This window comes from Ruegeria sp. BHSA118 (assembly GCF_059613405.1).
In genome coordinates this window covers 1-47,090 of sequence record NZ_JBXWSM010000030.1, presented here as the reverse complement: position 1 = coordinate 47,090, position 47,090 = coordinate 1, and the positions used below count along the sequence as shown (strand labels likewise).

Here is a 47,090-nt window from a genome sequence, read left to right as displayed (position 1 = left end):
CGATGGTGGCGGGCGGCGTGTGCCGTTCGCCATCCGAAACCGGCCTGCCCAAATTTTCGTGCATCCGACCGGATAGAGCCCATGGCAGTCATTGCCTTTTTTCGCTGCGAGCGCTCGCAGCAGGAAAATCGCTGCAGTAGCGCGATCACGGACGCCGCTTTGCGGCGGGAAAACCGGCCATTGATGTTCGGCGCAGCGAAGACGGACAAGCCAATTCACAGGTCGCGGGACAAAGTCTGAATTCGCTGCGGTTGCTCGAACGACGGCTGCTGACGGATCGCGACGGCGCCCCCCCCGCAGGTCGGGCGGGAAAGGGACTTTCAATGCAATTGCAAACTTCTTTACTACTCGTCGCCAAAGGGGACCAACGTACATCTATCACCGATGGGTAATAATTCCGGCTTTCAAAATGTGGATCTGGGTGCAGCATTCCTTGACCAAAAAAATCATTTTAGTCGCTCAAAAAAACTCTCAAACTCCGCGTCCGAGATTGTTGCGCACTCGTATGGGCCTGGAAATTGCTCCTCTTCAACAGATGCCCTGAACGCTGAAAGTGCAACTCGGCGTTGGTGTTTTATCTGTTCATATAGCGAATTGAGATCACCAAAGGCGCGTGCGTGGCGCGGGCTTTCGGGTTGCTCTCCGCATATGTCATTTTGAAAAAGGTAGATGATGTCTGCGACGGGACCCGAACCGAGCGATGACGTTATCAGAGATGTGCGGGCGGAAATCTCAGCCATTACTCTGCCACAAATAACTTCAGCCTCTACCGAAAAGGCTCCGGCATCTTCCATTGTGCGAAACGCATTCCAAAGCGCGATAGCCTCTTTTGCAGTCTTACCAACGGCGCGCAGGCCGCCCCGCCAAGTGGATTTGCGAGGAACCAGGCCAAGATGACACATCACGGGGATATCTTCGCGCGCTAAAAGTTCAACAATGTGCGGCCCTCTTGCCGTGTAGATGCTGTCGGCACCATCCTTCATGGCCGCAAACGCGGCGGTCAGCACGTCACTTTCGGTTGCAAAGTCCGGGAGACCGAGTGCAGCTGTGAAGAACAATTCAGGCGCGCCTAGACGCACGGCAGACGTGTTCTGGGCATTGCCCATGATCAAGTCAATTCCGGCATCCTGTGCTGCGGCTGCCTCTTCGATTGTATTGGCTGTTGTCTGCACCAGCTTGCGAATGCCCTTCAAAGCACGCAGGTCTGATGCCGTGTAGTTTCTAAGTGAGAACTTCGCGTCCCAGTCATAGATCCGTTTCATGGCATCACCCAATATCGATGAAGACATCTCCGCCTTCGACTTTCACCGGGTAAGTTTTCAGATTCACACAGACCGGTGAGCGCTTTGCCTCGCCGGTGCGATAATCGAATTGGCCGTTGTGCATGGGGCATTCGATCAGATGATCGATCACCAGACCGTCTTCCAGATGCACTTCTTCATGGGTGCACAAGCCGTCGGTGCAGAAAAATTCGTCTTCGGGGCTTCGGTAGATGGCAAAGGTACGATCGCCATTGTCGTAACGGACTAGATCTTCGGTTTCGATGTCATCGCAAGCGCAGGCGCGGGTCCAGTTCGTCATGGGCTTTCCTGTATTCAGGGGAGTGGGTCACTCGGCCGCTATGGCTGTTGGTCGAGTGTATTCTGGGCTGGGGTTAGCGTCCTTGGGCAGCAACGGCTTGCGGTCGACAAAGTAGAACGGATCGCGCCGCTGGATCAGAATGGCTGGGAGCATTTCGCGAAACGCGGTCAGTGTTCCCGCGTACGCTGGTGGGCAATCGCCTTTGATTTCTTCGTGCAAGGCCGGGAGATTGTAGAATGGAACCATGGGAAACATGTGGTGTTCGACATGGTAGTTCATGTTCGAATATACGAAGCGGAAGAACCGGTTCATGTAGACGGTTCGCGAGTTCAATCGGTGATCCGGGACGTCTTCTGCCAGCCCGGCATGCTGCAGTGATGCAAGCAAGTGATGCAGCCACGAACCATAAAACGTCGGTCCGCCGATCAGCACAATGGGCAGCCATGATTGCAGCACTATTGCCAAAGCAAATGTCATTGCGAAGATTGCGAGATGAACACGCGACGCCAAGAACGCCTTAGAACGGTCGGCTTCGATGAGGAAGGTTTTCTGATCTTTGGTCAAACGACCAGCCGACAGCCAAAACATCTTCTTCAACTCATTCCAACCAGATTGCAGATGCAGCATGTTCCACAGGATGTTGAGTGGATGCGGAGGCCGGGGAAACGCAATCTCGGGGTCTTTTCCGACAATCACAGTATCCGTGTGATGGCGTGTATGGCTCCACCGCCAAAGATAGGGGTTTTTCAGCGACATGAATGAGGCCAGCTGATAGGCTGCGGTGTTGAGCCAAGGCGTTTTGAAAACAGTCCCATGGCAGCATTCATGCCAACGGCTGTCGGCGCAGGATCCATAAAACACCCCATAAAGAATGACAGAAGGCACTGCCCACCATGTACCCCAGGTCAGAACGACCAGAGCACCGGTTGCCAACACCAATCCCAGCCAGATCCCATAGTCGATCAGGGCTGGAGCATCGCGGCGCTTCATCAGTTCCTTCATCCGTTTCCGGGGGACCGGAGTAGAATACCACTGTTTGGGTGCGAAGCTTGGACCGCTGTCCCGGCCCGTCAGCGAATAATCCCGCCAAGGAAGGGTATTGTCCTTCAGCACATCAGGTTCCTTTTCTACATTGCTATTGCCGAGCAGAACCGAGGAGCGCCTGAAACGTCAAACCTGTCGTGATATTTTCTATCATTTCTCTCAGAATATTCCGTAAAATCGATGATATGTTTTATCATGGAGCGCCCTATGGCCCGTGTCACACTCAAAGACGTCGCAGACAAGGCGGGGGTAGGCGTCGCAACAGTAGACCGCGTTCTGAATGCACGCGCGCCGGTTACTGCAGCGACATCTGCGCGGGTTCTTTCAGCGGCAGAAGCGTTGGGGTATCGCTCGGCAGGATTGTTGCGGCGCCGGGTTGAGGAGATGGCTCCAGCAAAACGGCTGGGCTTTATTCTTCAAAAGGAAAGCAAGTGGTTTTATCGCGAATTGGCAATCGAGTTGCAGCAAAAAGCAGAGCAGTTGCGCAGTATCCGGGCAAATGTTGTGGTCCGGTATGTAGAAAGCCTGTCGCCGTCCGAGCTTGCAACTGCGATTGACGAAATGCGCGGCAAAGTAGACGCCATAGGCTTGGTTGCGATTGATCATCCAGAGATCAATCGTGCGATCGCCAGCGCCGATGTCCCTGTCATTGCATTGCTCTCGCCGCTGTCTTCGCCTCACGTTACTGCCTATGTCGGGATCGACAGTCGAAAAGCGGGGCGAACGGCAGGTTGGGCGATGGCGCGTCTTGATCGAACCGAAGGCGTGGTTGGCATCCTTATCGGGTCGCACAGGTATCTGGGGCACGAAGCGCTTGAGAGTGGGTTCAGAAGCTACATGCGCGAATTTGCACCGCAGAAACCTCTCCGAGACTCTGTGGTGTATCTGGATGACGCCGCAGTCGCATATGAAGCGACAGCAGAATTGCTGCGGGCCAACAAAGACCTCTCCGGTATTTATCATTGTGGAGGCGGGGTGACCGGAGCATTGAAAGCGCTGCGCGAGGCAGGGCAATCGCGGGAGATTGTCTACATCTGCCATGAACGGACACCGGTTACCGAAGCTGCGCTTGCCGATGGCAGCATCGATTTGGTGATTAACAACCCGCTGGATCAGGTTGCAGATCGAGTGACTCAGATGATGTCCCGGTGTCTGACCGGAAAACCAATTCAGGAACAGGTTGGAGTTATTCCGTTTGATCTCTGCATATCTGAAAACCTGTGAGCATCAACCGAAGGTGGCGCCGTTGATGTTTTCACGGGTGATGACTTCAACCGGAACGACCTCAGCCTGATGGGGCCGGTTTTCCAGTGTCGCGATCAGGGTTTGAACGGCTTGTTCGGCGATCCGTTTCATATTCTGATGGATGACAAGATCCATTGATCCGTCCAGCAGGTAGTTTCTCGTCTTCGGCGTAAGGTTGTGGCCGATCAGCATGATTTCTCCCGTCAAATCGCGATCAGCCAGAGCCGCAACAATACCTTCGTTGCCACCGCCAACGTTATAAATGCCCAGCAGCCCAGGATGCTCGTCCAGCATCTGGCCCACCACCACGCGATTTTCCTGCACATCATCGTGGCCGATATAGGTGCCCACAACGCGGAGGTGGCTGAAATCCCTTCGCAAGGCTGACCGAAACCCCATCTCTCGATCCGAATGGTTGCGATACAGTTGCTCGCCGGAAATCACGCCGACGGTTCCGGATTGCCGCAGCATCCGACCCATAAAATAGGCCGCTGTTCGTCCTGCGGCCATATTGTCCGTCCCGACAAACTGGCCCAGGACGGGGCTGATCAGATCGGAAACGACAGGTATGCAGGGAATATTCAAACCGTGCAGCTCTTCAACTGCATCGCGCACCCGCGGATCATCCAAAGCCTGAAAGCCAACTGCATCAATTCCCTGCCCGGCGCAGGCTCTCAGTTTTCGCGCCAACACAGATGGTTCCAGTTTCGTGGAAAACACACACTCGACGGTGGCGCGGCCATTGGTGAAAACATTCTGAAAACAGTCGCCCAGAAATTCTGTCGATGGTCCGGCTTCCTCTGGCAGAAATATCTTCAGCCGCCAGGGTCGCGCAGGCTGGTCTAATTGAGCGCCGGATTCAATCGCGTGCTTGGCCTGCAAAACACGCTGGCGGGTCTCAGGCTTTACGTTAGATCTGTTGTTCAAAACCCGGTCAACCGTAGCGGTGCCGACCCCCGCAATCCTCGCAATCTCGGAGACGCGTGCCTTCTTTGGGATTATTACAGTTTCATCGCTCATAGACCCCTACTAACATCATTTCCGATCAAAAGCATCCTCAAATGATCTTTTTAGAACATCAAAAACCATCATTACCGTCATTTGATGCTATTTTTCTTGCCCCCGAATTGTGGCGGGGCTTATCCCAACGTCATGCAACGGGATCGAGTCCCGTTCAGGGAGGATAACATGACCTACACAGCTAAATTACTGGTCGGGGTAACCGGCCTAATAATAACGGCCAGTACAGCACTGGCGGCGGACTTCACCTTTAAATATGGCAACGAGCAACCAGAAACCTCGATCCGTTCGCAGTCCATGGACTGGTTCAAGACCGAACTTGAAAAACGTACGGACGGTCGCATCGAAGTCGAAAACTTCTTTGGTGCCGCGCTTGGTAATGAGCGTGAAATGATGGATCAGGTGACGGCCGGTTTGCTGCAGGGCACGCGTGGCGGTTTCTTTGCCGACGCGTCCGGGGCATTCAACCTATATCAGTTGCCATTCCTTGTCGCGAATTGGGATGAAATGGAATGTCTGGTGGGTTCGGACTTCACCAAGGGCGTTCAGGCCCGTGCCGAGGCGAACGGATATCACATCCCCGCCACCGGTATCAGCCAAGGGTTCCGGGCCTATACCAACAACGTTCAGCCAATAACCTCGGTTGGCGATCTGCAAGGTCTGCGCATCCGCGAACCTCAATCTGATCTGATGATCGCCACGGGCACGGCCATCGGGTCTGTTCCGGTCGCTATGCCGTTTTCCGAAGCATATCAGGCGTTCAAACAAGGTGTGATCGACGGGCAGCACAACCCGCCGCAAAACATCTGGGACTTTAACATTCACGAAGTCCAGAAGTATCTGACCTTGTCGAACCACATGACCGGCCCCGATCCTTTGATCGTCAACAAGGCATGGTATGACGGTTTGCCCGAAGACCTTCAGGCCACCTTTGACGAGGTTGCGGTCGAAGCGATGGCGATGTCGGACAAGCTGTATCGCGATGCCGAAACGAACATCGTCGGCGAACTCGGTAAGCACATGGAGATCAACGAACTGACGCCAGAAGCATTGGCTGGTTTTCAGGAAGCCGTTGCGCCGGTCTATCAACAGATGATCGACGCAGGTCATTTCACGATGGATGATATCGACGCTGCCCGTGCTGCAGCGGCGTCTTGCGGCTGATCTGAAACAGCAATTCCGGGCGCCTTAACTCTGCGCCCGGATTCCCTTCTTAACGGAACCGGTTTATGGATACGCTCTCTGCAATTGACCGTGTACTGACGCGCGTTATCGAAGCGCTGATGGTCGTGCTGTTCGGGGTGTTTCTGGTGATTGTCGTCACCAAAGTCCTGATGCGCCCCTTTGACATGGCGATCTACGGTGTCGACGAACAGGTCAAGATTGCGTTTCTTTGCACCTCGGCCTTGGGCGGCGCCGTAGCGATTACGAAGCGTGAGCATATCGCGATCACATTCTTCATCGACATGATGCCCTACTACGTCAAAATGGCCTTCTACGTGGCAGGGCTTGTCCTCGTGGGAGTGATGAACGCGGCTTTGGTCTGGCTGTCCATCGATTGGATCGCAGGGCCGGGGAAAAACATGTGGCAACCCTTCGGGATGCCTCAGGCTTATGTGTTCATCATTGTTCCGATCTCCTGTTCGATTGCCGTGTTCTATTGCTTTGTTCGTGTGGTTCTGACTCTGGGCGGTCGGGATTCCATCGATGTTCTCTGGATGCCGGAGGACTGACATGTTGATCCTGTTTGCCACGCTTGGAATATTGTTGGTCTGTGGAGTTCCTATTGCCTATTCTCTCGGACTGGCATCACTGGCGTATTTCCTGATCGAGGCCCCTGCGGCGACTGGGTTCGTTGTGCAGCGCTTCTTTTCTGGCATCAACAATTACCCGCTGGTTTCACTGCCCTTCTTCATTCTGATGGGCTTGGTGATGAATTCCGGAGGCATCACGCGGCGCCTGCTGGACCTGTCCATGTTCTTCGTCGGTCGGTTGAAAGGCGGGCTGGGATTGGTCAACGTCGTGGGCTCGATGATCTTTGGCGGCATCTCGGGCTCTTCCGCCTCGGATACTGCTTCAATCGGGTCCGTGCTGATACCTGAGATGGAGAAACGAGGTTACCCCAAGAGTTTCGCAGCAGGGATCACGGTTGCCTCGTCCACTATGGGAATGATCATCCCGCCGTCTGTTCCCATGATTATCTACGCCGTTGCCGCCGAAGAGAGCATCGGTCGCCTTTTTCTGGGCGGGATCATTCCTGGCATCATGGTTGGTTTACTTCAGCTGATCGTCGTTTGGTTGCTGGCCAAGAGGAACGATTACCCGACCGAAGACGTACCGTTCACTTTGGCCGAAGCCGGGCGGCAGGCCAGACGTTCTGCCGCCGTAGCACTGATGCCCATCCTGATCGTAGGTTCCGTCGTCTTCGGTTTCGTTACCCCAACCGAAACAGCCGGGGCGGCCGTAGTGTATGGCCTGATAATCGGATTGTTCATTGTCGGCTTTGGCGTTCTGAAAGATTTGCCGGGGGCCATGCGCCACGCCATCATCATGTCGGCCAAGATCATGATGATCATCGCATTCAGTCAGGTGTTCATCACTGTACTGGCATTGGAACGTGTGCCCAATCAATTAGCCGATTTCGTTTCGGGGCTCGGACTTGGCCCAGTCGCCTTCATGGTTCTGACAGCCATTTTGATCCTGATGGCGGGTACGTTCATCGACGTCAGCCCCGCCATTCTATTACTGACACCGGTTCTGTTGCCGGTTGCTGAAAAGCTGGGCGTTTCCGGCGTGCATTTTGGTGTGGTGATGGTCTCAGGGTTGGCGGTTGGTGCGTGCACACCGCCGGTGGGGAATTGCCTCAATGTCTGCGCTGCAATCTGCCGTCTGCCAATCGGGAAGATTTTCATCGGGGCGGCACCGTTCCTGCTGGCAAATGTGGTCGTGCTGCTTTTGATCGCGATCTTCCCGCAACTGGTCATGTGGATACCGGACGCGGTCATGGGGCCGTAACGATACGGAATTGGGCAGCGGGGTGTCTTCCGGACCAGCCCGGCCTTGGTCAGCCAAAGCCTGAAATCCCCGCACACATCGACGCCCAAAAAAATATGGGCGCCAAACCTCAACTCCGGCAAGGCCGGGCGACACAATAGGAAGACAATTATGCAACGTGCAGGTGTCATAGGATTGGGTGATATGGGCAGCGGACTGGCTAAAAACCTGATCAGAAACGGTTTCGAAACCACCGGTTTTGATCTGAGCGAGGCACGCCTGAACGCGCTGGCCGAAATGGGCGGAGCGCCCGCTGCCAGCGTGGCAGATGTGGGGGCCAACGCGGATGCAATCTATGTCATGGTCATGAATGGTGATCAGGCCAAGTCCGTCATTCTTGGTGAAAACGGCTTGGTCAGTCACATGGCGCAAGGCGGGGCGGTCATTTTGACAGCTACGATCAAACCGCGTGAGGCCCGCGAGATTGGCGAGGCCATGGCCGGTTCGGGCATCCACCTGATCGACAGCCCTGTCTCTGGCGGCTTTCCGGGTGCGCAGGGCGGTACGTTGACCATGATGGCCGCGGCCCCTGATGCCGTACTGGACGAATTCCAACCAGTGATGGAGGCGGTCTCGGCCACCATTCACCGCGTAGGGGACGGGCCCGGCCAAGGTCAGACCGTAAAAGCATGTCTGCAGACTCTGATCGGTTCAATCTTTTCGGCAACATTTGAGGCGTCGGTTCTTGCCGCCAAGGCGGGCGTGAAGGGCGAAAACCTGTTCAAGGTCTTTTCGACCTCTGGCGCGGGATGCGGATGCACCAACACAGCGCTGGAAAACATCATCGACCGTAAATTCGAAAACACCGGTTCGGGCATCGGCACAATGCACAAAGACCTGACCATCTCTCTGGATCTGGCCGAGGAACTGGGCGTTCCGATGCATACTGCTTCATCCGCTATGCAGATTTTCCATGCTGGCAAAGCCAAGTTCCCTGAAGGCGACAATTGGGCCTGCACCCGCGTTATCGAAGACATTGTCGGCGCTGAGCTGCATCGCTGAGAAAGGACAAGAACATGAAACTTGGCGTTATTTGTGATGGCATCAGTCGCGACCTGAAACACGCGGTCGATGTGATGGATGAGTTTGACCTCGAATATGCCGAACTGCAATTTGTCGGGGATACGGAGGTTGGCGATCACTCTGCTGATGAGATCAAGGAAATTGACACTCTGCTTCGGGATCGGGGCAAGCCTGTATCCTGTCTGTCGCGCCACATCTTTGCTGGGATGACCGGGGCGAACAAACCAGGGGACGACCTGCACAGCAAGCATATGGATGCTCTGAAGCGCGTGATCGACATGGCACATGTGGTCGGCAGCCCATTGGTTCGCATTATGACCCCCAAGAAAGAGCAAATCCTTTGGGGGTATGGAGGTGCCGAAAAGTGGAACGTCGCCAAGGGTGCATGGGACGCTATGCTGCCCCTGATTGCACCGGCGATTGACGTTGCCAAGGACGGCGGAGTGACTTTGGTCGTCGAAACGGGCAACGGGACCATGGTGAATTCGAATTACACCGCCCGTAAGCTGATCGATGATCTGGATGCCAAAGACACGTTGAAGGTACTTTGGGACCCGGCCAACAATTGCTGGTGTCACGAACAAGCGTTTCCTGCTGGGTATGACGAAGTGAAAGATGGCTATCTCGGGCACATCCACATCAAGGACGTTCAAGTCGATACGCCCCGCGCGACATTGACGGTCAAACAAATGGGCGAAGGCCAACTGGCCGATCAGTTTCAGCCGATGGCGGATGCTCTGAAAACCGACGCCTATGATGGGGTGATATCATTCGAAAGTGTCTACCACCCCGGTAACGGAAATTTCGAAGACGGTTTCCGCCGCTGTATTGATCGCTTCAAAGAGCATTTTGGTTGAACCTCTGGCGAGACCGCTACGGTCAATCGATGTTCCTCCCAATACATCGTTCGGCCGAAACACAGACCCGTCGTCAGGCGGGTCTGTTTTGGTTTTCAGGTGAAAACCGAACGACGGTCAAAAGATCTAACTTTGTGGGACGACTGAGGATATTTCGCATAAATTGCCGCAAAAAAATTCCCTTTCGGCAATCGTGCCGCAGTACATCAATGGCAGCTTAAGCGGACGGCACCGTAGCGTGGAGATAGTCTGGTCAACGTCCGCAAGGAGTGATCCTTGCACAGACCCATGGCAGCAAACAGAGCTTCGATGTCGCTCGTGCGCGGCGCAGTATTCGTCGCTTTGGGCTCAACGCCGCCATTTTCCGCGACGAGCATGATGGACCGCTCGCAGCACATTGCCGCCGTCGCCGAGGCCGAGTGCTGCACTAGCAACGAAGGTCCGCTCTGTGGCCTCACTTCCGGCAACACACAGAAAATCCCTGCTCCTTCTTCCCAATCCGAACGCTACAAATTCCTGATCCAGAACTGCAACGGCTTCGGCGTTTCTCCTTCTTCCCCGATATCCTTCCACGAGAATTGGGCGATTGCGCCGGGTAAGGGCGCGTATCCGCGGGCGCGCCAGAAGGTATCCAGTGCGCGGTAGTGGTCGGGGCGCAGGGGGTGGTCGGTGGGGCGTTGCACGCTGCAAAAGGCGCATTTGGCAAAGCCCAGAGCGCGGGCGTGCGCCTCGCGCATGTCGAAGAATTTGTGGCCGACGCCCTGCCCGCGATAGTCCGGCAGCAGGACGGATTCAGCGCAATAGAAGATCTGCGACAAATCGAGCCCGGTGTCTGCAAAGGCCGCGGCGAAATCGTCAGCGTGGTCGGTCAGAGGTGCGCCGGTCGAGGCGCCGATCAGGCGGTCGCCGTCGAAGGCGCCGACCACGATGGCCTTGTCGCTGTCGCGGTAGGATTGCAGGTATTTGCGTTCGTATTCCAGATCACCGTCATAGAGGTAGGGCCAGGCGTGAAACACCCTGATCCGCAGGCGGGCGACATCGTCCAGAGCGGCCTCAAGTGCCACTCCGGTCAGGGGGCGGACGTCGGTGACGTCAGCCATTCGAGACCTGTTTGGTCCAGGCTGCAAGGTTATAGAAGGTGGTGACGCGGGTGATCTTGCCGTCCCTGAGATCAAAGAACGACCCGGCAGGCAGGCGGTAGGTCTGGCCGTGCGCGTCGGGCAGGCCCTCGTCGGTTTCCAGATAGGTGCCGTTGACGATGAACTCGGCCGCGGCGCGGGTGCCGCCTTGGGCTTCGAACACGACGATGTCGGTCAGGTTTTCGCGGTAGCAGCGGTTCATATGGGCGCAAAAGGCCGCGAACTTGTCCTTGCCAATGCGGATCTGGCCTTCGTTCACGTGATGGGCCACGTCATCGGACAGGCAGGCCAGCATGCCATCAACGTTACCGGCGTTGAAAGCTTCGAAATAGGTTTTGACGGTCTGGTTCATGGTCACTCCGTAGGTTCGCCCCAGCGGTCTTTCAGATGTTTAATGATCTGATCGCGGGTCTGTCGGTAGTGATGTAGCTTTTCTTCGCGGGTTTCGCCCAGCCCGGTAGGGTCCATTATTGGCCAATAATCGACATCGAGGTGAAAAACCCGGGTCAGTTCCAGCGCCCGGCGCTGGCTGGCGGGCGAAAGCGCCACGACCAGATCGAACGAGCTGAGATCGTCGCCCCATTCCTGCATCTCGTCAAAGGACCGCGAGCGATGGCGGGACAGTTCCACACCCACCTCGTGGCAGGCCGCGATGCAGAACCCGTCGATTTCCAGATCGTTGTGAACACCTGCGGACTGAACATAGGTGCCGGTGCCATAGAATTTCTTCATCAGCCCCTCGGCCATCGGAGATCGAACCGAGTTATGGTCGCAACAGAACAGGACCGACTGCGGCAGAGGCTTCACCCGTCAGCCCCCAAAATGCAGAACGCAGATCAGCGTGAACAGGCGACGGGCGGTGTCGGTGTCGACATCTGCCTTGCCTTCCAGACGCTCCTGCAACACGCGGCTGCCTTCGTTGTGGATACCCCGGCGGGCCATGTCGATGGTTTCGATCTGGCTGGGCGGCAGCGATTTCACCGCATCGAAATAGCTTTCGCAGATCTGGAAGTAATCCTTGACCACCTGCCGGAAGGGACCGAGCGACAGGTGAAACTCGGCCGCTTTTTCGTTAGCCTCGGTTTCAATGTCGAAGACAAGCCGTTTGTCGCGGATCGAAAGCTGTACGCGGTAAGGCCCATCAGGAATGACGCGGTCATCCCGATTAGGCAGCGAAAAGCTGTTGTCTTCCAGCAGATCATAGATGGCGACCTTGCGCTCCTGCTCGATCTCGGGCGTGGGCGGCGGCAGATTTCTATCATCCAGTTCGATATGCGAGATGCGGGTCATCTTTACAGTCACATTCCTTGCGTCAGCACAGACCTATAGCAATGATATTCAACGGGCAACGCACAGAAACGCCATATGCGCCCGGTCTTTGCGTCATTTCAGCCATTCAGGCGGTTCAGGCGCGCGGTGACCGAGAGGCCATGCGCCTCGAGGCTTTCCGAGCGCGCCAGCTGTTCGGCGGCAGGACCGATGGCACGCAGGGCTTCGGGGGTCATCTGGCTGAGCGTGGTGCGTTTGAGGAAATCCATCACGCTGAGGCCTGACGAAAACCGAGCCGAACGCGCGGTGGGCAACACGTGGTTGGGACCACCCACATAATCACCGATGGCTTCAGGGGTGTACTGACCCAGAAAGATGGCCCCGGCGTGGATGGTTTTTTCGCTCAGCGCGCGCGGATCGGCCACACATAGTTCCAGATGTTCCGGGGCAATGCGGTTGGACAGCGCTGCGGCCTCGTCCAGGTTGCGCACGGTAATCACCGCGCCGTAGTCGCGCCAGCTGGCCCCGGCGATGGCACGGCGTTGCAGGGTTTCCAGCCGTTTTTCGACCGCCTGCGCGACGGACTGGCCGAATGCCGCGTCGTCAGTGATCAGGATCGACTGCGCGCTTTCGTCATGTTCGGCCTGGCTGAGCAGGTCCAGCGCAATCCAGTCAGGCTCATTGTCCTTGTCGGCGATGACCAGAATTTCCGAGGGGCCCGCGATCATGTCGATGCCGACCTTGCCAAAGACGCGCCGCTTGGCGGCGGCGACAAAGGCGTTGCCCGGCCCGGTGATCTTGTCGACTGGCGCGATGGTGTCGGTACCATAGGCCAGCGCCGCCACGGCCTGCGCGCCGCCGATGCGATAAACCTCGTCCACACCCGACAGCTGTGCCGCCAGCAGCACCAGCGGGTTCGCTTGCCCGTCGGGCGTGGGCACCACGATGGCCAGCCGTTCGACCCCCGCCACCTTGGCCGGGATGGCGTTCATCAGCACCGATGACGGGTACGAGGCCAATCCACCCGGCACGTAAAGCCCTGCGGCCGAGACGGCAGACCAGCGCCAGCCGAGTGTTGCGCCCGTTGCATCGGTCCATTCCTGATCCTCGGGCATCTGCCTTTCGTGATAGGCCCGGATGCGGGAAGCCGCCAGTTCCAGCGCCGTGCGATCTTCGTCCGAGACCTGCGCCACCGCATCAGCGATGTCCTGTGCGCTGAAGGCCAGCGTTTCGGGCGTCAGCGTCAGCCGGTCGAATTTGGCCGTCAGTTCGATCACCGCCGCATCGCCCCGGTTGCGCACATCGTCGATGATCTGCGCCACGACCGCATCCACATCCGGGCTGTCCTCGCGCTTGGCCGAGAGCAGGGTCCGGAAGGCGGGTTCGAAATCGGGCGATGTGGTATCAAGGAAAACGGGCATGATCTGGCACTCCGGGCGTTGCGCATTGGGACATATCGCCCGGAGCGCGCCGCCTCAACCCTCAGTCACCGGGGTGCAGCGATTTGCGCATCGGGTATTGCGGGATGCCGTGCCAGTCACCGGGCGGGCCTGCCGGTTGCCACCCCTGTTTCAGATAGAACGCGTGCGCCGTTTTGGTGGCATCCAGATGCGCCTCGGCACAGCCGCACACAGCCAGTTGCCGTTCCAGCTGGTTGAGCAGTGCTCGCCCCACCCCCTGCCCCGTATGATCCGGATCAACATAGAGCAAAGTGACCGTCCCGGTTTCAAAAAGCCCCCCGGCAGCGGCCACATGCCCCCGGTGTTCGGCCAGCCAGATCTGCGATCCGGGCCTGAACCAGCCCCGGATCGTGGCGGGGTCCTTGTTATCGGTCCATTGCGCGATGGCCTGTGGGTCACCCTTATGATCGACCCCGCAGAGCTGCGTGATTGAGCGGATCAGAACCCGGCTAAGGTCGAAAACATCAAACACGGTGGCGGGGCGCAGTGCAATGCCTTCGGGCGTCGTTGAAAACGCCTGAGAAATCCCGCGCTTGTTCTGCATCTATTCGGGGTGATGCGGGGCCTGACCGGAGGGGGCCTGATAAGGGCGCGTGACGTCCTTGAGGGTGGCATCCAGCGCCTCGACGGTCAGGCGGATCGCGCCATCACCGGCCAGCGTCAGCAGGACATGGCCTGCGCCATCCTCGCCGGGTTCGAAAACGACCGACATCAGCGACATGATCATGTCGGTGTCACCGCGATCAATGCCCTGACTGGACACCGAGAGAACCGAACCGAAGACCAGCACCGATTGCACCCGTTCAAACGGGCGGTCGCGGCGGGCGGCGGCATCCTTGTCTTCCCAGCGAAAGCGGTTCAGCAGCAGACCAAAGCGGCGCTGCGACGGTTGCCACTTCATCTCGGTCACCGGAAACACGGCATCCTGCGCGAGGGTCGAGATCACCTGAAGGTCATCTGCATCCTCGACCCCAAGATTTAGCGGCGCCTCGCGCCCGTCTTCAAAACTTGCGTCTGTCATTGGCCCTTGATCCGTTCAATCTTTGCGCCCACGCCTTCCAGCTTGCGCACCACATGCTCATATCCGCGGTCCAGATGATAGACCCGGCTGACCGTTGTTTCCCCTTCCGCCGCCAATCCGGCAAGGATCAGCGAGACCGAAGCCCGCAGGTCGGTCGCCATCACCGGCGCGCCTTTCAGACGCTCGACCCCGGTCACCGTGGCGGTGCCGCCATGCACCTCGATCTGCGCGCCCATGCGCACCAGTTCGGGGGCGTGCATGAAGCGGTTTTCGAAAATGCGTTCTTCGAGAACCGAGGTGCCCTCGGCCGTACACATCAGCGCCATCATCTGCGCCTGCAGGTCGGTCGGGAAGCCGGGGAAAGGTTCGGTCACCACATCCACCGCGCGCACGCGCCCGTTTTTGCGCGCCACTTTCAGGCCGCCTTCGGTTTCTGAAACGCTGACGCCTGCCGCATCCAGTTTGGCCGCAAAGGATTCGACCAGCGACATGCGCCCGCCCAGCAATTCAACCTCGCCGCCACAAATCGCCGGGGCCAGCATATAGGTGCCCAGTTCGATACGGTCGGTGACGACCTGATGGGTGGCCCCGTGCAGCCGGTCGACGCCCTGAATTTCGATGGTCGGGGTGCCCTCGCCCGAAATCTGCGCCCCCATCTTGCGCAGGCATTCGACCAGATCGACGATCTCGGGCTCGCGCGCGGCGTTCTTGAGCACGGTGGTGCCCTTTGCCAGCGTCGCCGCCATGACGATGTTTTCGGTGGCCCCGACCGAGGCAAAGCGCATCTCGTGCACCGCCCCTTTCAGGCCGCCCGGAGCCTTGGCGTGCAGATAGCCGTCTTTCAGCTCGATCTCGGCGCCCAGCGCCTCGAGCCCTTCGACATGCAGGTCCATCGGACGGGCACCAATCGCGCAGCCACCGGGCAGTGACACGACCGCCTGCCCGAACCGCGCCAGCAAGGGACCCAGCACCAGATTCGAAGCACGCATCTTGCGCACGATGTCATAATCCGCCGTTTGGCTGGTCAGGCTGTGGCTCGACATCGCGATCACCTGACCATCTTGCAGCGACGACACCTCGGCCCCCAGCGATTGCAGCAAAGCCGTCATGGTCTTGATGTCGCTCAGCCGCGGCGCATTGGTCAGCGTCAGCGGTTCTTCGCTCAGCAAGGTCGCAGGCATCAGCGTCAGACACGCGTTCTTGGCCCCCGCAATCGGTATCTGACCATTCAGCGGGCCGTTGCCCGTCACCAGAATCGAATCCATCTGCTCTTATCCCTTGTCCTTGTCGGCCTTGTCCCCAGAGGCCGCCCGCGCCTTGGCCTGCGCCTTGCGACGCGCCATATTGGCCTTCAGCGCCGCTTTCAGCCGCTCTTCGCGCGCATCCCCGGATTTGCCTTGTTTTTTGGGTGAATTTTTATTCGTCATGATCTTTCTCTACAGGAGGCGAAAAAAACCGTCCAGACACCCTTGCGCCCCGTTTCGTTTGAGTCTAATCACCCGCCCACAGCGCTGCTGTAGCTCAGAGGTAGAGCACTCCCTTGGTAAGGGAGAGGTCGAGAGTTCAATTCTCTCCAGCAGCACCATGATTTCCGATTTAGTCGATGTTTTAGATATGCGCGGACTCTCGGGACACTTCCTGTAAATCCCCTGATTTGGGGCGGAGGAGGTTATCATGACGAACGAAGAACACGACATCGCCGAAACCTGCACGGTCGAGATCAACTGGCAGGTCGGGGATATCGCCGTGATCGACAACACACACGGGTGAAGCAAGGCCGTCGGGCGATCAAGGACGCAGACCCCCAGTTGTTTAACGGCATGGGGCGGATCTGACGCACAAGGCACGCCAGAACAAGCTGACAGCATCTGCACAAAGACGGGTGTTGCCGGCTGGATACGTGGATACACAAGCAAAGGAGGATCCCCGGCGTTGCGGTCTCAAACCATCCAACAAAATGGGAAGGGTTTTGGTAGCGGAGGAGGGACTTGAACCCCCGACACGCGGATTATGATTCCGCTGCTCTAACCAACTGAGCTACTCCGCCGTGAGTGAAAGGCGATGTAAGCGAGGGGCCCGGGAGGGTCAAGAGGGAAATCAACCAACCCGAAGATTTCTTTCACGCCCGCTCATATGGCTTGTCCTGCAAGGATGTCCGGGGGGATGTGGTCGCTTCGGTGATCCTGCGGATGAAGGCGGCACAGATTTCGGGCTCTGTGATCGGAATCATGTGGCCGAACCCGTCCAGCTCTTCGTAACTCAGCCCGAATTCGGTCATTGTCGGCCCGTGCAGCGGCGGCGACAGTATCGCGTCCTGGCGGCCATACATGATGCCCCCTGGGACAGTCAGATTCGGATAGCGCGCGACCTGCGCGTTGATACTGGCATCGACGCCTGCAACGTCCTGAGAGGCTGTGACAAAGGCGGAAGGCCGCAGGCCAAGCGCGCCACCTGCCCGGTCCAGAAAATCATCAGCCGGGGTTTCCGGGGCAAACGCGGCGCTCAGCGCGTGCGGCGCGGTTTTGGACGCAAGGGGAACGGCAAGCGTGTTGCCGATCAGGCTGCGCATCCATTCGGAGCGGATCTCGAGCGGTTTGAAGATCGCCGGGGTTTCGGGCAGTTTGTGAGTCAGCGGCGCCAGCAGCGCCAGACCTGCGACCCGGGCCGGATGATCCAGTGCCATCGCCAATGAAACCGCGCCCCCCAGCGAATGGCCGACCAGAACGGCGCGGTCCACGCCTTTTTTATCCAGAAACTCGGCAATCATGCCAGCCTGGTGGGGCAATTGCGCCAGCTCGGCCGTCTCGCGCGTTGAATACCCGCATCCCGGTCGGTCCAGTGCGATAACGTGGTAGTCGTCGGCCAGAAGATCCACCAGCGCATAGGTAAAGTGCTGCAACTGCCCGGCCAGACCGTGGATCATGACGATAGTCTGCGCCTCGGGGTTTCCCTTTTCCACATAGTGGATGCTGCCGCCGCGAACGGGTATGATCTGACCCAGCTGCGGCACGGTTTCACGACCCCGGCGGGTAATCTTCCGGGTCCACAGGTTCAAGGCAAACAGAACCGCGACAAAAACGGCGATTACGATCAGAACGGTTGTCATTCAGTTTTCTCCATTGCCAAGAGCGGCGGGTCTGTATTGTTCCAACCCCGATTGTGCCATGCGCTTCTGAAACTCGGCAACGGTGCCGGGCCACAAGGTCGTGTTTCGGCCTTCCGCATCCATGTACCAGGATGTACAGCCCCCGGCCTGCCAGACGCCTTCCGCATGGCGGTCGTGCATTTCCCGTATGAACGCTGCTTGTTTGGCGGCGTCAGGAGTGATCGCGGACAGCCCTTCACGCTGCATCTCGCTCAGGACTCGGCCAATATGCCCAACCTGGGCCTCGATCATCAGCACGACCGAGTTGTGCCCCAGCCCGGTATGCGGCCCCAGAAGCAGGAAGAAATTGGGAAAACCCGCAATTGCGGTACCCAGATGCGCGCGCATGCCATCCGACCAGGCGGAGCGCAGCGTCAGCCCGTCTGTACCGGTAATGTCGAGACGCTCGACCACGTCGGTTACGTGAAACCCGGTACCCCAGATCAAGACATCCGCCCTGGTCCGGGTGCCATCCGCCGCGATGACCGTGTCACCTTCAATTCGGGCGACGCCTTTCGGAACAACGCTGACATTGTCGCGGGCCAGGGTCGCGTACCAATCGTTCGAACTCAGGATACGTTTGCAGCCGATCCGGTAGTCGGGGGTCAGAATCCGCTGTTCGGCCGGATCGGTGATGGCGCGCTCCAATGCCTTTCGCCACATTCCCAAGGCAAAATTCACCGCGCGTTCCTCGCCGCGAAACACGCGGTGGCGAAATTCGAAGATCATGAATATCAGCTTGCGCCGAATGCGGGGCAATATGGGAAACCGGGCGTAAAGGCCGCGCACCCAGGGCGCAATCGGGCCGTCCGGGCGCGGCATCACGTAAGGCGCACTGCGCTGAAAGATCGTGACCTGGCCTGCAATCTTGGCGATCTCAGGCACAAACTGAACGGCGGATGCGCCGGTTCCAACGACCGCCACGCGCTTGCCGGTCAGATCGACATCGTGCTTCCATTCGGCCGAGTGGAAACTGGGCCCCGAAAAACTGTCGGCGCCGGGGATATCCGGAATGCTGGGAAAATGAAGTGCGCCAATGGCCGAGACCAGAAACCGCGCCGACCAGCACTGGCCTTCCATCGTCTCGACCTGCCAATATGCGCCATCCCACCTGGCCGATTTCAGCTCCTGCCCGAAATGGCACAGGTCATACAACCCTTCCTGACGCGCGACATTTTGCAGATAAGCCTGAATTTCCGCGCCACCGGCATATGCGCGGCTCCAATGCGGGTTCAGGTGGGTCGCCATGGAATACAGATGCGACGGCACATCACAGGCAACACCGGGATAGGTATTTTCGCGCCATGTCCCCCCGATATCATCGGCCTTTTCCAAAATCGCGATATCCTTGATGCCGCGCTTGCGTGCCTCAAGCGCCATCGTCAGCCCGGCAAACCCGGCGCCGACGATCAGCATCTCTGTTCTGTGGTGCATGAGTGAGTGCCTTCTGAAACAACCCTGCGTTTATCTGTTGCAGATGTATGCACTTGCTTGGCTGTGAAGTAGGTCACACAGGTAACAATGACCCGGCGTCTTTTCGTTACGCAGGGACAAAATTATTTGGAATGACCCGTGTCGCTTATTGCAAGCACATATCGCAATCAGAGAGGTGGTTGCGCCGCGAATCCGTCAATGTGTTTAAAAATTGGAGGATTGCCCTTTGACCACTCGCACTGCCACGCGATCCGGAGGACGCTCTGCCCGCCGCGCCAAACGTACCGCTTTGAATTTCGACATGCTGCCGGGCCTGACCCGAGGCATTCCCGTCTGTGAGGTTATGGACGGAAGTCAGGTCGAGCGTATCGACAATGCGGCGATGGACATTCTGGAAAATGTCGGCGTTCAGTTCCGCGACCCCATCGCGCTGGAAGACTGGAAAAAAGCCGGGGCCAAGGTTGATGGAGAGCTGGTTTTTCTGGACCGCAATATGGTGCGCGAGCTGATTTCGAGCATTCCGGCGCAGTTCACATACCATGCGCGTGACCCGCAAAAGAACCTGGCGCTGGGGGGCAAGCACGCGATCTTCGTGCCGATGACCGGCGCCCCTTTCCTGCGCGATCTGGATGACGTGCGCCGGAACCCGACGCTGGATGATCTGGCGATGTTCCACAAGCTGTCGCACATGATGCCGGCGCTGCACAGCTCGGCCCATCACATTGTCGAACCCTACGACCACCCGATCAGCCAGCGGCACCTGCGCATCACCTATTCGTCGATGAAATACTCGGACAAGACCTTCATGGGCATGACCACCTCGCCCAGGAATGCCGAGGATGTGATGGATATGTGCGATATCCTGTTCGGCGAAGGTTTCATTGACGATCATCCGGTCACCACCGGCAACTGCAACGGCAACAGCCCGCTGGTCTGGGACGAAACCATGCTGGGGGCGATGCGCGCCTTCTGTCGCCGCAATCAGCCGGTTCTGTGCTCGCCCTTTGTTCTGGGTGGTGCAAACACCCCGGCATCGGTGCCCGCGACCGTGGCGCAGCTGACCGCCGAGGCGCTTTCGGCGCTGGCCTATACGCAGGTGATCCGCAAGGGCTGCCCTGCGATCTGGGGGCATTACCTGTCGACCGTATCGATGAAATCCGGCGCGCCTATGGCCGGCACGCCCGAGATCAGCCTGATGAACTTCATGATCGGCCAGATGGCGCGCTTTTACGACGTACCGTGGCGCACTTCGAACACGTTGGGGGGGGCCAAGACTTTTGATGCACAGGCCGGGTACGAATCCGCCACGACGCTCAGCGCGGTGATCCATGCCGGGGCCAACTATATCTGGCATTCGGCAGGCTGGAACGAGGCGGGCATGCATTGTTCGGTCGCCAAGTTCATCGTCGACGCCGAACAATGCGCGATGGCTTATCGGATGGCGGAAGGCCCAAAGTGGCACGATTTCGATCAGGCCCTGGCCGCAATTCCGGATGTGGGTCCCGGCGGGCATTATCTGGGTCACCCGCACACGCAGGACAACTTTCAGACCGCGTTCTTCATGCCGGAGCTATTCGACAACAACTCGATCGAACAATGGGTCGCCGAAGGTGAAGTTGAGATCACCGAACGCGCCCTGAAACATGCGCGGAACCTGTTGGCCGAATATGAAGAACCGAAGCTGGACGAGGCCAGGAACGAAGCCCTTCTGGACTATATCGCCCGCCGCGAGAGGGAAATTCCGGCGGCGGACGAGTTGAACCAAACATACTGATCCACACTCCCCGTACTTGCCCACCCGTCGTCCGGGTGGGTCTTTTTTCCATTCAAGACACGTAAGCCAAGATGAAGATCGCCGAACTGCACATCTACAGCCACGACCTGCCGGTCAAAAACGGGCCCTATACCATGGCCAACGCTCAGGTCTGGGCGCTGGATTCCACGCTGGTCAAAATCGTGTCGGACAACGGTCTGGTCGGCTGGGGCGAGACCTGCCCGGTTGGCCCGACCTATGCCGAGGCGCACGCCGCCGGGGCGCGCGCCGCTCTGGTCGAAATGGCCCCGGACCTGATCGGAACAGAGGTCTTGCCTCTGGCCTTGCATCGCCGGATGGATGGGCTGTTGAACGGTCATGGCTATGCCAAGGCGGCCCTCGACATTGCGGTGCACGACCTGCTTGGCAAACACTTGGGTGTTCCGGTCTGCGATCTGCTGGGCGGCAAGATGACGGACAAGGTGCCGTCCTATTATGCCACGGGCGTCGGTGCACCCGACGACATCGCCCGGCTGGCGGCAGAGAAAATGACCGAAGGCTACCCGCGTCTGCAAATCAAGGTCGGAGGCCGCCCGGTCGAGATCGACATCGAAACCATTCGAAAGGTCTGGGACGTGGTCAAGGGATCGGGTATGCGGCTGGCCGTTGACGGCAACCGGGGCTGGACCACGCGCGACGCCCTGCGCGTCAGCCGCGAATGCCCCGAAATCCCCTTCATCATGGAACAGCCCTGCAACACAATCGAAGATCTCCGGAAGATCCGGCCACAGGTCACGCATGGCATCTATATGGATGAAAACAGCACCAGCCTGAACACCGTGATCTCGGCGGCGGGCACCGGTCTGGTCGACGGGTTCGGCATGAAGATCACCCGCATCGGCGGCCTGCATCCGATGCGCGCCTTCCGCGACATCTGCGAGACGCGCAACCTGCCCCATACCTGTGATGACAGCTGGGGCGGGGACATCATCGCCGCTGCATGTACCCATGTCGGAGCAACCGTTCGGCCCGACCTGCTGGAAGGCGTCTGGCTGGCTGCGCCATATATCGAAGGCAACTACGATCCCGAAAACGGCATCCGGATCGAGGCCGGGCATATCGCGCTGCCTACCGGCCCGGGGCTGGGCGTGGTTCCTGATGAAAGTCTGATCGGAACACCTGTCGCATCGTTCTAAAAATGGATGACGTTATGTACCTGAAAGGAAAATCGGCTCTGGTCACTGGTGCGGCTGGCGGCATCGGGGCGTCAATCGTTCAACGCCTGCGCAATGCGGGGGCGCGGGTCGCCGTTGCAGATCGGGCGGTCGATGCCATCGAGGCCGAGGCACATCTGCCCGGTGATCTGCGTGTTCCCGAATATGCAGACCAGCTGCCCGGCGCAGCCGCGTCCGCATTGGGCGGGCTTGACATCGTGATCAACAACGCAGGTGTCATCACGCGCGGGTCGGTCACGGATACGTCTGATGCGGATTGGACTCTGTCATTGGGTGTCAATGTCGAAGCCCCGTTCCGCATCTGCCGCGCGGCAATTCCGATTATGGCCGAAACTGGCGGCGGGGCTATCGTCAACACCGCGTCCTGCTGGGGGTTGCGCCCCGGCCCCAATCATGCGGTCTATTGCATGACCAAGGCGGCCATCGCGTCCCTGACCCAGTGCATGGGCATGGATCACGCCCATCAGGGTATCCGCATCAACGCTGTTTGCCCGAACGAGGTAAATACCCCGATGCTGCGTTCGGGCTTTGAAAAGCGCGGCTTTGACCCCGATACAGCCGTGGCCGAACTGGGCCGGACCGTGCCGCTGGGCCGGATCGCCGAGCCTGAGGATATCGCCGACGTCATCATGTTCCTAGTCTCGGACGCGTCGCGCTATGTTTGCGGCACGCTCGTCGAGGTCAACGGAGGGAAACCCGTTTCATGAAGCGGTTCGACGGAAAGGTGGCGCTGGTCACCGGCGGGCGCAGCGGCATCGGCAAGGCCATTGCCCGGCGTTTGCACGACGAAGGCGCACGGGTCTTCACCGCCCAACGTGGTGAGGACACCGAATTCCACGGCATCGCTGCGGATTTCACCCGTCCCAACAGCCCGGCACAGGTGGTCGGCGAAGTGATCGCGAAAGCCGGGCGTCTGGACGTGCTGGTCAACAACGCGGGTATGATGCAGGAAGCCTTTGTCGAGGGAATGAGCCTTGAAGACTGGCACCGCAATCTGACGATCAACCTGACCGCTCCGTTCCTGATGATCAAAGCCGCGTTGCCGCATCTGCGCGACACCAAGGGCGCTATCGTCAACACGGGATCCATCGAAGGCTTGGGCAGCAATCCCGGTCACGCCGCCTATTGCGCATCAAAGGCAGGGTTGCACGGCCTGACCCGCGCCGTTGCCGTGGATCACGGGGGCGAAGGTATCCGCTGCAACGCCGTCGCGCCCGGTTGGATCGATACCGAATTGAACGAGGATCTCATCGAATCCATGCCCGACCCATCCGCGTTCCGTCGTGACATTGCCAAGATCCACCCGGTCGCCCGAACGGGGCGGCCTGAAGAAGTGGCCGCGCTCGTCGCGTTTCTGGCGTCCGGGGATGCGGGTTTCATCACCGGGCAGGTCTTTACGATAGATGGTGGGCGCATGGCCAAGCTGAGCTTGCCCTGACGCCCACACGTCATTCCTTGCCGGACCGCCATTCCTTCCAGATCAAATAGCTGTTCGCCCCAAGCGAGGCGAAAGGCTCGGGCGGCAATCGCGGAAGATCCGGCTGCGCCAGAAAGTGATCCGCGATCTCTGATCCGCCTTGCAGCGCCAGCTCTGCGATGCCCATGCCTTGCAGGGTGCCACGGGCGATGCCCAGGCCGTTCTGGCAGCAGGCCGAGAACACGCCATCCTCCAATTCGCCGAACGCTGCGGATCCGTTGCGGCTGAGGCACAGCATCCCGGCCCAGCGATGCTCCATCCGTACATCCGACAGATGCGGAAAGCGTTCCCGGAACTTGCGGTCATGCACCCAGCCGGCATTGCGCAACCGCATCCGGGTGGTTTCTATCGTCGGGTGAAAACTGGACCCGGTGCGGATCAGGATGCGATCCCCGTAGCTGCCGGAAATGCGCCGGACCGAGGTGCCCATCGGATCCGCCGGTGTCACCGACCAGCGCGGTTGCCCGCCCAGTGTCTTGATCTGCGCCTCGGTCAGCGGCGCCGTGATCGAGGCGTAGAGGCAGATATGCATCAATTGCCGTTGGTAGAACCCGAAGCTTTCCAGGTGGCCATTGTTGGCCAGAACGATCCGCCCGGTGCGGACCCTGGCCCTGGCGGTGTTGACCACCCAGCCTGCGCCCTGCTTTTCAAAGCTGGTGACTGGCGAGTTCTCGAATAGGTTGATTTGGCCAGCCAGTTGACCCGACAACGCCCGTACATAGGCTGCGGGCTGGATCATCACCGTCCCAGGTGCATAAAGCCCCGAGGTGTAATGTGGGCTGCCCGTGATCTCTTGCATCTGGTGCTGGTCATAGAGCGTATGCGGCTCAGCCAGTTTGGTCAGATGCTCGGCAAATTCGCGGTTATGGGCGTCTCCTGCCCGTGTGGCGGCTGCATTGTATTTTCCGCAAGGGTCGAACATTTCTTGCGGCAGCTCACAGTCGGCGGCCACCGCGGTTGCGAAGGCGATGGCCTTGCGGTTCAGAGCAATGGCGGCGCGGTCGGCCTCCAGCCCAAGGCCTGCGTAATTGTCCGAGGCCAGATCATGCGGCAGGTCGATCATGAACCCCGAGTTCCGCCCAGCCGAGCCATCCGCAAATCGGCCCGCTTCCAACAGGGCAATCTTCAGCGAGGGGTCCAGTTGGCGCAACCGCCGCGCCGTCGTCAGCCCGGCAAAGCCGCCACCGACAATGGTGATGTCGGCGGCCAGGTCCTGTTCGAGCTCTGGCAGAGGGTCCTGGGGCGGCAGGATGGCATTCCACCCCGCCGGACCGGTCTGCCGCGGCAGTCTTTTGGCCTCGTATCGTGTCAATCCACAGCCTCGTCGGCGTCGTCAGCAAGATCGATCCAGATGGTTTTAAGCTGGGTGTACTGATCATGCGCATGGATCGAGTTGTCGCGTCCGCCAAAGCCCGATTGCTTGTAGCCGCCAAACGGCGTGGTGATGTCGCCTTCGCCAAAGCTGTTGACGGTCACGGTGCCCGCCCGGATCGCCCGAGCGCCGCGAATAGCGCGCTTGGCGTTGGCGGTGAAGATCGAGGCACAGAGCCCATAATCGGTGTCATTGGCGATCTTGATCGCTTCGTCAAAGCCCGACACTTCGATCACCGACAGGACCGGGCCAAAGATCTCCTCTCGGGCGAGCACGGCGTCATTGCCCGGCACTTCGACGACGGTGGCCTCGACGAAGCCTTTGTGGGCCTTGCCGCCGATCACCACGTTCTGGGCCTGATCGAGATATCCGCAGACCTTGTTGTAATGCGCTTCGCTGACCAGCGCGCCCATGCGGGTTTCAGGGTCCAGCGGGTCACCGATATTCCACTGTTTGGCGTGATGCGCGATGCGGTCCAGCAGTTCGGCTTTCACGTCTTTATGCACGATCAGGCGCGACGAGGCCGAGCAGTTCTCGCCCATGTTCCAGAACGCGCCATTCACCACATGCGCCGCCACCCGGTCGAGGTTTTCGGCGTCGTCCATGACGATGGCGGGGTTCTTGCCGCCCATCTCAAGCACCACTTCCTTGGCGTTGCTTTCCGCCGAATAGGTCAGGAACCGTTTGCCGGTGACGGTCGAGCCGGTGAAGGAGACCATGTCGATATCCATGTGCCGCCCGATGGGTTCGCCCACCTCGGCACCGCCGCCCGGAACGATGTTCAGCACGCCGCGCGGCAGACCGGCCTCCATCGCCAGTTCAGCCATACGCAGCGCGGTCAGCGTGGTTTCAGTCGCGGGTTTCACAACCACTGAACATCCCGCCGCCAGTGCCGGCCCGATCTTCCACGCCAGCATCAGCAGGGGGAAGTTCCACGGCAATACCAGCCCCACCACGCCAATCGGTTCACGCAGGACCATGGCGATATGGTCGTCGCTGGCAGGTGAGACCTGATCGTAGATCTTGTCGATCACCTCGGCATGCCATTTCAGGCAGTGAACGGTTTCGGGCACGTCAACGGTTTCGCAGTCATAGATGGTCTTGCCACTGTCGAGGCTTTCCATCACCGCCAGTTCGCGGGCATTGCGTGTCATCAGCTTGCAGAGCCGGATCAGCACATCCTTGCGCTCGGATGGATGCAGTTTCGACCAGCGGCCATCGTCAAACGCCTCGCGCGCCTTTTCGACAGCAAAATCCACATCCGCTGCACCGCAGGATGCGATATCGGCAAGCTTGTCGCCGGTCGCAGGGTTTACCGTCTCAAACGTCTCGCCCGAGATCGCCGGGCGGAATGCACCGTCGATGAAGGCCCCGGTCGGCAGGGTCAGGCCTGCGGCGATGGATTTGTATTCGTCCTGTGTCAGCAGATCCATGTCTCTTACCCTTCAGCCACGATGTCGGCGATTGTCTTTTTCAACACGCGCTTCACCTGTTCCAGCGCGCGTTTGTCGTCCTTGTTCAAGCCCTTCAGCGGAGGCCGCATAGCGCCGGCATCAATCCCGTTCATGGTGACGCCATGCTTGATGGTCTGGATGAACTTGCCACCCTGTTCCAGCACCCGCATCAGCGGCATCATCGCGGACATGATCCGGCGGCCTTTGGTGAAATTCCCTTCGACCACGCAGGCCTGATACAGAGCCACATGTTCGGCAGGCAGGAAGTTGGACCCGCCGCACACCCAGAACGGCGCGCCCCAGGCGAAGAACTCGAGCGCCTGATCATCCATACCACAGCCAAGCTGAATATGCGGGTAGTCGCGGGCCAGCAAATGCACCCGGTTGATATCGCCCGAGCTTTCCTTGATGCCGCAGAAGTTGCGGCTGCGGCCCACACGGTCAAGGAACTCTTCGCCCATCATCGTACCGGTGCGGTGCGGGTAGTTGTACAGCATCACAGGCAGATCGGCGGCCTTGTCGATGGCCAGTGCATTCAGCGCGTTTTCCCGATCCGTCGGAACCGAATAAGGCGGGCTGGCCAGCAGGATCGCATCCGCGCCGATGTCGCGCGCACCGGCGGCAAGGGCAATCGAATCCGGCGTCAGCATCGCGCCCGTCCCCACCACCAACGGCAAACGACCCTTCAACCGCTCATGCGTGAACCGGGCCAGTTCGACACGTTCGTGGACGGTCTGGGCATAGTTCTCGCCGGTTGAGCCACCCGAGATCAGGCCATGCACGCCGTTTTCGATCAGGTATTCGATCACGTCGGACAAGGCGTCCCAATTCACGCTGCCATCGTCGTGATAAGGCGTGACCACGGGGGTATAGATCCCCTCAAACTTGAAAATCGGGTTCATTCCGTCCTCATGCAGGTTTCGAAAGCGGCGGGACGCCCATCGGGACATCCAGCGCGTCAGGCATCACGAACATCTCGATCTGATCGCGTGACAGGTTCCAGTGATCTTCGGCCAGCCTGGCCGCCGTCGCCTCGTCGCGCGCCTCGATGGCTGCGATGATCGCATCATGCTGCTGGCTGGCCAGCGACAGGTTTTCCGACATTTCACCGGTCTGTGGCCGATAAAACGTCATGCCGATCCGGGCGTGATCGATCAGCAGCCGGTTGAACGACGGCAGCAGATAGACATTGCCGGACATTTCGCCGGTCACGTCATGAAAGCGGTTGTTGGCCAAGGCACGGTCCTCGCCGGACCCGGACCGAAGGGCCGCCTTGAACGCCTGCTGGGCCTCTTTCAAATCGTTGATCTGGGCATTCGACGCATTCAAAGCCGCCAAACGCAGGATCGCTCCGTATACCATGGGCGCGGCAAGGAAGAAGTCGCGCAGGGTGGTGTAGGACATTTCCGAAACCCGGGCGCTGCGGTTTGTCCGCAGATCCAGATAGCCTTCGCCAGCCAACTGTCGAAACACTTCGCGCAGCGGCGTGCGCGACAAGCCGAATTCCTCGGACAAATGCGCCTCGTCCAGATCGGCGCCCGGGCGCAGGCGCAGCGTGAGGATGGACACTTTCAGGTGCTCTCTCAGCGCGCTTTTGCGAGACTTGGCTTCGTCTTTCATGCTTTGGCCTCATCCTTAAGTTCGGCGACCGCGGTCGAATCGCGTGCGGTCACAGTTTTGTATTCCATTAAAATACAACTTGTATACAACAAAAATTCGTGCAGCATGGGAGCCTGCGAAATAGACTCATGTTCTGGGCTTTGTCCCAGCTTGCAAACGGTACTGCTCATGCCTCAGACGCGGCACATCACTTTCATCCTTGTCGAGGAGTTCTCGCACCTTGCGTTTTCATGCGCGGTCGAACCGTTGCGGATCGCCAATCTTGTGAGCGGCGAAGAACTGTACCGCTGGTCCTTTGTGTCCGAACATGGCGAGCAGGCCGTGTGCTCGAACGGATCCGTCACGCTGGTGCATTCCGGCCTTCAGGGTCTGGCCAAATGTGATCAGCTGTTTGTTCTGTCTGGCATTCACATGCGTGACCACGTCACCCGCCCGCTGCTTGCAACCCTGCGCCGCGAACGCGCGCGCGGCACGAAAATCGGCGCCCTGTGCTCGGGGGCATGGGTGCTGGCCGAGGCTGGTTTTCTCGATGGAATGCAAGCGGCGATCCACTGGGAATATCACGACGCGTTCATGGAGGCCTTTCCCGAGGTCAATCTGGTGCGCAGCGTGTTCGTGGCCGATGAAAAGCACATTACCGCATCCGGCGGAACCGCAACGGCGGATCTGATGCTGCACCTGATCGAACGCGATCACGGTGAGGAACTGGCCATCGATGTGGCGGATCAGATGGTCTATAACGCGGTACGCAATGCCACTGCCAAACAACGGGTTTCCTTGCAATCACGCAACGGAATGCGCAATGCGCACCTCGCCAAGGCAATCACCATCATGCAGGACAGTATCGAAACGCCGGTTTCCCCCTCGTTCATCGCAGAAAGGCTTGGCATTTCAACGCGGCAGCTTGAGCGGTTGTTTGGAAAATACCTCAACACGTCGCCCAAGAAATACTTCATGGAAATGCGGCTGGAGCGCGCCCAGAAACTGCTGCTTCAGACCGAAGCATCTGTCACCGAGATTGCCGTGGCCTGCGGCTTTGAAAACCCGGGCCATTTTTCGCGCGTCTACCGGTCAAGCTTTGGCGTCACGCCGCACGCGCAACGCAACAAGATCGACTGACATTGTGTGGTAGTGGGTTTGCCGCAATCGAAACGGCAGGGGATGCCGCGCCTTGTCGGCCCATGACGGGCCTGAACGGGCATCCCCCTAACCCTGCCGAGATACCCCCTCATTAAAACCGGACTAGTCAACAGATCGGCAGGATGATGTACCAATAGATTTGGATATTGGCATAAGTTTTGCGAGAACTTGTCAGACATGCGATTCTTGTGCCCTTATTTGTTAATCTTTGCCTCAATTGGAGACTTGTGGTTCAACGAAATCCGGCAACCTCAAAGACCATAACCACTTGCAAAAAATATATATTACAGGTTTCGTCCTTGCTGCATTCAAAGATCGCACCGGGGAGCAATCTGCTTCGATCTGAGGTGTTCGTTTTCTGCCCGGCACCCCAAGGATGGACGGGGCAATCTTGGTTCGACAGATTCGGCTGCGTGCCTGAAACCGCCCAACAGGCGCTCAAGCGCCATCTCTAACGGACTTGCGTCATATCCAGCCTGGGCGCGGCGCGCGTGATTTCATGGGTGCTGGTCGCCGCGCCTGATCCGATGCGAACGTTCAGCTTTTCTGTCCCGCTGAACCGTTGAAAATACGCAAATTCCATCGCATTCAGCGCATCCATATCCTGACATTGAACAACGTAGTCAGCCTGGAATTCCGAATGTTCTCCCGTCGCGGATGACGTACCCCCCTGGCCCGCGTTGTCCTGCTGCCCCGGGACATCATGCGTAAGGATCACGTTTGCAGATGCGGTAAAGCACACGGCCTCGGGCGGGACGACAAACAGGTCCAGCGGCTTGGACAGTTCGGAAATCGCGATGGCGACACGCGTGCGCTCGTCATCACTGGCCACCGGGGTCTCGAAGCCTATGATGTCAATGCTTGGAACCCTGAGCGACAGCGAAAATTTCGTGTCAGCAAGCACGATTTCCAATTGACCCGACCCATGTTGATGGCTGGACGTGATCTGCGTCGCTTGAGCGGCAAGTGCTGCCGGAAAGAGAGACAAGGCCAGAACAGAGCGCTTCATTAACAAAAAACCGCCTTCAACAGAATCACATCCGTGATTTTACCGCGAATCACCTGCCACGCAATGTTATCCCTCGGATCAGAGCTCGCCAGATTTGGGGAGGCGCGTGGGATTCAGCTGTCATTGTCTATATCCGACAATAAAACTCAGGTTGACATTGCCGACTAAATAACTCAGTTATTTCTTCGCAAAACCCGCGGGTCATCCCCGCGCGATCCGACAGTTCTGACAGGAAAGCACCGAAATCCTATGACCAAGTTATTCACCACTGCCAGCGCCCTGACGTTCTGCATGGCGACCGCCGCAATATCGGGTGATGCCCCCGCCAAGGCGGATGTACTGAACACCTATGGCAATATTGCGGAAGCCAAATTTGAGGACAGCCTGATTTCAGCCAGGAAATTGCAGGATGCGGTCAACGCACTGATCGCCGATCCGTCGGACGCAACGTTGAACGCGGCGCGCGCGGCCTGGGTTGCGGCGCGTGTCCCCTATCAGCAGACGGAAGTCTATCGCTTCGGCAATGCCATCGTTGATGACTGGGAAGGCAAGGTGAACGCCTGGCCTTTGGACGAAGGTCTGATCGACTATGTCGACGCGGCCTATGGCGGCGCGACGGACGAAAACGAATTTGCCGTGCTGAACGTCATCGCCAACCCCAGCTTCCAACTGTCGGGCGAGACCATTGATGCCAGCGAAATCACCCCCGAACTGCTGAGCGACACGTTGCACGAAGCCGATGGTATCGAGGCGAACGTCGCAACCGGCTATCACGCCATCGAGTTCCTTCTGTGGGGCCAGGACATGAACGGCCATGGCGCCGGCGCCGGCAACCGCCCCGCGACCGATTATGCGCAGGGCGAAGACTGTACCGGCGGCCATTGCGACCGTCGCGCGCAATACCTGAGTGCTGCAACCGAACTGCTGGTCAGCGATCTGGCCTGGATGGCGGATCAGTGGAAAGACGGCGGTGCGGCGCGCGCAGCCCTTATGGAGAACGAAGCAGCAGGCATCAGCACGATCCTGACCGGCATGGGCTCACTCTCGTATGGTGAGCAAGCCGGCGAACGGATGCGCCTTGGCCTGATGCTGAACGATCCAGAAGAAGAACATGACTGCTTTTCGGACAACACCCACAACAGCCATTACTATGACGGGTTGGGCATCCAGAACGTCTATCTGGGCAGCTATACCCGCATCGATGGCACCCCGGTTTCGGGCGCATCTCTGGCCGATCTGGTCATCGCCACCGATCCGGCGCTGGATACCGAGATGAAAGCGAAACTGGCCGCCACCATGCAGGCCCTGGGCAAGATCAAGACAACAGCCGAGGCGGGATTTGCCTATGACCAGATGCTTGAGCGCGGCAACCAAGGCGGTGAGGTCCTGATCATGGGCGGCGTCAACGGTCTGGTCGATCAGACCAAAACGATCGAGCGCATTGTAACTGCGCTGGAGCTGGACGGGGTCGCGTTTGAAGGGTCAGACAGCCTGGATAACCCGGACGCCGTCTTCCATTGATTCCCAAGCGGGCCGGAGAGGGTTTCTTTCCGGCCCCTGCAAAGCTTACTGATCGTCTGTAAAGGCGGCGAAACGAGCCAAAAACAATGATTGTCTGCCACTGCACCAACATATCCGATCACGACATCCGTGCCGCCATCGACTGGATGCGCACGGCGGATCCGCGGACCATCATCACCCCCGGCAAGATCTACCATGCCCTTGGCAAATCGGCGGATTGTGGCGGGTGCATGCCGCTGTTCCTAGACACAATGCGGGCCAGCGGTAATCTGGAAGTCCCCATGCAACTCCGCACTTTGCGTGCCGGAGCAACACAGGAGAAGGCTGATGAAGGGCGATCCGAAGGTCATCGAATATCTGAACAAGTCTCTGCGGCATGAGCTGACGGCCGTCAGCCAATATTGGCTGCATTACCGCCTGCAAGAAGACTGGGGCCTTGGCCATATGGCCAAGAAAAGCCGCGAGGAAAGCATCGAAGAGATGGGCCACGCGGACAAGCTGATCGAACGGATCATCTTTTTGGAAGGGCACCCCAACCTTCAGAAACTGGACCCGTTGCGGATCGGTCAGACGCCGAAGGAAACGCTGGAATGCGACCTGGCGGCCGAGATCGACGCCAGAGCACTTTACAAGGAAGCGCGCGAATATTGTCGGGAGGCTGGCGACTTTGTCTCCATGTCGCTGTTCGAACAGTTGATGTCCGATGAAGAGGGGCATATCGACTTCCTCGAAACGCAGCTCGACCTGTATGAAAGGATCGGCGAAGCCAATTATGCGCAACTCAACGCATCGAAAATGGACGAAGGCGAATAGCTTTCTTGCCTTGTCGGTGGTCGCCCTGGCGGCCACCCCTTCCCTGTCAGCCGAGTTGCGGGACCTGCATCTGAATATCGCCCCCCGCACCGACGAGGAACGCGCCCGCATTGCCGCCGTGACCGCACCACCGCAGGATTTTGGCGTGTCGCAGCCGTTCGAAGAACTCTCTGCCGGGGCGGCGACTGTCCGGGTCCGCAACGACGCGGATGCGTTTTCACAACCCTCGGGCAATCTGAGCTTCGAGCAGGAGTTGGATTTCAAGGTCGGCAACGGGCTGTTCAAAAAAATCTGGGTGTCGTCACCATCATCCACATTGGCCTCTGACGGGTTGGGGCCGCTGTACAACGCGCGATCCTGCCAGCGTTGCCATATCAAGGATGGGCGGGGGCACACACCCAACGGCCCTGATGACAACGCGGTCTCGATGTTCCTTCGGGTCTCGATCCCCGGTGCGCCGGAAGACGGGTATGCCGGGATCGCAGATTACATCGCCACCCGGCCCGAACCCAACTATGGCGGGCAGATGCAGGATTTCGCGCTTGCGGGGCATCCGGCGGAATACCGGCTGGATATCTCTTACGAAGAAGTCCCTGTTGAACTTTCTGACGGCGAGACCGCGTCACTGCGCCGCCCGACTTACAGGGCCGCTGATCTGGGGTACGGCCCGCTGCACCCGGATGCGATGCTGAGCCCGCGGGTCGCACCGCAGATGATCGGGCTTGGCCTGCTGGAGGCGATCCCGGTCAAGGATCTGCTGGCCCGGGCCGACCCGGATGATGCGGATGGGGATGGCATCTCGGGCCGTCCGAACATCGTCTGGTCTGTTGAATACGGCGCCCCGATGATGGGCCGGTTCGGGCACAAGGCAGGCATGCCGACGGTCATGGAGCAATCCGCCGCGGCCTTTGCCGGGGATATCGGTATTTCAAGCCCGCTTTACCCGGCACCTCAGGGGGACTGCACGGACTTGCAGGTGAACTGCGTAGAGGCCCCGCATGGCGACACCGATACCCGCGAGTTCGAGATCGATCAGCAGGGCATGGGCCTGGTGGATTTCTACAGCCGCAATCTGGGTGTGCCCGGCCGCCGTGATGTCGACGACCCCGAGGTGTTGCGCGGCAAAGAGGTGTTTCACACGACCGGCTGCGCATCCTGTCATACTCCGGCCCATGTCACCCACCGGTTGGAAGATCGGCCCGAGCACAGCTTTCAGCTGATCTGGCCTTACACCGATCTGCTGCTGCATGACATGGGCGAAGGTCTGGCGGATCACCGCCCCGAGGCCCGGGCGACGGGGCGCGAATGGCGGACGCCGCCTTTATGGGGCACAGGTCTGACCGAACGCGTCTCGGGCCACACACAGTTTCTGCATGACGGGCGGGCACGCAATCTGCTCGAGGCGATACTTTGGCACGGCGGTGAAGCCCAAGCCGCGCACGATGCAGTTGTGTCGATGCCGAAAACTGACCGCGACGCCCTGATCCGTTTTCTGGAGAGCCTCTGACCCATGCGTATTCTTAAAATTATTGCCGCGTTGATGATGCCGCTTGCCGCACAGGCGCAGGACCGCGAACCGATCCTGATGGACGTTGCCGAGACACATATCCTGCCGAGGTTCGACAAGCTGCCTGAAACAACCGGGGCTTTGGTCAGTGCATCGCGGGTCGATTGCGATCCGACCTCACCGGCGTTGCGCGCGGCTTATGATGCGGCCTTCGACAGCTGGATTTCCGCCAGCCACCTGCGGTTCGGTCCGACCGAATTCGATGATCGTGCGTTTGCCATGGCGTTCTGGCCCGACACGAAAGGGTTCACCTCCAAAGCCCTGTCCCGGCATATCGCAAACGAGGATGACGCCGTGCAAGACCCCCAAGCCTATGCCGAGACATCCATAGCGGGGCGCGGGTTCTTTGCGCTCGAACGGATGCTGTTCGATCCCGCCTTTGCGGAGAAGGGCGATGCGGATTACCGCTGCGCGTTGATTCAGGCGATCGCGGCGGACATTGATGCCAACGCGCAGGCGATGGCCAATGACTGGCAAAGCTATGCCCCCAGCCTGACACGGCCCGGTGAGAACAGCCGCTACCGCACGCAGGACGAAGCGATGCAGGAACTGTTCAAGGCTTTGTCCACGGGTCTTGAATTCACGGCCGACACTCGGCTTGGTCGCCCGTTGGGCACGTTCGACCGTCCGCGCCCGAACCGCGCCGAAGCGTGGCGGTCGAAGCGATCCTTGCACCATGTCGAACTTTCGCTGATGGCCCTTCGTGATCTTGCGTCGCGGTTGGCCTTTGATCATCCCGATATCGCCGCGGATCTGGATGCTGCTTTTGCGCGCGCCATTGAGAATGCCCAGGCTATTGACGACCCGGCGCTGGCGGGCGTTGCGGATCCGCAGGCCCGGTTCCGTATCGAGGCCCTGCAACAGTCCATCCACGATATTCGCGCCATTGCTTCGACTGAACTTGGCCCGACGCTGGGCATCAGCGCAGGCTTCAATTCTCTGGACGGAGACTGACCCGTGACATCGCGCCGCCGTTTCCTTGCAGGGCTTGCTGCAACCTCTCTGCCTCCGATCCATGGATGGGCCTCGGTGGGCAGGCCGGAGTTTCTGGCCGCAGCGCTGTTCCCGGATGGTTCATATCGACTGGCCGGGCTGGATGCACAGGGAACGCTCCTGTTTTCCGTGCCCCTGCCTGCGCGCGGGCATGCGGCGGCGGCACATCCGGTCAAAGCACAGGCCGTCGCCTTTGCGCGCCGTCCGGGCACCTTTGCCGTAGTGATTGATTGCGTCACGGGATCACCGATCGCGCGGCTGACGGCGCCGGAAGGCAGGCATTTCTATGGTCACGGTACTTTTTCAGCCGATGGAGCGATTTTCTTTGCCACCGAAAACGATTACGAGGCCGGAGAGGGCATCATAAGCGTCTGGGACGCTGAAACCTTTGCGCGCTTGGGCGAATTCCCGTCCGGCGGGGTCGGGCCGCATGACATGCGGTTGATGCCGGGTGGGAAAACGCTTGTGATTGCCAATGGCGGCATCGAAACCCATCCCGAAACCGGGCGCACGAAACTGAACCTGCCGACGATGGAGCCCAATCTGACCTACCTTTCCCTGTCGGGCCTGGTTCAGGAACAGGTGTCGCTGACGCCTGCGCTTCACAAGAACTCGATCCGCCATCTGGTGGTCCGTCGCGACGGGCTGGTGGGCTTTGCGATGCAGTGGCAGGGCAGCGGGGCCGAACATCCGCCCTTGCTGGGCCTGCACCGTCAGGGGGAAACCCCGCACCTTCTGTCAGCGCCTGTGCAGGATCAGAGCACGCTGCAAGGCTATGCGGGCAGCATCGCGTTTTCGGCGGATGGCACAACCGTTGCCATCACCTGTCCGCGCGGCAATGCGTTGCATCGGTTCGACGTGGCCAGTGGCACATTCAGGGATGCGTTCGAGCTTGAGGATGTCTGCGGGCTTGGTTCCGGCCCAAACGATTTGGTTTTCACCACCGGAACCGGTGTGTTCGGCGCGTTGGCCACTGCGCACCCCGAGATCCGGACCCGCGCGAAGTGCCAGTGGGACAATCATCTGGTCCCGATCAGCCCACCGGCATGAAATTCGGATTTTTCCGTCACATAGTTTAGGCTTGGAAGAATCAAACAGCTGCCGTATTGCCGGGCGCGAAACTGGCACCCCTACGTTAAGGACCGACTTGATTGAAACAGACGCCCGACGCACCGCATTCCATCTACGGAGTTGAGAAATGGGGCAAAGGCCTCATCGAGGTGACGGAGCAGGGCGAGATCGGTCTGCGCAATCCCTTGGCGCCCGATGTTGGCGCGATCAGCCTGCCCGGTATTCTCAGCGATCTGAACGACCGAGGCATCAAGGCCCCGATGGTTCTGCGCGTCTCATCCTATCTGGAACACGAGATCGCGCATCTGAACGAAAGCTTCCGGGAAGCTATCGCCCGCGTCGGTTACAGGGGCAGCTATCGCGGCGTGTTCCCGATCAAGGTGAACCAGCAGGCCCAGGTCGTCGACCGGATCGTCGAATTCGGCAAGAAGTACAGCTATGGGCTCGAGGCCGGGTCCAAACCCGAACTGGTGATCGCGTTGGCACATCGGCTGGCCAGCGAAGCGCTGATCGTCTGCAACGGCGTCAAGGATGCCGAGTTCATCCAGCTGGCCATCCTGTCCCGCAAGATCGGGTTCAACACGGTGATCGTTCTTGAAAGCCCGAAAGAGGCTGACACGGTGATCGAGGTCTATAACGAGCTGGGCATCGAGCCCTTGATCGGTGTGCGGGTCAAGCTGACCAACCAGATCAGCGGCAAGTGGGAAGAAAGCTCGGGCGACCGGTCCGCCTTTGGTATGAACACCGATCAACTGGTGGCCACGGTGGACAAGCTGCGCGACGCGGGACTTCTGCATTGCCTGAAGTTGCAGCATTCGCATCTGGGCTCTCAGGTTCAGGACGTCAACGACGTGCGCCGCGCAGTGGGCGAGGCCTGCCGCTATTACACCGAACTGACGCGCGAAGGCGTGCCGCTGACCCATCTGGACCTCGGTGGCGGCATGGGCGTCGACTATACCGGTGAAAAGAAAGCGGCTGAAAACTCGATCAACTACACGGTCGAGGAATACTGCGCCAATGTGGTGGAAACCGTGGCCTATGCCATGGACGAGGCCGAGGTGGACCACCCGACGCTGGTCACTGAAAGCGGCCGCGCTGTGGTCGCCACGTCTTCGATGCTGGTATTCAATGTGCTGGAAAGCACTTTGTACGATGCGCCCAACGGCCCCGAGGTTGAAGCCGACGATCACCACATGGTTTCAGACCTTGCCGCGGTGCACGGCTATCTCAGCAAAGACCGTCTTCAGGAATGCTGGAACGACGCCACCTTCTATCGCAACGAATTGCGCGCCCTGTTCCGCCGTGGATACGTAGACCTGCGCCAGATGGCCCGGGCCGAACGGATCTACCTGTCGTTGATGGCCCGCCTCAAGGCGCTGGCGGCCAGTGACGATCTGGAAACCGACGTGGACGACCAGCTTGAGAAAGTGGCCGATATCTACCACTGCAACTTTTCGCTGTTCCAGTCCTTGCCCGACGTCTGGGCCATCGACCAGCTGCATCCGATCGTGCCTTTGCAGGGCCTGAACCAGACACCCGACCGCCGCGCGGTCCTGTCCGACATCACCTGCGACAGCGACGGCAAGATCGACCGGTTCATCCTGGCCGACGGTGTTTCACCCAGTCTGCCGGTGCATACCCTGCCCGAAGATGATGAATATTTCATGGGCGTCTTTTTCGTCGGCGCTTATCAGGAAACGCTGGGCGACCTGCACAATCTCTTTGGCGACACCAACGTCGTCACCATCGACCTGCGCCCCGACGGAGGGTTCGACCTGCTGCACGAACAAGAGGGCGACACGATTAGCCAGGTGCTGTCCTATGTCGAATTCGACCCCACCGACTGCGTCGCCGCCTTCCGCAAAATGGTGGACGAGGCGATCTCGACCGGTACTCTGAAAGCCAAGGACCGCAAAACCCTGATGAGCGCCTATCGCGACTCGATCAACGGCTACACCTATTACGAATAACCCCCTGTGAGAGGAGAAAACCCCATGGGCAAAACACTGGTTGTCGGCGCGGGCGGCGTATCCCACGCCGCCGTGCACAAGATGGCGATGAACTCGGATATCTTCACCGAAATCACATTGGCCAGCCGCACGAAATCGAAATGCGACGCCATCGCAGCAGCTGTGAAAGAACGCGTGGGCGTTGACATCGCCACCGCCGAGCTGGACGCCTACAAAGTCGAGGACACGGTCAAGCTGATCAAAGAGACCGGCGCCGAGATCCTCGTAAACCTCGCCCTGCCCTATCAGGATCTGGTGCTGATGGATGCGTGTCTTGAGGCCGGCATCCACTATCTCGATACCGCCAACTATGAGCCCGAGGATGAGGCCAAGTTCGAATATCACTGGCAATGGGCCTATCAGGACAAGTTCAAACAGGCTGGCCTGACCGCGATCCTAGGCTCGGGTTTCGATCCGGGCGTTACATCCGTCTTTGCCAAGTGGCTCAAGAAACACAAGCTGGACACGATCCGCCAGATCGACGTGCTGGACGCCAATGGCGGCAGCAACGATCAGGAGTTTGCCACTAACTTCAACCCGGAAATCAACCTGCGCGAAGTCCTGGCCGAAGTGCGCCATTGGGAAGGTGGCGAGTGGAAACACTCTCCCGCCATGACCCACAAGGTCGAGTTCGACTTCCCCGCCATCGGCCCCAAAAACATGTATCTGATGTATCACGAGGAACTGGAGTCGCTCAGTACCCACTTCCCCGAGATCGAGCGCGCCCGCTTCTGGATGACCTTCGGCGATGCCTACATCACCCACGCCAAAGTGCTGGAAAACGTCGGCATGACCCGCATCGACCCGGTGATGCATGACGGCAAGGAAATCATCCCGATCCAGTTCCTGAAAACCCTGCTGCCCGATCCCGGCGATCTGGGCGCGGAAACCAAAGGCAAGGCCTGCATCGGCGACATCGCCACGGGTCAGGCCAAGGACGGCTCGGGCGAAAAGACCTACTACATCTACAACATCTGCGACCACGAAGAATGCTACCGCGAGGTCGGCAGCCAGGCGGTCAGCTACACCACCGGCGTCCCGGCCATGATCGGCGCGGCGCAAGTGCTGAAAGGCAATTGGCGCGAACCGGGCGTTTGGAACATGGAACAGCTCGACCCGGATGACTTCATGGACATGCTGAACGAACATGGTCTGCCCTGGCAGGTTCATGAACTCGACGGACCGGTCGAGTTCTGAAGCTCAATCGTCCTAAAACAAAGGAAGGAGCGTGTAGAAACAATGTCGTCAGATAAGCAAATGGCTGTTCTGATCGGGTCGATGCTCGGAACCTACGCACTCCTTCTTGTTTTTTCCAAGCGTTATAGGACAGATACGGTCGAAATGTTCCGCTTGGAAAAATCCACCATTCGTGTGGCAGTAGAAAATCCTGTCGCTCTCATCGCCCATCTCCTGTCATTTATTGTGCCACTTTGGATGATGGGCCTCCTCTGAAACTGCCTAGAACTTGAGGGGCCGCGGTTAGAATGAAAGGGATTGGATTCCCATGGCAGACATGATGACAACACAGGCCGGCGATGCCGGTGCCTTTCGCAATTTCGATCTCAGCCGCGTGCCAACCCCCTGCTTTGTGGTCGATGAAAAGGCGGTTGAGCGAAACCTGCGCATCCTCGCCGACATCGGCACCCGGTCCGGCGCGCATGTCCTGAGCGCGCTCAAGGCGTTTTCCATGTTCTCGCTGGCACCGCTGGTCCGCCAGCACCTCGGCGGCACCTGTGCGTCCGGCATCTACGAGGCACGGCTCGGCCGCGAAGAATATGGCGGCGAAGTTGCCACCTTCTGCGCCGGATACAAGGACGCGGATATCGACGAAATCCTGTCGCTGTCCGACCACATCATCTTCAACTCTCAGGCGCAAAAAGACCGGTTCCTGACCAAGGCCCAAGCTGCGGGCGTTCAGGTCGGCCTGCGGATCAACCCGGAACATTCCGAAGGTGAGGTGCCGAAATACGATCCCTGCGCGCCCTGCTCACGCCTGGGCACGCCGGTCAGCCAGTTGACTGCCGAGACTCTGACCGGAGTTGACGGCCTACACATGCATACACTCTGCGAACAAGGGTTCGAGCCGCTGCAACGCACGTGGGCGGCTGTCGAACCAAAACTCAGGCCATTCATGGGCCAGCTCAAATGGCTGAATTTCGGCGGCGGTCACCACATCACCCGCGACGATTACGACCGTGAGGGTCTGGTGGCTTTCATCAAAACCATACGCGAGGCATATGGCGTCGACGTCTACCTCGAACCCGGTGAGGCGGTCGCCCTGGACGCTGGAATTCTGGTTGGCGAAATCCTCGACCTTCCAACCAATGGCATGACCCTCGCGATCACCGATATCTCAGCTACCTGCCATATGCCCGACGTGATCGAAGCGCCCTATCGCCCCGCCCTGATGGATGAGGCCGACGCAGGCCATACCTATCGACTAGGCGGTCCGTCCTGCCTGGCAGGCGACGTGATCGGGGACTACACGTGGGACCAACCGCTGGAGATCGGCCAGCGCTTTGCCTTCCTTGATCAGGCCCATTACTCAATGGTCAAAACGAATACGTTCAACGGCGTGCCTTTACCGACGATCGCATTGTGGAACAGCGAAACCGACGAACTGAAGATCATCAAACAGTTCGGCTACGACGACTTTAAGGACAGACTCTCATGAGCATTTTCCTAGACAGTGAACTGACCGCATCCGAGCGCACCGAAGACGCCCGGTTCCGCGTCATCCCGGTGCCGCTGGAGCGCACTGTGTCATACGGCTCGGGCACCGCGAAAGGCCCCGAGGCTATCATCGAGGCCAGCAACGAATTGGAACGGATCACCGGCCACGCCGAGCCTTGCGTCGAAGGCATCTTTACCGAAGACCCACTCGACTGCGCGGGCCCCCTGCCCGAGGTTATGGATCGCCTCGCCCAACGCACCGAAGCCGCCATCCGCGCAGGTAAGGTACCGGTGACCCTGGGTGGAGAGCATTCACTGAGCTACGGTGCCGTGATGGGTGTTGCCCGCGCTTTGAACCAACCCATTGGCATCGTTCAAATCGACGCACACGCCGACCTGCGCAACGCGTATCAGGGTGAGAAGCATTCGCACGCGTCGGTCATGCACCTGCTGGCCCAAGAGGGCATCCGCCTGGCCCAGTTCGGCGTCCGCGCCTTTTCGACCGAAGAAGCGAAAAGCCGTCTGAACAATCACGTCTTCCACGTGGATGCCGAAGAATTGGTGACCGGGAACATCCATTCGGTCGACCTGCCTGAGGATTTCCCCGAGCTGGTCTATGTCAGCTTTGACGTCGACGGCCTGGACCCGTCACAAATGCCTGCGACGGGTACGCCCGTTCCCGGCGGGCTGGGATACTATCAGGCGTTGCGCCTGGTCGAGCACGCGCTGAAGGGCCGCAAATGCGTCGGCTTCGATGTGGTCGAACTGGCCCCGGACGGCAATGCCGCCTGGGACTTCACTGCCGCACAGATCGTCTACCGCCTGATGGCCGCCTGTTAACCCTCGGCCGTTTCGTTCAGCTCCATATGCCCCTCGCCCTTGTTCAAGACGCGGCGCAGCATGGGTTCGAAGAACTCCAGCGGCTTGGTCGGATAATTCGGGTCGAATGCCTTCTGATCATATTCATGGCAGAAATAGCGACAATCTTCCCAATAAGGGCTGTTGCGATATTTGTCGCGCGCGTTGCGGTCACCGCCGAGGTGGTGGTTGTAGTAGTACCCCTGAAACACGCAATGATGCTTGAGAATCCAATACGTCTTTTCGCTGACGTAAGGCTTCATCATCGCCGCTGACAGTTCTCCGTGATTGTAGGGCGACAGGATATCGCCGGTATCGTGGATCAGCGCCGCCACCACCAGTTCCTCATCCGCACCGTCCTCGTAAGCACGTGTCGCGGCTTGCAGGCTGTGCTGGTAGCGGTTGACTGGATAGGGCGTCCATTCTTCGTCCAACGAGCGGATGGCATCGAGGATACGGTCTGGCAGGGCCGCATTATACGCCTCTTCATACTCCATCACAGCGTCCCAGTCGGCCTTGGTGGCTGTTTCGAAACTGGTCCAGGTGGGTTTGTGGCTTTTGTCCAGCATGGCTGATCCTTTGGCATGTGTCCTGAACGGAAGCTTAGTTCGAAACCAGCCTTCAAAAAAATGAATTGATTTTATCACAATGATCAAAAAATACTTTCGACATGCAATTCAAAGCTCTGGAAACTTTTCTCTGCGTGGCCGAAGCAGGTGGCTTTCATGCCGCCGCCCGCAAGTTGAATGTGACGCAGACCGCCGTCAGCGCGCGTATTCGCCTGATCGAGGAGGAAACCGGCAGGGCGCTGTTCACGCGCGGTGCCGGAGGAACGGCGCTGACCGAGTTCGGCCGGCAGTTCAAACCCTATGCGGAACAGATGTTGTCCCTTTGGGGCTTTGCATCGCGCGACCTGCCGATACAGGCACAGAACCGCCCGGCGCTGCGGTTGGGCGGCCAGCTCAGCATCTGGGATCCGTTGCTGGTGGACCTGGCGGTTCGGTTCGAACAGCGCTTTGGCAAATTGCTGTTGACGCTGAACTATGACCACGACCTGAACATGGTCGAAGCGGTGGCAACCCATGTGCTGGATGCGGCGATCACACACGAAAAGCCGGCGGACCGGCGTGTCACGTGGTACGCGCTTGAACCCGAGCTTTTGTCCCTGGTCCGGACGCCAAAGGCTGACGGCACGGACGATGACATGATCTTCGTCAACCTTGAACTGGGCGAGGTCTATCAGGACCATGTAAGATCGGCTGCGCGACGGGCGTCGGGTCAGACAGTGTTTCTTGGCAATTGTATGATGGCGCTGCGATATGTTCTGCACCGGGGCGGAAACGGCTATTTCCCCGATTACGTCATTTCCGAACATCTGGCCTCGGGTGCTCTGGAGCGGGTCGAAGACAGTATCAGTTTGCCGCTGCCCATGTATCTGGTTACCCGCGGTGATCGCGAGGAGTTTGACGACATTCACAGCTGTTTGGTGGATCTGCGCGGCTAGAACTCAGGCCGGTGTCGGCATGATCTGGGGATCGCGCTGCCGTTTTCGCACAAGCGGCCGACCAGCAACAAGCAGGAACAGGCCCGAGATCAGCACCCCTATGATTGCGGGAAGGTACAGCAGAAACCAAAGCTCCGGGTCATCGATCACCACAGGGGAAACAAACCCGCGCACACCTTCAAGCAGCACAAGGATGGTGAAGGCGCCCAATATCTGCGGCCACAATCCAAACCGGGAAAAGCTGCCCAGCATCAGGGTTGAATACCCGGCCAGCGCCACGGCGATGCAAATCGCGATCCACGAGAACCGCTGGTGCAGCTCTTCGATCAGTTTGCCTTGGCTGAACCCTTCCGTGGCTGAAACCTCATCCCGGTTGCGGATCAGGTCGGCGGTTGGAATGGCTTCGAGGCTGCGCCGGGCCATCGGATTTGTATTCGTCAGCTCCGAGATGTCGTAGGAGGCGTCCTGGAACAGGGTCGATGACAACACCTTGCCTTCCTTGTTCAGGCGCAATGCAACCCCATCAACCATCACAAGGTGGATGCCCGCATCATTGTTGACCAGATAGGCGGTTACGCTTGAATAGCTGACCGCGTTTTTAGGATCGCGGCGGTCAGACACGAAGACTTCATGAAGTGTGCCGTCCAGATCAATGCTGCCTATGTAAACCGTGACGCCTTCGGCGGGGTGCAGAAACTCGCCTTCGTTCAGCAGTTGAGCCGTCACATCTCCGGCCACTTCAGCCTGCCGGATTTCCAGCTGTTCCACCGAGGCCGGGCGCAGGAACACGCTGATGATCGCCATCATCACCCCGGTAATCACACCGAACAGCAGCACCGCCCGGGCAAGCCGCCAGGGGCTGGATCCGGTGGCCAGCATAACTGTCAGCTCACTTTCGCGGCTCAGGCGATTTGTGGCATAGACGGCGGCGGCAAACACCGCCATGGGCATGACTGTGCGGATCAGGGTCGGCAAAGTCAGCGCGGTGAATTCCAGAAAGACCATCGCCGACTGCCCACCGCTGATGACCCTGTCAAACAGGCTGACAGACCGGGTGATCCAGAACACACCGACCAGCACCAAGGTGAAAAAGCCAAACAAAATCAGCAATTGCCGCAGGAAATATCCATCAAAACGCGACATGGGGCCTCGTGCGTGTGTTCGTTTGCAGCGGACACTAGGGCATTAAGCCGGCAGAGGAAACAGGCATTGGACGCCACGATGTCCCTGTGTGCAACCTTCGCGCATACCGGTTTCACCGCACATCCCCGTTTTGGCATCAGAAGGACCCGGAGATTACGCTTTGTGAAAACAGCCGCTCATGGCACATTTTACGGATTGATTAGAATGGAGTTTGAAAAATGGCACTGTTTTTTTCCCGCCGCACCTATAACGCGCAGAAAAAGAAATTCACCCTCAAGCCCGCCGCAAAGACGAGATATGTCAACATCACCCAGCAAAGCCCGGGTGGAAAAATCCGAAAGGGAAGTATCGTCAAAAAAGCCAAATGGCTGGATCTCGTGCGTCAGGAGGGCGGGGATTCGGCGGTTCTGATCTATGTTCATGGGTTCAACACCAGCCAGAAGGACATGCTGGATCGGCTGGGAAAAATAGAAACCAATCTCAGGGGCAACGGGTATCAGGGCGCGGTCGTTGCCTTTGACTGGCCCAGCGACGGATCGGTGCACACCTACGACTCGGACCGGTCCGATGCCAAGGCGGTGGCGCCGCATCTGGTGGGGGATGGGATCTTGCCGCTGTTGGGGATGTCACCGCGCCCCAAGGTGCATCTGATTGCGCATTCCATGGGGGCGTTGGTGGTACTGCGCGCATTTTCGGACTTCGGGGATTCAGCCGGGCCCGGCAACAAGATATGGTCGGCGGATCAGGTCATGTTCGCGTCAGCGGACATCGATTCAGAATGGCTGGAAAAGGGCGCATGGGGCGATCTGGTTCTGAAAAAACGGTGCAAGCGGTTCACCAACTACTACAGCCGGAAAGACAAGGTTCTTGCCCTGGCCGGCGGGATTGTAAACGGCGGGCGGGCGCGGGCGGGCCGTGTCGGGATGCCCAAGCTGACCTCGAAAGGGCATTGGGATATTTTTTGTGACCACCAATATCAACGAGACGTCCCCAAAGGACAGCGCAAGATGATGAAGTCGCATCGTTGGTGGTTCGACAGCGGCGGATTTTATGAGGACCTCGCCCTGACGATCGACGGCCATCCGGCAAAAACGATGCTGACCCGGCACAAGACAAATATCGGGGATCTGGCGCTGCTGGCCTGACTGACCGGTCGCCACACGCCTTTCTCTGGTGCAAAGCCCGATTTTGCGGGTTCTGCTCAAGTACCGGCTTTGGGCAAATTCTCTGCACGTTCTGACAGCGTCAGTATGCGTTGCTGACCAGAAACGGAAGGGGCGCGCTCGACCACAAGCGCGCCCCGGTCACAAGGGAGAAACTGAAAACCTGCGTTCTGTGCAGAACCTGAACGCCAACTCTTTGACATCCTCAGACAACCAGACTTTCCAACATTCGTCAGTGACGCTGTTCACACTCTGGGCCGGTATTTTTAGATGGCATATGGGGTTTGGTTGCGCTGCGGCTTACAATGCCTGCATGTGTCTCGATTACCGGGTCACCCCGGCCATAGTCGAAAGCCGCGCGCGCTGGAAACGCGCCAAGCACGATTGCCGATTGGTGTTTTGATGCGGATGGCAGGGGCAGCAGGGTTCGAACCCGCGACCTACGGTTTTGGAGACCGTCGCTCTACCAACTGAGCTATACCCCTGTGGTGAGCCTCAGATATGACAGCCGCGCGGCGGACTCAAGAGGCTTTTTCGAATTCCACACCACTATCTGAGCCGACAAACAAGTTGCGCAAAACGTGCAGTGCGCTAAGACAAGGTCCGGTCAGCAAAAGGAACCCCGTGTGAACCTCCGCAAGAAGATCGCAGACAGCGAAGCCGTGCTGAACTGGGTGGCCCGCCGGATTGCCACTTACATTCGATTGGTCAACCGCAGCACACGCTGGCAACGCATCGGATACGAAGAACTGGATCAGCTGGCCGAACAAGGTGAGCCGGTCATCGTTGTGCTGTGGCATCAACGGCTGGCGCAGTCGCCCTATTTCTTCCCGCTGGACAAGGGGCGCATCTGTTCGATCACCTCCTCTGCCCGGGCGGGCAGCATGGTGGGCCGGGTACAAAAGCTGTTTGGCATGGACACGATCGCCATGGCCAGCAACACACGCCACGTCGCCTTGTCACGTCAGGTTCTGGGCAAGATGAAGCAGGGTATCTCTATTGGGATCGCGGCAGATGGTCCGCGCGGGCCCGAACGGGTTCTGTCGACGGTTCCGTTGGTATGGGCGCGCACCTCGGGCAAGCGTGTATTCGGTATCACCTTTTCCACGAAACATGGTCGCGAAGCGGGAACCTGGGATCACCTTCTGATGCCCCGTCCCTGGCGAAATGAAGGCGTGTTTCTGTGCCGGGAATGGACTGAAACGGTGCCCCGCAAGGCCAGCGAAGAGGAAATCGAGACCCTGCGCCTGAGCCTTGAGCAGCACATGAACGACATCACGGCAGAAGCTGACCGGATGGTCGGGCGCGCGCCCTGGTCGCCTGACGCCTAACCGCCCCTGAGACGCTGCATCAGATAAACTTCGCTGCCTTCGGGAATCGGTTCGGTAAGCCCGGTGGCAATGACACGCCCGTCGATCGCGAT

Annotated in this window: 48 protein-coding genes and 3 tRNA genes; 27 read left to right on the top strand and 24 right to left on the bottom strand. The window is 59.0% G+C overall.

Annotated elements, in window-relative coordinates:
- On the top strand, positions 1-240 hold a 240-nt coding region (locus AC2FNN_RS11160; protein WP_496758602.1), incomplete at its 5' end, for a hypothetical protein.
- Positions 241-446: 206 nt separating this feature from the next.
- Here the strand turns inward: AC2FNN_RS11160 and AC2FNN_RS11155 are convergent.
- Genes AC2FNN_RS11155 through AC2FNN_RS11145 form a run of 3 tightly spaced genes read right to left on the bottom strand, consistent with a single transcriptional unit; the run spans position 447 to position 2,694 of the window.
- A complete protein-coding gene (locus AC2FNN_RS11155) occupies positions 447-1,262 on the bottom strand; it encodes a 3-methyl-2-oxobutanoate hydroxymethyltransferase (RefSeq protein ID WP_496758601.1) in 816 nt (271 codons plus the stop codon).
- A gap of 4 nt (positions 1,263-1,266) precedes the next feature.
- Positions 1,267-1,581 (bottom strand): MocE family 2Fe-2S type ferredoxin, encoded by a 315-nt coding sequence (locus AC2FNN_RS11150; protein ID WP_352989473.1) that lies wholly within the window; start codon positions 1,579-1,581, stop codon positions 1,267-1,269.
- A gap of 27 nt (positions 1,582-1,608) precedes the next feature.
- Positions 1,609-2,694, bottom strand: coding sequence for a fatty acid desaturase (locus tag AC2FNN_RS11145; protein WP_496758599.1), 1,086 nt, complete (start codon positions 2,692-2,694; stop codon positions 1,609-1,611).
- Between the two features lie 138 nt (positions 2,695-2,832).
- Between AC2FNN_RS11145 and AC2FNN_RS11140 the strand changes: the two genes are divergently transcribed.
- On the top strand, positions 2,833-3,849 hold the full coding sequence (locus tag AC2FNN_RS11140) for a LacI family DNA-binding transcriptional regulator (protein WP_496758597.1): 1,017 nt from the start codon (positions 2,833-2,835) through the stop codon (positions 3,847-3,849).
- A 3-nt stretch (positions 3,850-3,852) separates the two neighbouring features.
- Here the strand turns inward: AC2FNN_RS11140 and AC2FNN_RS11135 are convergent, their stop codons facing one another.
- Positions 3,853-4,890 carry a LacI family DNA-binding transcriptional regulator gene (locus tag AC2FNN_RS11135; protein ID WP_496758595.1) on the bottom strand — a complete coding sequence of 346 codons (1,038 nt, stop codon included), beginning with the start codon at positions 4,888-4,890 and terminating at the stop codon, positions 3,853-3,855.
- Between the two features lie 168 nt (positions 4,891-5,058).
- On the opposite strand from AC2FNN_RS11135, the gene AC2FNN_RS11130 reads away from it, so the two are divergent.
- The 5 genes from AC2FNN_RS11130 to AC2FNN_RS11110 all read left to right on the top strand — a co-directional run bounded on the left by AC2FNN_RS11130 (position 5,059) and on the right by AC2FNN_RS11110 (position 9,824).
- Complete coding sequence (locus tag AC2FNN_RS11130; protein ID WP_496758593.1) at positions 5,059-6,054, top strand: TRAP transporter substrate-binding protein; 996 nt, start codon at positions 5,059-5,061, stop codon at positions 6,052-6,054.
- Positions 6,055-6,119: 65 nt separating this feature from the next.
- Positions 6,120-6,623, top strand: coding sequence for a TRAP transporter small permease (locus AC2FNN_RS11125; RefSeq protein WP_170410378.1), 504 nt, complete (start codon positions 6,120-6,122; stop codon positions 6,621-6,623).
- Position 6,624: 1 nt separating this feature from the next.
- Entirely contained in the window at positions 6,625-7,905 is a 1,281-nt protein-coding gene (locus tag AC2FNN_RS11120) for a TRAP transporter large permease (RefSeq protein ID WP_496758590.1), read from the top strand.
- A 150-nt stretch (positions 7,906-8,055) separates the two neighbouring features.
- Entirely contained in the window at positions 8,056-8,946 is an 891-nt protein-coding gene (locus AC2FNN_RS11115; RefSeq protein ID WP_352989489.1) for an NAD(P)-dependent oxidoreductase, read from the top strand.
- Between the two features lie 14 nt (positions 8,947-8,960).
- Positions 8,961-9,824, top strand: a complete 864-nt coding sequence (locus AC2FNN_RS11110; RefSeq protein WP_496758588.1) for a sugar phosphate isomerase/epimerase family protein — start codon at positions 8,961-8,963, stop codon at positions 9,822-9,824.
- Positions 9,825-10,330: 506 nt separating this feature from the next.
- Here AC2FNN_RS11110 and AC2FNN_RS11105 read toward each other — a convergent pair.
- The 9 genes from AC2FNN_RS11105 to AC2FNN_RS11065 all read right to left on the bottom strand — a co-directional run bounded on the left by AC2FNN_RS11105 (position 10,331) and on the right by AC2FNN_RS11065 (position 16,140).
- A complete protein-coding gene (locus AC2FNN_RS11105) occupies positions 10,331-10,924 on the bottom strand; it encodes a GNAT family N-acetyltransferase (protein ID WP_496758587.1) in 594 nt (197 codons plus the stop codon).
- Positions 10,917-11,315 (bottom strand): ketosteroid isomerase-related protein, encoded by a 399-nt coding sequence (locus tag AC2FNN_RS11100; protein ID WP_496758586.1) that lies wholly within the window; start codon positions 11,313-11,315, stop codon positions 10,917-10,919. The genes AC2FNN_RS11105 and AC2FNN_RS11100 overlap by 8 nt, the downstream gene beginning before the upstream one ends.
- A 2-nt stretch (positions 11,316-11,317) precedes the next feature.
- Positions 11,318-11,770: an arsenate-mycothiol transferase ArsC gene (locus tag AC2FNN_RS11095; RefSeq protein WP_171118521.1), complete on the bottom strand. Its 453-nt coding sequence runs from the start codon at positions 11,768-11,770 to the stop codon at positions 11,318-11,320.
- Positions 11,771-11,773: 3 nt separating this feature from the next.
- The gene (locus tag AC2FNN_RS11090) at positions 11,774-12,253 is read right to left on the bottom strand and encodes a UPF0262 family protein (protein ID WP_496758584.1); all 480 of its coding nucleotides are present in this window, start codon (positions 12,251-12,253) and stop codon (positions 11,774-11,776) included.
- A 98-nt stretch (positions 12,254-12,351) separates the two neighbouring features.
- Positions 12,352-13,653, bottom strand: a complete 1,302-nt coding sequence (gene hisD, locus AC2FNN_RS11085) for a histidinol dehydrogenase (protein WP_496758582.1) — start codon at positions 13,651-13,653, stop codon at positions 12,352-12,354.
- Between the two features lie 61 nt (positions 13,654-13,714).
- Complete coding sequence (locus AC2FNN_RS11080; RefSeq protein WP_496758581.1) at positions 13,715-14,236, bottom strand: GNAT family N-acetyltransferase; 522 nt, start codon at positions 14,234-14,236, stop codon at positions 13,715-13,717.
- Positions 14,237-14,713, bottom strand: a complete 477-nt coding sequence (locus AC2FNN_RS11075) for a DUF2948 family protein (protein WP_496758580.1) — start codon at positions 14,711-14,713, stop codon at positions 14,237-14,239.
- The gene (gene murA, locus AC2FNN_RS11070; protein ID WP_496758578.1) at positions 14,710-15,978 is read right to left on the bottom strand and encodes a UDP-N-acetylglucosamine 1-carboxyvinyltransferase; all 1,269 of its coding nucleotides are present in this window, start codon (positions 15,976-15,978) and stop codon (positions 14,710-14,712) included. Before murA ends, AC2FNN_RS11075 begins: the two co-directional genes overlap by 4 nt.
- 6 nt (positions 15,979-15,984) lie before the next feature.
- Positions 15,985-16,140 (bottom strand): hypothetical protein, encoded by a 156-nt coding sequence (locus AC2FNN_RS11065; RefSeq protein WP_171206177.1) that lies wholly within the window; start codon positions 16,138-16,140, stop codon positions 15,985-15,987.
- Positions 16,141-16,223: 83 nt separating this feature from the next.
- Between AC2FNN_RS11065 and AC2FNN_RS11060 the strand changes: the two genes are divergently transcribed.
- Positions 16,224-16,298 (top strand) — tRNA-Thr (locus AC2FNN_RS11060).
- A 385-nt stretch (positions 16,299-16,683) separates the two neighbouring features.
- Here AC2FNN_RS11060 and AC2FNN_RS11055 read toward each other — a convergent pair.
- The 3 genes from AC2FNN_RS11055 to AC2FNN_RS11045 all read right to left on the bottom strand — a co-directional run bounded on the left by AC2FNN_RS11055 (position 16,684) and on the right by AC2FNN_RS11045 (position 19,292).
- A tRNA-Met gene (locus tag AC2FNN_RS11055) sits at positions 16,684-16,760 on the bottom strand.
- Between the two features lie 72 nt (positions 16,761-16,832).
- Complete coding sequence (locus AC2FNN_RS11050) at positions 16,833-17,819, bottom strand: alpha/beta fold hydrolase (RefSeq protein ID WP_496758577.1); 987 nt, start codon at positions 17,817-17,819, stop codon at positions 16,833-16,835.
- Positions 17,820-19,292 (bottom strand): flavin-containing monooxygenase, encoded by a 1,473-nt coding sequence (locus AC2FNN_RS11045; RefSeq protein WP_496758576.1) that lies wholly within the window; start codon positions 19,290-19,292, stop codon positions 17,820-17,822.
- A 226-nt stretch (positions 19,293-19,518) separates the two neighbouring features.
- Between AC2FNN_RS11045 and AC2FNN_RS11040 the strand changes: the two genes are divergently transcribed.
- The 4 genes from AC2FNN_RS11040 (at position 19,519) to AC2FNN_RS11025 (ending at position 23,718) form a co-directional block, all read left to right on the top strand.
- Positions 19,519-21,066: a trimethylamine methyltransferase family protein gene (locus AC2FNN_RS11040; protein ID WP_496758574.1), complete on the top strand. Its 1,548-nt coding sequence runs from the start codon at positions 19,519-19,521 to the stop codon at positions 21,064-21,066.
- 71 nt (positions 21,067-21,137) lie between these two features.
- Positions 21,138-22,241 (top strand): mandelate racemase/muconate lactonizing enzyme family protein, encoded by a 1,104-nt coding sequence (locus tag AC2FNN_RS11035; RefSeq protein ID WP_496758573.1) that lies wholly within the window; start codon positions 21,138-21,140, stop codon positions 22,239-22,241.
- Positions 22,242-22,255: 14 nt separating this feature from the next.
- Positions 22,256-22,987 carry an SDR family NAD(P)-dependent oxidoreductase gene (locus AC2FNN_RS11030; RefSeq protein WP_496758572.1) on the top strand — a complete coding sequence of 244 codons (732 nt, stop codon included), beginning with the start codon at positions 22,256-22,258 and terminating at the stop codon, positions 22,985-22,987.
- Complete coding sequence (locus AC2FNN_RS11025; protein WP_496758571.1) at positions 22,984-23,718, top strand: SDR family NAD(P)-dependent oxidoreductase; 735 nt, start codon at positions 22,984-22,986, stop codon at positions 23,716-23,718. The genes AC2FNN_RS11030 and AC2FNN_RS11025 overlap by 4 nt, the downstream gene beginning before the upstream one ends.
- Before the next feature lie 10 nt (positions 23,719-23,728).
- On the opposite strand, the gene AC2FNN_RS11020 is transcribed toward AC2FNN_RS11025, so the two are convergent.
- The 4 genes from AC2FNN_RS11020 to AC2FNN_RS11005 are packed head-to-tail and all read right to left on the bottom strand — an operon-like array spanning position 23,729 to position 28,203.
- Positions 23,729-25,069, bottom strand: a complete 1,341-nt coding sequence (locus AC2FNN_RS11020) for an NAD(P)/FAD-dependent oxidoreductase (RefSeq protein WP_496758569.1) — start codon at positions 25,067-25,069, stop codon at positions 23,729-23,731.
- Positions 25,066-26,562, bottom strand: coding sequence for an aldehyde dehydrogenase (locus AC2FNN_RS11015; RefSeq protein ID WP_496758568.1), 1,497 nt, complete (start codon positions 26,560-26,562; stop codon positions 25,066-25,068). Before AC2FNN_RS11015 ends, AC2FNN_RS11020 begins: the two co-directional genes overlap by 4 nt.
- 5 nt (positions 26,563-26,567) lie before the next feature.
- Positions 26,568-27,485, bottom strand: a complete 918-nt coding sequence (locus AC2FNN_RS11010; protein ID WP_496758567.1) for a dihydrodipicolinate synthase family protein — start codon at positions 27,483-27,485, stop codon at positions 26,568-26,570.
- Positions 27,486-27,492: 7 nt separating this feature from the next.
- On the bottom strand, positions 27,493-28,203 hold the full coding sequence (locus AC2FNN_RS11005) for a GntR family transcriptional regulator (RefSeq protein WP_480445976.1): 711 nt from the start codon (positions 28,201-28,203) through the stop codon (positions 27,493-27,495).
- 168 nt (positions 28,204-28,371) lie between these two features.
- Here AC2FNN_RS11005 and AC2FNN_RS11000 point away from each other — a divergent pair, with 168 nt between their 5' ends.
- The gene (locus AC2FNN_RS11000) at positions 28,372-29,322 is read left to right on the top strand and encodes a GlxA family transcriptional regulator (protein ID WP_496758565.1); all 951 of its coding nucleotides are present in this window, start codon (positions 28,372-28,374) and stop codon (positions 29,320-29,322) included.
- A gap of 472 nt (positions 29,323-29,794) precedes the next feature.
- Here the strand turns inward: AC2FNN_RS11000 and AC2FNN_RS10995 are convergent, their stop codons facing one another.
- The gene (locus AC2FNN_RS10995; RefSeq protein WP_496758563.1) at positions 29,795-30,352 is read right to left on the bottom strand and encodes a ZrgA family zinc uptake protein; all 558 of its coding nucleotides are present in this window, start codon (positions 30,350-30,352) and stop codon (positions 29,795-29,797) included.
- Between the two features lie 249 nt (positions 30,353-30,601).
- Here AC2FNN_RS10995 and AC2FNN_RS10990 point away from each other — a divergent pair, with 249 nt between their 5' ends.
- From AC2FNN_RS10990 to speB, 11 genes are all read left to right on the top strand, one after another.
- Positions 30,602-31,873, top strand: coding sequence for an imelysin family protein (locus tag AC2FNN_RS10990; RefSeq protein WP_496758562.1), 1,272 nt, complete (start codon positions 30,602-30,604; stop codon positions 31,871-31,873).
- A gap of 86 nt (positions 31,874-31,959) precedes the next feature.
- A complete protein-coding gene (locus AC2FNN_RS10985) occupies positions 31,960-32,253 on the top strand; it encodes a (2Fe-2S)-binding protein (RefSeq protein ID WP_171228920.1) in 294 nt (97 codons plus the stop codon).
- The gene (gene bfr, locus AC2FNN_RS10980; protein WP_170346155.1) at positions 32,201-32,686 is read left to right on the top strand and encodes a bacterioferritin; all 486 of its coding nucleotides are present in this window, start codon (positions 32,201-32,203) and stop codon (positions 32,684-32,686) included. Before AC2FNN_RS10985 ends, bfr begins: the two co-directional genes overlap by 53 nt.
- A complete protein-coding gene (locus AC2FNN_RS10975; RefSeq protein WP_496758561.1) occupies positions 32,646-34,193 on the top strand; it encodes a di-heme oxidoreductase family protein in 1,548 nt (515 codons plus the stop codon). Before bfr ends, AC2FNN_RS10975 begins: the two co-directional genes overlap by 41 nt.
- A gap of 3 nt (positions 34,194-34,196) precedes the next feature.
- Positions 34,197-35,207 carry an imelysin family protein gene (locus tag AC2FNN_RS10970; RefSeq protein WP_496758560.1) on the top strand — a complete coding sequence of 337 codons (1,011 nt, stop codon included), beginning with the start codon at positions 34,197-34,199 and terminating at the stop codon, positions 35,205-35,207.
- Between the two features lie 3 nt (positions 35,208-35,210).
- The gene (locus tag AC2FNN_RS10965) at positions 35,211-36,296 is read left to right on the top strand and encodes a DUF1513 domain-containing protein (protein ID WP_496758559.1); all 1,086 of its coding nucleotides are present in this window, start codon (positions 35,211-35,213) and stop codon (positions 36,294-36,296) included.
- 101 nt (positions 36,297-36,397) lie between these two features.
- On the top strand, positions 36,398-38,287 hold the full coding sequence (gene speA, locus AC2FNN_RS10960) for a biosynthetic arginine decarboxylase (protein ID WP_496758557.1): 1,890 nt from the start codon (positions 36,398-36,400) through the stop codon (positions 38,285-38,287).
- Positions 38,288-38,311: 24 nt separating this feature from the next.
- A complete protein-coding gene (locus AC2FNN_RS10955; RefSeq protein WP_496758555.1) occupies positions 38,312-39,523 on the top strand; it encodes a saccharopine dehydrogenase family protein in 1,212 nt (403 codons plus the stop codon).
- Positions 39,524-39,583: 60 nt separating this feature from the next.
- The gene (locus tag AC2FNN_RS10950; RefSeq protein WP_171634195.1) at positions 39,584-39,778 is read left to right on the top strand and encodes a hypothetical protein; all 195 of its coding nucleotides are present in this window, start codon (positions 39,584-39,586) and stop codon (positions 39,776-39,778) included.
- Between the two features lie 52 nt (positions 39,779-39,830).
- Positions 39,831-41,000 (top strand): carboxynorspermidine decarboxylase, encoded by a 1,170-nt coding sequence (nspC, locus tag AC2FNN_RS10945; protein WP_496758553.1) that lies wholly within the window; start codon positions 39,831-39,833, stop codon positions 40,998-41,000.
- Positions 40,997-41,839, top strand: coding sequence for an agmatinase (gene speB / locus AC2FNN_RS10940; RefSeq protein WP_496758551.1), 843 nt, complete (start codon positions 40,997-40,999; stop codon positions 41,837-41,839). Before nspC ends, speB begins: the two co-directional genes overlap by 4 nt.
- Here speB and AC2FNN_RS10935 read toward each other — a convergent pair.
- Complete coding sequence (locus AC2FNN_RS10935) at positions 41,836-42,426, bottom strand: HD domain-containing protein (RefSeq protein WP_496758550.1); 591 nt, start codon at positions 42,424-42,426, stop codon at positions 41,836-41,838. The two genes, speB and AC2FNN_RS10935, sit on opposite strands and share 4 nt — an antisense overlap.
- A 101-nt stretch (positions 42,427-42,527) precedes the next feature.
- On the opposite strand from AC2FNN_RS10935, the gene AC2FNN_RS10930 reads away from it, so the two are divergent.
- Positions 42,528-43,361: a LysR family transcriptional regulator gene (locus tag AC2FNN_RS10930; RefSeq protein WP_496758548.1), complete on the top strand. Its 834-nt coding sequence runs from the start codon at positions 42,528-42,530 to the stop codon at positions 43,359-43,361.
- Positions 43,362-43,364: 3 nt separating this feature from the next.
- On the opposite strand, the gene lptF is transcribed toward AC2FNN_RS10930, so the two are convergent.
- A complete protein-coding gene (lptF, locus tag AC2FNN_RS10925; protein WP_496758546.1) occupies positions 43,365-44,504 on the bottom strand; it encodes an LPS export ABC transporter permease LptF in 1,140 nt (379 codons plus the stop codon).
- 218 nt (positions 44,505-44,722) lie between these two features.
- On the opposite strand from lptF, the gene AC2FNN_RS10920 reads away from it, so the two are divergent.
- Entirely contained in the window at positions 44,723-45,649 is a 927-nt protein-coding gene (locus AC2FNN_RS10920; RefSeq protein WP_496758544.1) for an alpha/beta hydrolase, read from the top strand.
- A gap of 427 nt (positions 45,650-46,076) precedes the next feature.
- On the opposite strand, the gene AC2FNN_RS10915 is transcribed toward AC2FNN_RS10920, so the two are convergent.
- Positions 46,077-46,152: transfer RNA gene (locus AC2FNN_RS10915), tRNA-Trp, on the bottom strand.
- A 141-nt stretch (positions 46,153-46,293) separates the two neighbouring features.
- Here AC2FNN_RS10915 and AC2FNN_RS10910 point away from each other — a divergent pair.
- Positions 46,294-46,998, top strand: coding sequence for a lysophospholipid acyltransferase family protein (locus AC2FNN_RS10910; protein ID WP_496758542.1), 705 nt, complete (start codon positions 46,294-46,296; stop codon positions 46,996-46,998).
- Positions 46,999-47,090: the final 92 nt, after the last annotated feature.

Excerpts from the sequence above, each read along its gene's own strand:
- AC2FNN_RS11155 (WP_496758601.1), bottom strand. The coding sequence starts at position 1,262 with ATGAAACGGATCTATGACTGGGACGCGAAGTTCTCACTTAGAAACTAC.
- AC2FNN_RS11150 (WP_352989473.1), bottom strand. The coding sequence starts at position 1,581 with ATGACGAACTGGACCCGCGCCTGCGCTTGCGATGACATCGAAACCGAA.
- AC2FNN_RS11140 (WP_496758597.1), top strand. The coding sequence starts at position 2,833 with ATGGCCCGTGTCACACTCAAAGACGTCGCAGACAAGGCGGGGGTAGGC.
- AC2FNN_RS11135 (WP_496758595.1), bottom strand. The coding sequence starts at position 4,890 with ATGAGCGATGAAACTGTAATAATCCCAAAGAAGGCACGCGTCTCCGAG.
- AC2FNN_RS11130 (WP_496758593.1), top strand. The coding sequence starts at position 5,059 with ATGACCTACACAGCTAAATTACTGGTCGGGGTAACCGGCCTAATAATA.
- AC2FNN_RS11125 (WP_170410378.1), top strand. The coding sequence starts at position 6,120 with ATGGATACGCTCTCTGCAATTGACCGTGTACTGACGCGCGTTATCGAA.
- AC2FNN_RS11120 (WP_496758590.1), top strand. The coding sequence starts at position 6,625 with ATGTTGATCCTGTTTGCCACGCTTGGAATATTGTTGGTCTGTGGAGTT.
- AC2FNN_RS11115 (WP_352989489.1), top strand. The coding sequence starts at position 8,056 with ATGCAACGTGCAGGTGTCATAGGATTGGGTGATATGGGCAGCGGACTG.
- AC2FNN_RS11110 (WP_496758588.1), top strand. The coding sequence starts at position 8,961 with ATGAAACTTGGCGTTATTTGTGATGGCATCAGTCGCGACCTGAAACAC.
- AC2FNN_RS11105 (WP_496758587.1), bottom strand. The coding sequence starts at position 10,924 with ATGGCTGACGTCACCGACGTCCGCCCCCTGACCGGAGTGGCACTTGAG.
- AC2FNN_RS11100 (WP_496758586.1), bottom strand. The coding sequence starts at position 11,315 with ATGAACCAGACCGTCAAAACCTATTTCGAAGCTTTCAACGCCGGTAAC.
- AC2FNN_RS11090 (WP_496758584.1), bottom strand. The coding sequence starts at position 12,253 with ATGACCCGCATCTCGCATATCGAACTGGATGATAGAAATCTGCCGCCG.
- hisD (WP_496758582.1), bottom strand. The coding sequence starts at position 13,653 with ATGCCCGTTTTCCTTGATACCACATCGCCCGATTTCGAACCCGCCTTC.
- AC2FNN_RS11080 (WP_496758581.1), bottom strand. The coding sequence starts at position 14,236 with ATGCAGAACAAGCGCGGGATTTCTCAGGCGTTTTCAACGACGCCCGAA.
- AC2FNN_RS11075 (WP_496758580.1), bottom strand. The coding sequence starts at position 14,713 with ATGACAGACGCAAGTTTTGAAGACGGGCGCGAGGCGCCGCTAAATCTT.
- murA (WP_496758578.1), bottom strand. The coding sequence starts at position 15,978 with ATGGATTCGATTCTGGTGACGGGCAACGGCCCGCTGAATGGTCAGATA.
- AC2FNN_RS11065 (WP_171206177.1), bottom strand. The coding sequence starts at position 16,140 with ATGACGAATAAAAATTCACCCAAAAAACAAGGCAAATCCGGGGATGCG.
- AC2FNN_RS11050 (WP_496758577.1), bottom strand. The coding sequence starts at position 17,819 with ATGACAACCGTTCTGATCGTAATCGCCGTTTTTGTCGCGGTTCTGTTT.
- AC2FNN_RS11045 (WP_496758576.1), bottom strand. The coding sequence starts at position 19,292 with ATGCACCACAGAACAGAGATGCTGATCGTCGGCGCCGGGTTTGCCGGG.
- AC2FNN_RS11035 (WP_496758573.1), top strand. The coding sequence starts at position 21,138 with ATGAAGATCGCCGAACTGCACATCTACAGCCACGACCTGCCGGTCAAA.
- AC2FNN_RS11030 (WP_496758572.1), top strand. The coding sequence starts at position 22,256 with ATGTACCTGAAAGGAAAATCGGCTCTGGTCACTGGTGCGGCTGGCGGC.
- AC2FNN_RS11025 (WP_496758571.1), top strand. The coding sequence starts at position 22,984 with ATGAAGCGGTTCGACGGAAAGGTGGCGCTGGTCACCGGCGGGCGCAGC.
- AC2FNN_RS11015 (WP_496758568.1), bottom strand. The coding sequence starts at position 26,562 with ATGGATCTGCTGACACAGGACGAATACAAATCCATCGCCGCAGGCCTG.
- AC2FNN_RS11010 (WP_496758567.1), bottom strand. The coding sequence starts at position 27,485 with ATGAACCCGATTTTCAAGTTTGAGGGGATCTATACCCCCGTGGTCACG.
- AC2FNN_RS11005 (WP_480445976.1), bottom strand. The coding sequence starts at position 28,203 with ATGAAAGACGAAGCCAAGTCTCGCAAAAGCGCGCTGAGAGAGCACCTG.
- AC2FNN_RS11000 (WP_496758565.1), top strand. The coding sequence starts at position 28,372 with ATGCCTCAGACGCGGCACATCACTTTCATCCTTGTCGAGGAGTTCTCG.
- AC2FNN_RS10995 (WP_496758563.1), bottom strand. The coding sequence starts at position 30,352 with ATGAAGCGCTCTGTTCTGGCCTTGTCTCTCTTTCCGGCAGCACTTGCC.
- AC2FNN_RS10990 (WP_496758562.1), top strand. The coding sequence starts at position 30,602 with ATGACCAAGTTATTCACCACTGCCAGCGCCCTGACGTTCTGCATGGCG.
- AC2FNN_RS10985 (WP_171228920.1), top strand. The coding sequence starts at position 31,960 with ATGATTGTCTGCCACTGCACCAACATATCCGATCACGACATCCGTGCC.
- bfr (WP_170346155.1), top strand. The coding sequence starts at position 32,201 with ATGAAGGGCGATCCGAAGGTCATCGAATATCTGAACAAGTCTCTGCGG.
- AC2FNN_RS10975 (WP_496758561.1), top strand. The coding sequence starts at position 32,646 with ATGCGCAACTCAACGCATCGAAAATGGACGAAGGCGAATAGCTTTCTT.
- AC2FNN_RS10970 (WP_496758560.1), top strand. The coding sequence starts at position 34,197 with ATGCGTATTCTTAAAATTATTGCCGCGTTGATGATGCCGCTTGCCGCA.
- AC2FNN_RS10955 (WP_496758555.1), top strand. The coding sequence starts at position 38,312 with ATGGGCAAAACACTGGTTGTCGGCGCGGGCGGCGTATCCCACGCCGCC.
- AC2FNN_RS10950 (WP_171634195.1), top strand. The coding sequence starts at position 39,584 with ATGGCTGTTCTGATCGGGTCGATGCTCGGAACCTACGCACTCCTTCTT.
- nspC (WP_496758553.1), top strand. The coding sequence starts at position 39,831 with ATGGCAGACATGATGACAACACAGGCCGGCGATGCCGGTGCCTTTCGC.
- speB (WP_496758551.1), top strand. The coding sequence starts at position 40,997 with ATGAGCATTTTCCTAGACAGTGAACTGACCGCATCCGAGCGCACCGAA.
- AC2FNN_RS10935 (WP_496758550.1), bottom strand. The coding sequence starts at position 42,426 with ATGCTGGACAAAAGCCACAAACCCACCTGGACCAGTTTCGAAACAGCC.
- AC2FNN_RS10930 (WP_496758548.1), top strand. The coding sequence starts at position 42,528 with ATGCAATTCAAAGCTCTGGAAACTTTTCTCTGCGTGGCCGAAGCAGGT.
- lptF (WP_496758546.1), bottom strand. The coding sequence starts at position 44,504 with ATGTCGCGTTTTGATGGATATTTCCTGCGGCAATTGCTGATTTTGTTT.
- AC2FNN_RS10920 (WP_496758544.1), top strand. The coding sequence starts at position 44,723 with ATGGCACTGTTTTTTTCCCGCCGCACCTATAACGCGCAGAAAAAGAAA.